The organism is Amycolatopsis sp. 505 (assembly GCF_031625235.1).
Taxonomy (GTDB): Bacteria; Actinomycetota; Actinomycetes; order Mycobacteriales; family Pseudonocardiaceae; genus Amycolatopsis.
In genome coordinates this window covers 55,764-113,434 of the sequence record NZ_JACKQP010000010.1, presented here as the reverse complement: position 1 = coordinate 113,434, position 57,671 = coordinate 55,764, and the positions used below count along the sequence as shown (strand labels likewise).

Annotated in this window: 55 protein-coding genes (2 of these 55 cut by a window edge); 32 read left to right on the top strand and 23 right to left on the bottom strand. The window is 71.1% G+C overall.

Annotated elements, in window-relative coordinates:
• The 3 genes from H5965_RS33925 to H5965_RS33915 form a co-directional block, all read right to left on the bottom strand.
• On the bottom strand, positions 1–591 hold the 5' portion of the coding sequence (locus H5965_RS33925) for an ATP-binding cassette domain-containing protein (RefSeq protein WP_004561026.1). 183 nt of this gene lie to the left of the window's left edge; the window shows 591 of its 774 coding nt (coding positions 1–591); it begins with the start codon at positions 589–591; its stop codon lies beyond the left edge, outside the window.
• Between the two features lie 90 nt (positions 592–681).
• Positions 682–1,821: a substrate-binding domain-containing protein gene (locus H5965_RS33920; protein WP_310974868.1), complete on the bottom strand. Its 1,140-nt coding sequence runs from the start codon at positions 1,819–1,821 to the stop codon at positions 682–684.
• 542 nt (positions 1,822–2,363) lie between these two features.
• Entirely contained in the window at positions 2,364–4,100 is a 1,737-nt protein-coding gene (locus H5965_RS33915) for a DEAD/DEAH box helicase (protein ID WP_310974867.1), read from the bottom strand.
• A 213-nt stretch (positions 4,101–4,313) separates the two neighbouring features.
• On the opposite strand from H5965_RS33915, the gene H5965_RS33910 reads away from it, so the two are divergent.
• Both H5965_RS33910 and H5965_RS33905 read left to right on the top strand, forming a co-directional pair.
• Positions 4,314–5,465, top strand: a complete 1,152-nt coding sequence (locus tag H5965_RS33910) for a YihY/virulence factor BrkB family protein (RefSeq protein WP_310974866.1) — start codon at positions 4,314–4,316, stop codon at positions 5,463–5,465.
• Positions 5,466–5,553: 88 nt separating this feature from the next.
• Positions 5,554–8,694, top strand: a complete 3,141-nt coding sequence (locus tag H5965_RS33905; protein ID WP_310974865.1) for an efflux RND transporter permease subunit — start codon at positions 5,554–5,556, stop codon at positions 8,692–8,694.
• Between the two features lie 158 nt (positions 8,695–8,852).
• Here H5965_RS33905 and H5965_RS33900 read toward each other — a convergent pair whose 3' ends face one another.
• Together H5965_RS33900 and H5965_RS33895 are read right to left on the bottom strand one after the other, a co-directional pair.
• Positions 8,853–9,689, bottom strand: a complete 837-nt coding sequence (locus tag H5965_RS33900; protein ID WP_310974864.1) for a hypothetical protein — start codon at positions 9,687–9,689, stop codon at positions 8,853–8,855.
• Positions 9,690–9,855: 166 nt separating this feature from the next.
• Entirely contained in the window at positions 9,856–10,098 is a 243-nt protein-coding gene (locus H5965_RS33895) for a DUF3039 domain-containing protein (RefSeq protein WP_176176076.1), read from the bottom strand.
• A gap of 58 nt (positions 10,099–10,156) precedes the next feature.
• On the opposite strand from H5965_RS33895, the gene H5965_RS33890 reads away from it, so the two are divergent.
• From H5965_RS33890 to H5965_RS33875, 4 genes are read left to right on the top strand one after another with little or no spacing between them, the layout of a single operon-like run.
• Entirely contained in the window at positions 10,157–10,942 is a 786-nt protein-coding gene (locus H5965_RS33890) for a sporulation protein (RefSeq protein WP_310974863.1), read from the top strand.
• A complete protein-coding gene (locus H5965_RS33885; protein ID WP_310974862.1) occupies positions 10,942–11,559 on the top strand; it encodes a hypothetical protein in 618 nt (205 codons plus the stop codon). The genes H5965_RS33890 and H5965_RS33885 overlap by 1 nt, the downstream gene beginning before the upstream one ends.
• A 9-nt stretch (positions 11,560–11,568) precedes the next feature.
• Entirely contained in the window at positions 11,569–12,474 is a 906-nt protein-coding gene (locus tag H5965_RS33880) for a pseudouridine-5'-phosphate glycosidase (protein ID WP_310974861.1), read from the top strand.
• Positions 12,471–13,343 carry a sugar kinase gene (locus H5965_RS33875; protein ID WP_310974860.1) on the top strand — a complete coding sequence of 291 codons (873 nt, stop codon included), beginning with the start codon at positions 12,471–12,473 and terminating at the stop codon, positions 13,341–13,343. Before H5965_RS33880 ends, H5965_RS33875 begins: the two co-directional genes overlap by 4 nt.
• A 64-nt stretch (positions 13,344–13,407) precedes the next feature.
• Here the strand turns inward: H5965_RS33875 and H5965_RS33870 are convergent, their stop codons facing one another.
• The 3 genes from H5965_RS33870 to H5965_RS33860 all read right to left on the bottom strand — a co-directional run bounded on the left by H5965_RS33870 (position 13,408) and on the right by H5965_RS33860 (position 16,419).
• Complete coding sequence (locus tag H5965_RS33870) at positions 13,408–14,622, bottom strand: hypothetical protein (RefSeq protein ID WP_310974859.1); 1,215 nt, start codon at positions 14,620–14,622, stop codon at positions 13,408–13,410.
• A 179-nt stretch (positions 14,623–14,801) separates the two neighbouring features.
• Positions 14,802–15,116, bottom strand: a complete 315-nt coding sequence (locus H5965_RS33865) for a DUF3099 domain-containing protein (protein WP_310974858.1) — start codon at positions 15,114–15,116, stop codon at positions 14,802–14,804.
• A 37-nt stretch (positions 15,117–15,153) separates the two neighbouring features.
• Entirely contained in the window at positions 15,154–16,419 is a 1,266-nt protein-coding gene (locus H5965_RS33860; RefSeq protein WP_310974857.1) for an amidohydrolase, read from the bottom strand.
• A 28-nt stretch (positions 16,420–16,447) separates the two neighbouring features.
• On the opposite strand from H5965_RS33860, the gene H5965_RS33855 reads away from it, so the two are divergent.
• The 4 genes from H5965_RS33855 (at position 16,448) to H5965_RS33840 (ending at position 22,024) form a co-directional block, all read left to right on the top strand.
• Positions 16,448–17,950, top strand: a complete 1,503-nt coding sequence (locus tag H5965_RS33855) for a methyltransferase (RefSeq protein WP_310974856.1) — start codon at positions 16,448–16,450, stop codon at positions 17,948–17,950.
• Entirely contained in the window at positions 17,947–18,372 is a 426-nt protein-coding gene (dtd, locus tag H5965_RS33850; RefSeq protein ID WP_310974855.1) for a D-aminoacyl-tRNA deacylase, read from the top strand. The genes H5965_RS33855 and dtd overlap by 4 nt, the downstream gene beginning before the upstream one ends.
• Positions 18,373–18,660: 288 nt before the next feature.
• A complete protein-coding gene (locus H5965_RS33845; protein WP_310974854.1) occupies positions 18,661–19,692 on the top strand; it encodes a sigma-70 family RNA polymerase sigma factor in 1,032 nt (343 codons plus the stop codon).
• A gap of 679 nt (positions 19,693–20,371) precedes the next feature.
• Entirely contained in the window at positions 20,372–22,024 is a 1,653-nt protein-coding gene (locus H5965_RS33840; protein ID WP_310974853.1) for a fumarate hydratase, read from the top strand.
• A 52-nt stretch (positions 22,025–22,076) separates the two neighbouring features.
• Here H5965_RS33840 and H5965_RS33835 read toward each other — a convergent pair whose 3' ends face one another.
• The 4 genes from H5965_RS33835 to H5965_RS33820 form a co-directional block, all read right to left on the bottom strand.
• Positions 22,077–22,763 (bottom strand): hypothetical protein, encoded by a 687-nt coding sequence (locus H5965_RS33835; protein WP_310974852.1) that lies wholly within the window; start codon positions 22,761–22,763, stop codon positions 22,077–22,079.
• Positions 22,764–22,967: 204 nt separating this feature from the next.
• Entirely contained in the window at positions 22,968–23,486 is a 519-nt protein-coding gene (locus H5965_RS33830; protein WP_396136971.1) for a hypothetical protein, read from the bottom strand.
• 99 nt (positions 23,487–23,585) lie between these two features.
• Complete coding sequence (locus H5965_RS33825) at positions 23,586–24,080, bottom strand: hypothetical protein (RefSeq protein ID WP_310974851.1); 495 nt, start codon at positions 24,078–24,080, stop codon at positions 23,586–23,588.
• Positions 24,081–24,132: 52 nt separating this feature from the next.
• Positions 24,133–24,915, bottom strand: coding sequence for a GntR family transcriptional regulator (locus tag H5965_RS33820; protein WP_310974850.1), 783 nt, complete (start codon positions 24,913–24,915; stop codon positions 24,133–24,135).
• 80 nt (positions 24,916–24,995) lie between these two features.
• Between H5965_RS33820 and H5965_RS33815 the strand changes: the two genes are divergently transcribed.
• Both H5965_RS33815 and H5965_RS33810 read left to right on the top strand, forming a co-directional pair.
• A complete protein-coding gene (locus tag H5965_RS33815) occupies positions 24,996–26,207 on the top strand; it encodes an amino acid permease (protein ID WP_310974849.1) in 1,212 nt (403 codons plus the stop codon).
• A gap of 125 nt (positions 26,208–26,332) precedes the next feature.
• On the top strand, positions 26,333–27,139 hold the full coding sequence (locus H5965_RS33810; RefSeq protein ID WP_310974848.1) for a serine protease: 807 nt from the start codon (positions 26,333–26,335) through the stop codon (positions 27,137–27,139).
• A 56-nt stretch (positions 27,140–27,195) separates the two neighbouring features.
• Here the strand turns inward: H5965_RS33810 and H5965_RS33805 are convergent, their stop codons facing one another.
• Both H5965_RS33805 and H5965_RS33800 read right to left on the bottom strand, forming a co-directional pair.
• A complete protein-coding gene (locus H5965_RS33805; RefSeq protein ID WP_310974847.1) occupies positions 27,196–28,296 on the bottom strand; it encodes a nitronate monooxygenase family protein in 1,101 nt (366 codons plus the stop codon).
• A 14-nt stretch (positions 28,297–28,310) separates the two neighbouring features.
• Positions 28,311–29,927, bottom strand: coding sequence for an acyl-CoA synthetase (locus H5965_RS33800; protein WP_310974846.1), 1,617 nt, complete (start codon positions 29,925–29,927; stop codon positions 28,311–28,313).
• A 62-nt stretch (positions 29,928–29,989) separates the two neighbouring features.
• Here H5965_RS33800 and H5965_RS33795 point away from each other — a divergent pair, with 62 nt between their 5' ends.
• The 5 genes from H5965_RS33795 (at position 29,990) to H5965_RS33775 (ending at position 34,710) form a co-directional block, all read left to right on the top strand.
• A complete protein-coding gene (locus H5965_RS33795; protein ID WP_310974845.1) occupies positions 29,990–30,778 on the top strand; it encodes a crotonase/enoyl-CoA hydratase family protein in 789 nt (262 codons plus the stop codon).
• Between the two features lie 80 nt (positions 30,779–30,858).
• Positions 30,859–31,437 (top strand): hypothetical protein, encoded by a 579-nt coding sequence (locus tag H5965_RS33790; RefSeq protein ID WP_310974844.1) that lies wholly within the window; start codon positions 30,859–30,861, stop codon positions 31,435–31,437.
• A gap of 114 nt (positions 31,438–31,551) precedes the next feature.
• Entirely contained in the window at positions 31,552–32,529 is a 978-nt protein-coding gene (locus tag H5965_RS33785) for an OB-fold domain-containing protein (protein ID WP_310974843.1), read from the top strand.
• Between the two features lie 7 nt (positions 32,530–32,536).
• A complete protein-coding gene (locus H5965_RS33780; RefSeq protein WP_310974842.1) occupies positions 32,537–33,550 on the top strand; it encodes a thiolase domain-containing protein in 1,014 nt (337 codons plus the stop codon).
• Positions 33,547–34,710, top strand: coding sequence for a thiolase domain-containing protein (locus H5965_RS33775; RefSeq protein ID WP_310974841.1), 1,164 nt, complete (start codon positions 33,547–33,549; stop codon positions 34,708–34,710). Before H5965_RS33780 ends, H5965_RS33775 begins: the two co-directional genes overlap by 4 nt.
• Here H5965_RS33775 and H5965_RS33770 read toward each other — a convergent pair whose 3' ends face one another.
• Positions 34,711–35,733: a YhjD/YihY/BrkB family envelope integrity protein gene (locus tag H5965_RS33770; protein WP_310974840.1), complete on the bottom strand. Its 1,023-nt coding sequence runs from the start codon at positions 35,731–35,733 to the stop codon at positions 34,711–34,713.
• Positions 35,734–35,782: 49 nt separating this feature from the next.
• A complete protein-coding gene (locus H5965_RS33765; protein WP_310974839.1) occupies positions 35,783–36,574 on the bottom strand; it encodes a transglutaminase family protein in 792 nt (263 codons plus the stop codon).
• Between the two features lie 35 nt (positions 36,575–36,609).
• Between H5965_RS33765 and H5965_RS33760 the strand changes: the two genes are divergently transcribed.
• A complete protein-coding gene (locus H5965_RS33760) occupies positions 36,610–37,191 on the top strand; it encodes a dienelactone hydrolase family protein (RefSeq protein ID WP_310974838.1) in 582 nt (193 codons plus the stop codon).
• Here H5965_RS33760 and H5965_RS33755 read toward each other — a convergent pair.
• A complete protein-coding gene (locus H5965_RS33755; RefSeq protein WP_310974837.1) occupies positions 37,163–38,389 on the bottom strand; it encodes a cytochrome P450 in 1,227 nt (408 codons plus the stop codon). The two genes, H5965_RS33760 and H5965_RS33755, sit on opposite strands and share 29 nt — an antisense overlap.
• A 231-nt stretch (positions 38,390–38,620) precedes the next feature.
• Between H5965_RS33755 and H5965_RS33750 the strand changes: the two genes are divergently transcribed.
• Positions 38,621–39,778 (top strand): steroid 3-ketoacyl-CoA thiolase, encoded by a 1,158-nt coding sequence (locus H5965_RS33750; RefSeq protein WP_310974836.1) that lies wholly within the window; start codon positions 38,621–38,623, stop codon positions 39,776–39,778.
• 51 nt (positions 39,779–39,829) lie between these two features.
• Positions 39,830–40,627, top strand: coding sequence for an alpha/beta hydrolase (locus tag H5965_RS33745; RefSeq protein WP_310974835.1), 798 nt, complete (start codon positions 39,830–39,832; stop codon positions 40,625–40,627).
• A gap of 77 nt (positions 40,628–40,704) precedes the next feature.
• Here the strand turns inward: H5965_RS33745 and H5965_RS33740 are convergent, their stop codons facing one another.
• Both H5965_RS33740 and H5965_RS33735 read right to left on the bottom strand, forming a co-directional pair.
• Entirely contained in the window at positions 40,705–41,907 is a 1,203-nt protein-coding gene (locus H5965_RS33740; protein WP_310974834.1) for an amidohydrolase family protein, read from the bottom strand.
• Positions 41,908–42,046: 139 nt separating this feature from the next.
• The gene (locus H5965_RS33735) at positions 42,047–43,240 is read right to left on the bottom strand and encodes a M20 family metallopeptidase (protein ID WP_310974833.1); all 1,194 of its coding nucleotides are present in this window, start codon (positions 43,238–43,240) and stop codon (positions 42,047–42,049) included.
• Positions 43,241–43,308: 68 nt separating this feature from the next.
• On the opposite strand from H5965_RS33735, the gene H5965_RS33730 reads away from it, so the two are divergent.
• A complete protein-coding gene (locus H5965_RS33730) occupies positions 43,309–44,367 on the top strand; it encodes an Lrp/AsnC family transcriptional regulator (RefSeq protein ID WP_310974832.1) in 1,059 nt (352 codons plus the stop codon).
• A gap of 948 nt (positions 44,368–45,315) precedes the next feature.
• Here H5965_RS33730 and H5965_RS33725 read toward each other — a convergent pair.
• The 4 genes from H5965_RS33725 to H5965_RS33710 form a co-directional block, all read right to left on the bottom strand.
• Positions 45,316–46,236, bottom strand: coding sequence for a hypothetical protein (locus tag H5965_RS33725; RefSeq protein ID WP_310974831.1), 921 nt, complete (start codon positions 46,234–46,236; stop codon positions 45,316–45,318).
• 31 nt (positions 46,237–46,267) lie between these two features.
• Positions 46,268–47,698, bottom strand: coding sequence for a DUF1996 domain-containing protein (locus H5965_RS33720; RefSeq protein WP_310974830.1), 1,431 nt, complete (start codon positions 47,696–47,698; stop codon positions 46,268–46,270).
• A 273-nt stretch (positions 47,699–47,971) separates the two neighbouring features.
• Complete coding sequence (locus tag H5965_RS33715) at positions 47,972–48,760, bottom strand: zf-HC2 domain-containing protein (RefSeq protein ID WP_310974829.1); 789 nt, start codon at positions 48,758–48,760, stop codon at positions 47,972–47,974.
• Positions 48,761–48,767: 7 nt separating this feature from the next.
• A complete protein-coding gene (locus H5965_RS33710) occupies positions 48,768–49,328 on the bottom strand; it encodes a sigma-70 family RNA polymerase sigma factor (RefSeq protein WP_086849750.1) in 561 nt (186 codons plus the stop codon).
• Between the two features lie 240 nt (positions 49,329–49,568).
• On the opposite strand from H5965_RS33710, the gene H5965_RS33705 reads away from it, so the two are divergent.
• The 11 genes from H5965_RS33705 to H5965_RS33655 all read left to right on the top strand — a co-directional run.
• Entirely contained in the window at positions 49,569–50,168 is a 600-nt protein-coding gene (locus H5965_RS33705) for a hypothetical protein (protein ID WP_310974828.1), read from the top strand.
• On the top strand, positions 50,152–50,946 hold the full coding sequence (locus tag H5965_RS33700) for a DUF4142 domain-containing protein (protein ID WP_310974827.1): 795 nt from the start codon (positions 50,152–50,154) through the stop codon (positions 50,944–50,946). The genes H5965_RS33705 and H5965_RS33700 overlap by 17 nt, the downstream gene beginning before the upstream one ends.
• Positions 50,939–51,556, top strand: coding sequence for a ferric reductase-like transmembrane domain-containing protein (locus H5965_RS33695; protein ID WP_310974826.1), 618 nt, complete (start codon positions 50,939–50,941; stop codon positions 51,554–51,556). The genes H5965_RS33700 and H5965_RS33695 overlap by 8 nt, the downstream gene beginning before the upstream one ends.
• A gap of 1 nt (position 51,557) precedes the next feature.
• Complete coding sequence (locus H5965_RS33690; RefSeq protein ID WP_310974825.1) at positions 51,558–51,788, top strand: ferredoxin; 231 nt, start codon at positions 51,558–51,560, stop codon at positions 51,786–51,788.
• Entirely contained in the window at positions 51,781–53,223 is a 1,443-nt protein-coding gene (locus H5965_RS33685) for an FAD/NAD(P)-binding oxidoreductase (RefSeq protein WP_310974824.1), read from the top strand. The genes H5965_RS33690 and H5965_RS33685 overlap by 8 nt, the downstream gene beginning before the upstream one ends.
• 650 nt (positions 53,224–53,873) lie before the next feature.
• The gene (locus H5965_RS33680) at positions 53,874–54,311 is read left to right on the top strand and encodes a helix-turn-helix transcriptional regulator (RefSeq protein WP_310974823.1); all 438 of its coding nucleotides are present in this window, start codon (positions 53,874–53,876) and stop codon (positions 54,309–54,311) included.
• Between the two features lie 10 nt (positions 54,312–54,321).
• Positions 54,322–54,732, top strand: coding sequence for a VOC family protein (locus H5965_RS33675; protein WP_310974822.1), 411 nt, complete (start codon positions 54,322–54,324; stop codon positions 54,730–54,732).
• Positions 54,729–55,964, top strand: a complete 1,236-nt coding sequence (locus H5965_RS33670; protein ID WP_310975216.1) for an MFS transporter — start codon at positions 54,729–54,731, stop codon at positions 55,962–55,964. The genes H5965_RS33675 and H5965_RS33670 overlap by 4 nt, the downstream gene beginning before the upstream one ends.
• Positions 55,949–56,206, top strand: coding sequence for an AraC family transcriptional regulator (locus H5965_RS33665; protein ID WP_310974821.1), 258 nt, complete (start codon positions 55,949–55,951; stop codon positions 56,204–56,206). Before H5965_RS33670 ends, H5965_RS33665 begins: the two co-directional genes overlap by 16 nt.
• Positions 56,207–56,211: 5 nt before the next feature.
• Positions 56,212–56,625, top strand: a complete 414-nt coding sequence (locus H5965_RS33660) for a VOC family protein (RefSeq protein ID WP_310974820.1) — start codon at positions 56,212–56,214, stop codon at positions 56,623–56,625.
• Positions 56,626–56,649: 24 nt separating this feature from the next.
• Positions 56,650–57,671, top strand: partial view of an excinuclease ABC subunit UvrA gene (locus tag H5965_RS33655; protein WP_310974819.1) — the 5' portion only. The gene runs 1,354 nt beyond the window's last position; only the first 1,022 of its 2,376 coding nucleotides appear in the window; it begins with the start codon at positions 56,650–56,652; the stop codon falls past the right edge of the window.

The following is a 57,671-nucleotide window of genomic DNA, read 5'->3' as shown; positions in this document are numbered from 1 at the left end:
CACGACCCCCAGGCCCTGCTCGGCCAGCCGGCGGACCAGGTCGAGCACCTGCCGGGTCTGCGCGACACCGAGGGCGGCGGTCGGCTCGTCGAGCACGACGACCTTGCTGTTCCACAGCACCGACTTCGCGATGGCGACGGTCTGCCGCTGGCCACCGGACAGCGAGGAGACCGGCGTGCGGACCGACTTCACGGTCCGGACCGACAGGGAGGCCAGCGTCTCGCGGGCGGCCTTCTCCATGCTGGCTTCGTCGAGCTTCCAGGAACTGCCGCGCTCGCGGCCGAGGAACATGTTCTGGACGATGTCGAGGTTGTCGGCGAGGGCGAGGTCCTGGTAGACGACCTCGATGCCGAGCTCGGCCGCGTCCTTCGGGCCGCGGATGTGGGCGTCCTGCCCGTTGAACCGCACGGCCCCCGAGTCGTACGGGTGGATGCCGGCGATGCACTTGACGAGGGTCGACTTGCCGGCACCGTTGTCGCCGACCAGTGCGGTCACTTCGCCTGCACGCACGTCGAAGTCCACGTCGTGGAGGACGTGGACCGGGCCGAAGCTCTTGTTCAGGCCCTTGATCTCGAGAATGGGCTCACTCATGGATGGGCTTTCTCCTGGGTGGGGACCGGGCCGGGACGCGCCGTCGGGGTGCGCGTCCCGGCCCGGCTGTTCATGGGGTACTGCGTGGGCTCAGGAGATGCCGAGCGAGGTGCACTTGGCGGCGAGGTCGCCACCGCAGATCTCGGTCGCCTTCACGTAGCCCTGGGTCACGACGGTCTTGACGTCCTTCGCCAGGATCGTCGTCGGGGTCAGCAGCACGGACTTGATGTCGCGGTTGTTCTTCGGGTCGTGCAGCTTGCCGGTCGCGATGGCGTCGGCCGCGGCCTTGTCGCCCTTGGCCAGCGCGGCGGCCAGCTTGGCGCTCGCCTCCGCCTCTTCCTTGATCGGCTTGAAGACGGTCATGTACTGCTCGCCGCGCATGACCGCCATGAGGCCGTCCGCGGTGGCGTCCTGGCCGGTGACCGGGATCTTGCCGTTGAGGCCGTTCTTCTTGAGGATGGTGATGACCGCGCCCGCAAGGCCGTCGTTCGCCGCGACGACGCCGTCGACCTTGCCGCCGTTGGCCTGGAAGATCTGCTCGAACGTCGTGCCGCCGAGCTGGTTGTCCCAGTCGTTGATCGGCTGCTTCTGGATCCGCTTGAGCTTGCCGGAGGAGAACAGCGGCTCGAGGACGGAGTCCTGGCCGTTGGTGAACAGCGTGGCGTTGTTGTCGGTCGGGGCGCCCTCGATCTGGACGACGCCGGCGCCCGGCTTGTCCTTCAGCGCGTCCGCCATGGCCTGGCCCTGGAGCTGGCCGACCTTCTCGTTGTCGAACGAGACGTAGTACTCGGCGCTGCCGCCGAGGCTCGGGCGGTCGTAGTTGATGACCGGGATGCCCGCGGTCTTCGCCTTGGCCTCGACCGCGGCACCGACGGCCGGGTCGGACGGAGCGATGATCAGGACCTTGACGCCGGAGCTGATGAAGCCGTCGGCCAGGGTGGAGAACTTCTGGGCGTCGCCCTGGGCGTTCTGGACGTCGGCCTCGAAGCCCTGCGCCGAGAGGGCGGCCTGCAGCATCGGCTTGTCGAAGGCTTCCCAGCGGGCCGAGCTGGCGGTCTCCGGCAGGATGACGCCGACCTTGCCGCTGGCACCGCCACCGGCGGCCGGGGCGGACGAGGAAGCGGAGTTGCTCCCCGTGCCCCCGCTGTTCGAACTGTTGGTACCGCAGGCGGTCAGCACCAGGCCGGCGCTCACCGTCGCGGCGAGGAGGGTAAGGGTTCTGCTGCGCATCCTCGTTCCTTCCGGATCCAAGCATTGGTGACGAGTGGCCGTCGGCGTGTGCTTCGGGCCAGCGAGGCGGCGATCCGGGGAGGCCCGGCGCACCGTCGCGCATATGTTGTGGGCGACAACATATGCCGCTGAGCGGCTGCGGGGAAGATAGCTGGATCGATTAAATGACACCAATTGGACACGGTTCGGCAACACGGGCTGAACCTCGCCCGGAAAGAGTAGATCCGCTGACGATGTGATCGCCAGCACTCACGGTTAGTTACATCGAGGTTTCATCGAGCCGTGACGTTGGGCCGGTCGTGTGCACCGAGCGCAACCCGTGGCGAATCCACGGGGTGGCGGCGGGATCGGTCGCCGACTTGCGAACTTCGGGCGAAGAGGTGCCCGAACGGCCATTCCGCGGGGAACGGACGGGCGGCCCCCTGGTGACAGCGTGATACGCAGCGTCACAAGCCCGGCGGTGCGGTGATTCCGCCCTCCCGGGGACGGACGGTGATCGCCGGAACTTCAGCCTCCCGGGCGACAGCGCGCCGCCCGAGGCCTCACCAGGACCGCAGCGTCACGATCCGTTCTTCGAGCTGCTCGACGGTCGCCATCGCGGTCACCGGGCCGCCGCACACGCGCCGCAGCTCGTTGTGGATCGCGCCGTGCGGCTTCTTCGTGCGGTGGTGGTACATGCCCACCAGCGCGTTCAGTTCCTTGCGCAACGCGCCGAGCCGCTCGCTGACCGACTGGGGCCGGGCCGCCGGCGGCGGGGCCTCCTCCTTGGCCGGCTTGCGGCGCTTCTCGTCCGCGATCTGCTCTTCCTGCCGCTTTCGCAGCAGCGCGCGGACCTGGTCCGGCTCCAGCAGGCCCGGCAGGCCCAGGTACTCCTGCTCCTCGTCCGAGCCCGAGAACACCGCCGTGCCGAACGAGTTGCCGTCGTAGATGACCTGGTCGAGCTCGGCCGAGGCGCCCAGCGACGTGAACGCTTTCTCCTCCTCGCCCGGCTCGTCCTCGGTGCGGTTGGCCTGGGCCAGGAGCTCGTCCTCCCAGCCCTCCTTCTCGCGGTGCGGCTTGCCGAGGACGTGGTCGCGCTGCGCCTCCAGCTCGCTGGCCAGCTCCAGCAGCACCGGCACCGACGGCAGGAACACGCTCGCCGTCTCGCCCTTCTTCCGCGCTCGCACGTACCGGCCGATCGCCTGGGCGAAGAACAGCGGCGTCGACGCGCTCGTCGCGTACACGCCCACCGCCAGCCGCGGGACGTCGACGCCTTCGGAAACCATCCGGACCGCCACGATCCAGCGCTCGTTCGTCTCGGAGAACTCCTTGATCCGGCCCGAGGCCTTCGGGTCGTCCGAGAGCACCAGCGTCGGCATCTCCCCCGAGATGCGCTCCAGGATCTTCGCGTACGCCCGCGCCGACTCCTGGTCCGTCGCGATGACCAGGCCGCCCGCGTCCGGCACGCTCTGGCGGACCTGCGACAGCCGTGTGTCGGCCGCCTGCAGCACCGCCGGGATCCACTCGCCCGCCGGGTCGAGCGCCGTGCGCCACGCCCGGGCGTTCTGTTCCGCCGTCAGCGGCTCGCCGAGCCGCGCGGTGAACTCCTCCCCCGCGCTGGTGCGCCAGGAGGCCTCACCCGAGTACGCCAGGAAGACGACCGGCCGGACCACGCCGTCGGCCAGCGCGTCCGCGTAGCCGTACGCGTGGTCGGCCTTGCTGCGCTGGAAGCCGCCGGCGTCCGGCTCGTAGGTGACGAACGGGATGGCCGAGTCGTCGGACCGGAAAGGCGTCCCGGTCAGCGACAGGCGCCGCACCGCCGGGGTGAAGGCCTCGCGGATCGCGTCACCCCAGCTCTTCGCGTCGCCGCCGTGGTGGATCTCGTCGAGGATGACCAGCGTCTTGCGGTTCTCCGTGCGCACCCGGTGCAGCGTCGGGTGCGCCGCGACCTGCGCGTACGTCAGCGCGACCCCGTTGTAGTCCGACGACGTGACGCCGGTGCCGTTGCGAAAGTTCGAGTCGATGGCGATGCCGGCGGCCGCGGCCGAAGCCGCCCACTGGTGCTTGAGGTGCTCGGTCGGCGTGACGATGGTGATCGCCTCGACCGTGCGGTCGCTCAGCAGTTCCGCGGCGATCCGCAGGCCGAACACCGTCTTGCCGGCGCCGGGCGTCGCCACCGCGAGGAAGTCCTTCGGCTTCCGCGTCAGGTACTTGGTGAGCGCCCGCCGCTGCCACGCCCGCAGCGGGCGCGCGGTCGAGTCCTTCTCCGCGGGAGGCGCCCCGAGCTGCGTCTCCGTCATGCCGGTCCTCCCCCTCGCTCATGCCGTTGACGTGCGAAAACCCTCACTGTGGTACCGACTGCTGTGTCGGAGACTTCGGTGAGGGCACTGGAGCGAGTCTACCGGCCGGGTCCGACAGTTCCGGGCACCGGCACGGGTGATGTCCCCCGACACGCCCGGCCGCAGGGGGTGTGACGAGCCAAATCAGCACGGATGGACCATGCTGGACACGTCATGGGTGAGGTGCAGCCGTCCGGAGCGACGAAGGTGGCCCGCAAGGGGCCGTGGCGCCTGCTCACGCGCACGTTCGCCAAGGCGTGGGAGGGCAACATCTTCTCCGAGGCCGCCGAGGCGGCCTTCTGGCAGACGCTGTCGCTGCCCCCGCTCCTGCTCGGCCTGCTGGGTTCGCTCGGGTTCGTCGGCGAGTGGTTCGGCGCCGGCGTCGTCACCGCCGTGCACGACCGCATCATCGGCTTCTGCCGGACGGTCTTCAGCACGAACGCCGTCCAGGACATCATCGAACCGACCGTGAACAGCATCCTCACCGTCGGCAAGGGCGAGATCGTCTCGGTCGGCTTCCTGATCTCGCTGTGGGCCGGTTCGTCGGCGATGTCGTCGTTCGTCGACGCGATCACCGTCGCGCACGACCAATACGGCGTCCGCAACGACGTCTGGCAGCGGATCTTCGCGCTCCTGCTGTACCTGTGCGGCCTGGTGATCCTGGTCGTCGGGCTGCCGCTGCTGGCAATCGGCCCCGACCTGCTGCCGGAGTTCTTCCCGCTGGCCTGGCGCCCGACCGTGACGTCGTGGGTGAGCGCGCTCTACTTCCCCACCCTCGGCGTGATGATCACCCTCGCGCTGACCACGCTGTACAAGCTCGCGCTGCCGCGGAAACTGCCGTGGCACCGCGGGCTGCCCGGCGCCGTGCTCGCCATGGTCGTGTTCCTGCTGTCCTCGGTCGGCCTGCGCGTCTACCTGAACTGGATCACCAAGACCGGCTACACCTACGGCGCGCTGGCCGCGCCGATCGCCTTCCTGCTGCTGATGTTCTTCATCGGGCTGGCCGTGGTCGGCGGCGCGTACTTCAACAGCGCGATCCAGGAACTGTGGCCGGCGAAGGCGACCCGGCGGCAGCGGCGGAAGTGGCGGCGGCTGGAGATGGAACGCGCCTCCGAGCGGCTGCGCTCGGAGGACGGCCGCAAGCTGTGGGACCGCACGACCACGCCGCTGAAGCGCCCGCACGCCGAAGACGTCACCACCAACGGCAGCGAGCCGGAGCCGTCCGAAGAGGACACCCCCTCACCCAGCGCACCCGAACCGGCACCCAGCGCTGCTCAGGGTCGCGGGTCCACCGAAGGGACGACCCGGAATCCACCCCCAGGCTGAGTCGCTCCTCAGGTCGGACATGGGACGCTGCCCCCGTCACTGACGCAGGCGTCGGTCGCCGCGTCATTCCCGAGGGGGTTTCCAAGTCATGTCCGTGCTGGCCAGGCTGAGCCTGCGCAACCGGAGCCTGATCGGCCTGCTCGCGCTGGTGGTCGTCGGCTTCGGCGCCTTCGCGCTGCCGCAGCTCAAGCAGCAGCTCTTCCCGTCCCTGCAGTTCCCGCAGGCGCAGATCGTCACCGCGTACCCGGGTGCGTCGCCGGACGCGGTCGACCGGCAGGTCTCCGAGCCCCTCGAAGGCGGGCTCCAGGGGCTGAAGGGCCTCGAGCAGATCACTTCGACGTCGTCGGACGGCGTCTCGCGGGTCGTCGCGCAGTTCGAGTTCGGCACCGACATCGACGCCGCCGTCTCGCAGATCCAGCAGGTGGTGAACCAGGTCCGGCCGCGGCTGCCGCAGAACAGCGAGCCCGCCGTGTCCGCGGGCAGCACCGACGACCTGCCGGTCGTGCTGGTCGCCGCGGGCACCACCGGGGACCCGCAGGCCCTCGCGCCCGCGCTGACCGACCAGGTCGCACCGGAGCTGCGGAAGATCGACGGCGTCCGCACGGTCACCGTCACCGGCGTGCAGCAGCCGCGCGTGACGATCACGCTCGACTACGCGAAGCTCGCGGCGGCCGGGGTCGACCCGGCGTCGATCGCGACCACGCTGCAGACGGCCGGGGCCGCGGTGCCGGCCGGAACGCTGACCGAGAACGGCAAGACGCTGTCGGTCCAGATCGGCGGCGGGCAGACCACTGTGGACACGATCCGCAACCTCTACCTCACGCCGAGCGCGGCCGCGGGAGCCGGCCGCACGCCGGCGCGCGGGCCGGTGAAGCTCGGTGACGTCGCCGACGTCCAGGCCGGGTTCGCGCCGCCGACGTCGATCACGCGCACCAACGGCAAGCCCAGCCTCGGCCTGTCGGTCACCATGGTGGAGAACGGGAACGCCGTCGCCATCTCCGACGCCGTCCGCGACAAGCTGCCGGACCTGGCGAAGAAGACCGGCGCCGAGATGAGCGTCGTGTTCGACCAGGGCACCCCGGTGAAGGACGCGATCAGCGGCCTGACCACCGAAGGCCTGCTGGGCCTGGCGTTCGCCGTCGTCGTCATCCTGCTGTTCCTGCTGTCGGTGCGCTCGACGCTGGTGACCGCGGTGTCGATCCCGCTGTCGGTGGTCGTCGCGCTGCTGGCGCTGTGGACCGGCGACCTGTCGCTCAACCTGCTCACCCTCGGCGCGCTGACCATCGCGATCGGCCGGGTGGTCGACGACTCGATCGTCGTGCTGGAGAACATCAAACGGCACCTGGCCTACGGCGAGGAGAAGGACCGCGCGGTGCTCGACGGCGTCCGCGAGGTGGCCGGCGCGGTGACGTCGTCCACGCTGACGACGGTCGCGGTGTTCCTGCCGATCGCGTTCGTCGGCGGGTTCGTCGGCGAGCTCTTCTCGCCCTTCGCGATCACCGTGACGGTGGCGCTGCTGGCGTCGCTGCTCGTCTCGCTGACCGTGGTTCCCGTGCTGGCGTACTGGTTCCTGAAGCGGCCCGCGGTCCCGGCGGACGCCCTCGAGGCCGAACGCGCTCGCGAAGCCGCCGTCGAGAAGGAACGCCGCAGCATCCTGCAGCGCGCGTACCTGCCGGTGATCCGGTTCGCGACCCGGCGGCGGCTGACCGTCGTGCTGCTGGCCCTGCTGATCTTCGCGGGCACGGTCGGGCTCGCGACGCGGCTGAACACGAACTTCCTCGACCAGTCCGGCGGCACCACGCTGAACATGACGCAGAAACTGCCCGCCGGCACCAGCGTCGAGGCGAAGGAGAAGGCGGCCACGGCCGTCGAGCAGGCCCTCGCGGCCGAGCCCGCGGTGCAGACCTACCAGGTCAGCATCGGTGGTGGCGGGGCGTTCGGCTTCGGCGGCGGGACCAACACGAGCATCTCGGTCACCGTGGCCAAGGACACCGACCTCGACGCGCTGTCGGACCGGCTGCGGTCGAAGCTGACGTCCCGGCCCGAGCTGGGCGAGATCAAGATCGGCGCGGACGCGTCCGGGTTCAACTCCGACCAGGTCTCGGTGACGGTGACCGCGCCGTCGGAGGCCGCGCTGAAGCCGGCGTCCGACCAGGTGGTGCAGGCGCTGCGCGGGGTGTCCGGGCTGAGCGAGGTGTCGAGCGACCTGAGCGTCGGCTCGCCGCGGGTGCAGGTCGAGGTGGACGACGCCGCGGCCGCCGCGCGCGGGCTGTCGGCGAGCAGCATCGGGCAGATCGCCAACCAGGCGATCGCCGGGCGCACGGTGACGCAGCTGCCGGTCGGCGGGCAGCGCACGGACATCGTCCTGCGCGCCGGCACGGCTCCGGTCACGGTCGACCAGGTCCGCGGCCTGCCTATCCCGGGCCCGGGCGGCGTCGTCCGGCTGGACGAGGTGGCTCGCGTGTCCACTGTGGACGGCCCGGCGTCGGTGCACCGCACCGGCGGCGACCTGAGCACCACGGTGACCGCGAAGAACACCGGGGACGACCTGACGAAGACGACGGCGGACATCAAGTCCAAGCTGGACGGTCTGACCTTCACCGGCGGGGCGGCGTACTCGCTCGGCGGCGTCAGCCAGGACCAGCAGGAGGCGTTCTCGAACCTGTTCCTGGCGCTGCTGGCGGCCATCGCGATCGTGTTCCTGATCATGGTGGCGACGTTCCGGAGCCTGATCCAGCCGCTGATCCTGCTCGTGTCGATCCCGTTCGCGGCGACCGGCGCGATCGGGCTGTTGCTGGCCACCGGCACCGCGCTCGGCCTGCCGGCCCTGATCGGGATGCTGATGCTGGTCGGCATCGTCGTCACCAACGCGATCGTGCTGATCGACCTGATCAACCAGTACCGGGCGGAGGGGATGAGCGTCGCGGACGCGGTCACCGAAGGCGGCCGGCGCCGGCTGCGCCCGATCCTGATGACCGCGGCGGCGACCATCTTCGCGCTGGTCCCGATGGCGCTGGGCATCACCGGCCAGGGCGGGTTCATCGGCCAGCCCCTGGCGATCGTGGTGATCGGCGGCCTGGTCAGCTCCACCCTTCTGACCCTGGTCCTGGTCCCGACCCTCTACACGATGGTCGAGACCCGCAAGGAACGCCGTCGCGCCCGCCGCGAAGCCCGCCGAACCCCGGCCCAGGCCCCGGACTCGGAGTCCCTCAACCCGGAACTCGCGTGATCAGAACGCCGACACGCGTGATTTGAGGGTCGACACGCGTGATTTGAAGGACGACACGCTGGGTCCCAGGCGGGCCCGGCGTGTCGTCGCTTCAATCACGTGTGTCGACTCCTCAATCACGCGAGTTGACTCCTCAATCACGCGTGTTGACTCTTCCGTTACTGGCGGAAGCGGTAGGTCTTGCTGTCCCAGAGGATGCAGATGCTGGGGGCCATGACCACTACGCGGAGCGTGTTGTCGCGCTCGTCGAAGTCGATGCCTTCGACCTCGAACGAGCCCGAGCAGCCGCTGCGGAGCGGGAGCTGGCCGAGCGAGGTGACGTGGGCGGTGACGTCCGAGCCGTTCGGGACCGAAGCCAGGTCGACCTGGAGGAGCGGCTTCGTGGTGCCGAAGAGGCTGCCGTCCGGGTCGTCGGACGCGCAGAGCAGGCGGGTCGCGGTCTGGAAGTCGCAGCCCTGGACGTCGCGGACCGCGTGGTCCAGGCGGATCGTGCCGGCCATCGGCAGGTTCTGCGCCGGGTTCGTGGCCACCACCCCCGGCATCGGGTGCACCAGGAGCCGGGTCATCGTGCCCCACTCCCCCGCCACCAGCCAGCGCGCGTCGGGTGACACCGCGGCGAAGGAGTTGTTGTTCGCCTCCCACGACTCGAGGCTGTGCTTGTAGTCGGCCCAGGAGCCGTCCGGGGCCTGGACGCGGAACAGCTTCGCGCCGCGGTCGTCACGCTGGTAGGGCTCGACGTACCAGCCCTGGGCCGAGCCCGGGTCGCCGACGTGGTTCCAGCCCTGGGCGTTCAGGTCGGCCGGGATGGTGCCGATCCCGGTGTAGCGGATCGTCGTCCCCGAGGGACGCACGATCGTCGCGAGGCCCTGGCTCTCGTCGAGGGCCCGGGCGTTGTCGGAGCCGACCTCCGTCCAGCCCGTGACGGCCTGGGCCAGCGCCGGCGAGACCACGGCGAGCAAGGCGGCGAGGGTGAGCACGATCCCGGTTCTGCGCATGTGCGACTCCGGTGGGTGAGGGGACCTGGCCCACCGGATTTACCAGGCCGCCCGCACCCGGCACACCCGCCGAATGAAGGTTTTTCACGTTTGTTCGACGATTTGTCTCATTCCGGACAGCAGAAGACCCCGGCGGGTGCACCCCGCCGGGGACCTCGCGCCGGGATCAGTTCCCCGGACGGAGACTGTCGTAGATCTCCTTGCAGGCCGGGCAGACCGGCGACCCGGGCTTCGGCGACTTCGTCACCGGGAAGACCTCGCCGCACAGCGCCACCACGTGAGTGCCCATGACCGCGCTCTCGGCGATCTTGTTCTTCTTCACGTAGTGGAACATCTTCGGCGAGTCGTCGTCGGTGGTGTCCGTGCCCTCGGGCGTGGTTTCCGGCTTCGTCAGCGTCTCGGTGCTCACCCGGCCATTGTGCCCGAGTCCCCGCGCGAAGGGTCTCCGGCCTGGCAGGATCCCCGGCATGTTCCAGAAGGTGCTCGCGACGTTCGGCTCGGGCGGGGCGAAGATCGACGCCCGCCTGCTCGACCGCACCGCCGCCCCCGGCCGCCCGCTCCACGGGGAAGTCCTGCTGCTCGGCGGCGAAGTCGACCAGGAGATCAAGGGGCTCGCGGTGACGCTGCTGGCCCGCGTCCAGACCCCCGGCGGCAAGACCGACGACCTCCCCTTCGGCACCCAGCAGCTGGTCGGCAGCGAGGTCATCCGGGCCGGCCAGCAGGTCCGCGTGCCGTTCGAGGTGCCACTGCCCTGGGAAACGCCGGTGACCAGCGTCTACGCCAAGCCGCTGACCGGCATGGCGGTCGGGGTCCGGGCCGAGCTCGACCTCGCCGCCGCGGTCAGCGACCCCTTCGACGCCGACGCCGTCGCCGTCGAGCCGCTCCCGGCGCAGAAGCGGATCCTCGACGCGCTGAGCCGGCTCGGCTTCACCTTCCGCGAAGCCGTCCTCGAGCCGGGCCGGGTCGACGGCGCCCGCCAGCAGCTGCCGTTCTTCCAGGAGATCCGCTTCACGCCCTCGCCGCGCTTCGCGACCATCTTCTCCCAGGTCGCGGTCACCTTCCTGACCTCGGCCGAGCGCACCGACGTCGTGCTCGAGGTCACCAAGCGGGTCCGGGTGAGCAAGACCGGCGGGTTCGGCGGCCGCGGCCAGGACTTCCTCGGGATGTTCACCATGAAGCCGGACGTCAACTGGGAGAAGCAGCTCGAGGACTGGCTCGACCTCCTCGCCCGGCCACGCGGGATCTTCGACTGATGCGCTGGTCCGAAGCGGTCGCCACGCTCGGCGGCACGTCCGACGCCTGGCCGCGGCTCGAAGCGCGCTACGCCGAGCCGCACCGCCGCTACCACACGCTCGCGCACGCGGCCGCCGTCGCGCGTGACTCCGCGTGCCTGGCCGAAGGCCTCGGCGACACCGAACGCGCCATCGTCGCCGTCGCGGCCTGGACGCACGACGTCGTGTACGACGCGAAGCCCGGCGAAGACGAACGCGCGAGCGCCGCCTGGGCGCGCGAAGCCCTGGCGGGAGTCGCCGAAGCGCACGTCGAGCGCGTCGAAGGCCTGATCCTCGCCACGATCGGGCACGACGCGCCGCCGGACGACCTCCTGGCCACCGCCCTCCTCGACGCCGACCTCGCCGTCCTCGGCGCGCCCGAAGAGCAGTACGCGGCGTACGCCCGCGGAGTGCGCGAGGAGTACGCGAAGTACCCCGACGACGTCTGGCGCGAAGGCCGCATCGCCGTCCTGGAGCGCCTGCTCGGGCGCGAGCTCTACCGCAGCGAAACCGCGCGGGCACGCTGGGCGAGCGCCGCCGCGAAGAACCTGACCGCCGAGCTGACCCACTGGCGCGGCGAGCGGACCGATCACCGATGATGGTCCCTCGTGACTACCGCACTCTCGCTGCACGAAGAGGTCGCCTCGGCGCTGCGTGACGGGCACCCCGTCGTCGCGCTGGAGAGCACCATCCTGTCCCACGGCCTCCCCGCCGGCCGCAACCTCGACGTCGCCCGCCGCCTCGAAGGCGTGGTCCGCGACGGCGGCGCCGTCCCGGCCACCATCGCGGTGCTCGACGGGCGGGTCGTCGTCGGCCTGTCCCCCGCCGAGCTCGAGCGCGTCTGCGCGCCGGACGCCGGCCTGGACAAGCTCTCGCTGCGCGACCTCGGCCCGGCTGTCGGCCTCGGCCGCTCGGGCGCGACGACCGTGGCGAGCACGTCGGCGCTGGCCGCCGCGGCCGGGATCGGGATGTTCGCCACCGGCGGGCTCGGCGGCGTGCACGTCGGTGCCGCGCAGTCGTGGGACGTCTCGGCGGACCTCGGCGTGCTGGCGAAGGTGCCGACCGTGGTCGTCTGCTCCGGCGTGAAGTCGGTGCTGGACATCCCGGCCACCCTGGAAGTGCTGGAGACGAACTCGGTGCCGGTGCTGGGCTACCGCACCGACGACTTCCCGGCGTTCTACCTGCGCTCGTCCGGGCACCAGGTCGGCTGGCGGGTCGACGACCCGAAGCAGGCCGCCGCCGTGATCGACGCGCACCGCGCGTACGCGAATTCCGGTGTGCTGCTGGCGAATCCGATCCCCGAAGCGTCCGAAATGGACAAGGAGCTGCACGACCGGCTGCTCGCCGAGGGCCTCGCGCTCGTCGAGGAGCAGGGCGTGCACGGCGCCGGCGTCACGCCGGTGCTGCTGGAGCACTTCCACACCGCGAGCGGCGGCGTGAGCATCGACGCGAACGAGGCGCTGGTGCTGAACAACGCCAAGCTGGCCACCGAAGTCGCGGTGGCGCTGGCATGAGCGGGATCGTAGTGGTCGGCGACGCGGCCCTGGACGTGATCGCCCGGCACGACAAGCCGTTGCCGCACGGGGGCGACGCGCGCGCGAAGATCCGGTTCACCGGCGGCGGCTCGGGCGCCAACACGGCGCTGTGGCTGCGGCACCTCGGCGCGGAGACGACGCTGCTCGCGCGGATCGGCGACGACCCGGGCGGCCGGCTCATCCGGGCCGAGCTGGAGGCGGCGGGCGTGCGGTGCGCGTTCTCCGTCGACCCCGAGGCGCCCACCTGCTGCGTCGTGGTCATGGTCGACGGGTCCGGGCAGCGGAGCATGCTGGCCGACCGCGGCGCGAACCAGCGCTTCGCGCCCGAAGACGTCACGCCCGAGGCCCTCGAAGGGGCGCGCCACCTGCACCTGTCCGGGTACGTGCTGCTCGACCCGCCGTCGCGCGCGGCCGGGCTCGCGGCGCTGGCGGCGGCGAAGGAGGCCGGGCTGACCACGTCGGTCGACCCCCAGGCCGCCGCGCACATCACCGACCCGGCCGCGTTCCTGGCCGACGTCCGCGGGGTCGACCTGCTGCTGCCGAACACCGAGGAGCTGGTCGCGCTGACCGGTTCGGCCGACCCGGTGTCGGCGAAGGAGCTGCTCGGCGCGGTCGGCGCGGTGGTGGTCACCGCCGGGCTCGACGGCGCCAGCTGGGTCGACGCCGAGGGCGTCACGAGCGTGCCGGCGGTCGAGGCGGAGTGCCTCGACTCGACCGGCGCGGGCGACGCCTTCGACGCGGGCGTGCTCACCGGCTGGCTGGCCGGGGAGTCCACTGTGGACGTCCTGCGGCACGGCACGCGGCTGGGCGCGCTGGCCGTCGGGAAGGTCGGCCCGCAGCCCGGGTAGGACCTGTCCGGCATCGCCGCGGTCCAGGCGATCACGGCGTGCCGGGGAGGGGCGGCGCCCGGTGTCAGGTGTCCGTCCCGCCGCCCTGCGCCCGGTTCCGCTTCCACTGCGACCACAGCACGTCGCCGAAGTTCTGCCACTTTTCGAATCGCTCGTCCGGGCTCGCCGCGGCCGAGGGGTCGAACGTGCCGATGCGGGCCGCCGGGCCGTCGGTCCGCGGCGGGACGGCGGCCTGGCGCTGGAGTTCGTCCCGGAACTCCACCCAGATCTCCTTGGCCGCCGCCTTCATGTCGTTCTCCACGCCGTCGAACGCCCGCCACACCTCGGCGAGGCAGTTCCCCGAGGAGAACGGCTGCACGAAGGCCATCTGCAGGTCGAGCCAGCCGACGTTGCCGCCGAACATGGTGTCCATGGCCCCGTTCAGGTTCCGGTTCAGCCACGAGCCGGACAGCCCGGCGGCCGGGACGGCGATCGCGCGCACGCTCGCCGCCCGGCCCGCCAGCGAGGGCTCGCTCGAGTAGAAGGCGGCCACCAGATCCCGGAGCTCGATCAGATCCGTGGCCCGCTGGGCCGCCGCGACCGCGATGAGCTTGTCCTTGACCAGCGCGGTCACGGTCCGCCGCACCTTCGACTCGGCGGCGGCGGTCCGGCTCATCAACAACCTGTCGATGGCGTCGGGGATTTCCGGCAGGACGGTTTTGTAGGCGTTCGTGTAGTAGACGAGTCCCTCGGCTGCTTTCAGGGCCCCGCTCCAGACTTCGCCCGGCACGCGGGGCTGGGCGGCGCGGAGGCGGTCGGCCACTTCGGCGCCGTAGGCCGCGCCGGCGCCGGCCTGGCTCCTCCCGCCACCGCAGGCCACGAACTTGAACGCGGTGTCCTTCTGCACCTGCCGCCGGTCGTCGGAGGCCTCGGAGACGAAGTCGGCCGGAGTGAGTCCGCCCAGCTTCGCCCGGTTGCCGTGGCCGTAGAAGACCGAGGCTTCGGTGGTGGGTGCCGGCGGGAAGACCCAGGAGCCGTCCCACTGGTGCTTCCCACCCGCCCCGGCGGCCCCCTTGGCGGTCAGCGACTCCTCGATCTCGTCGACCTCGGCGTCCCCCACCATGTTGTGCACGCCTTCGCCGAAGGGGTTGGGCATCCGCACCATCAGCCGCTGCACGGGCACCGCCGGCCCGGTCCGCCCGAGCATCGCCACCACGGCCTGGTTCCCGGCGAGCCGTTGCCAGCCCAGGAGCGGGTGGCCGGGCGCTTGACCAGGAGCACGGACGGGACGCTTGGCCACGCGTTCGGGCTGGGGTTCGGCGTGTTTTTCCACGGCGCACCGGCTTTCCGACCGGGAGGCGGACTTGCCGCCTGTGTACGACCGGACACTACCCGTGACGGCGGGCCTTCCGGCAGTTCCGCACGGGCACGGATCACTGCCCGTCAGGCCGCCCGTGCCGAACCCCCGGCGCGCCATCCCTAGCCGTCGATCACCCGGTGACTGGTGCTTTCGATCGCCTTCGCTTCGCGCTGGTAGGTGTTGACCTTCTCGGACTTGCGGGGCGGGCGGTCGTTGGCGATCAGGACCGCCACCCACGGCAGCGGCACCGAGATCGCCAGGAACCCCAGCGCGAGCCACCAGGTGTGGTAGGTCAGCCCGGCGAGGATCAGGCACGGGATCCGGCAGGCCATCATGATCACGTACTTGCGCTTGCGGGCGGCGAACTGCTCTTCGTACGACGGGGCCGCCCCGGTGATCAGCACCGGGTCCGAGTCCTTGGCGGGCGTGGTCACTGCACCACCTCCGCCTCCATCGTCCCACTTGTGCGGTTCATGCGACACCGGGGTGACGCATCTTGCTCAGGGCGGCGAGGACGAGGGTTTCGATGCCGGTGCGCAGGGTCGGGTGCAGCACCGGGGCGAACCGCGGCGAGTGGTTGGACGGGATGTCGCGCTCGAACCGGCCCTCGGTCATCGCCGTGATCACCGTCTGCGGGTCGAAGCCGCCGACCAGCCAGAACACCGACGGGACGCCGGCCGCCCGGCCGAACTCGCTGAAGTCCTCGCTGCCGGTGATCAGCGGCGCCGGCAGCACGACGTCGGCGCCGAAGTGGCCGCGGAAGACCTCGGTGAGGGCCTCGTTGGCGGCCTCGTCGTTCTCCGTGATCGGGTAGGCGCCTGACCGCTCGATCTCCGGTGGCTTCGGCGCGCCGGCCGTGGCGGCCTCGCCGTGCACGATCCGCTCGACCGCGGCCAGCACCCGCTCGCGCACGGCCTGGTCGAACGACCGGACGTTGACCTCCAGGACGGCGTCGTCGGCGATCACGTTGCTCGCGGTGCCCACGTGCAGCGAGCCGACGGTGACCACGGCCGAGTCGGTGGCGGCGATCTCGCGGGAGACGATCGTCTGCAGCTTGAGCACCACGGACGCGGCCAGCACGGCCGGGTCGACGGTGGTTTCCGGGCGCGAGCCGTGCCCGCCGCGGCCGTGCAGGGTGACGCGCAGCGTGTCGGTGGCGGCCATGATCACGCCGGGCCGGGTGAGCACCCAGCCGGCCGGGCCGGGCACCAGGTGCTGCCCGAACACGACGTCGGGCCGGCCGGCGATGTCGAAGAGGCCGTCGCGGACCATCGCCGACGCGCCGCCCGCGCCCTCCTCCCCCGGCTGGAACACCACCAGCAGCGTGCCGGACCAGGTGTCGCGGCCCTTCGCGAGCAGCGCGGCGGCGCCGGAGAGCCAGGTGGCGTGCATGTCGTGGCCGCAGGCGTGCATGACCGGGACGTCGGTGCCGTGTTCGTCGGTGGCGCGGGCGGTGCTGGCGTAGGACAGCCCGGTCTTCTCCTCGACCGGCAGCGCGTCGATGTCGGCACGCAGCTGCACCACCGGCCCCTCGCCGTTGCGCAGCACGCCCAGCACCCCGGTGCCGGCGATGCCGGTGTGCACCTCGTAGCCGTCGCGCTCCAGCCGCCGGGCCAGCTCGGCCGCCGTCCGGGTCTCGGCGAAGGACAGCTCCGGGTGCCGGTGGAAGTCGATGTACAGCGCTTCGAGCTCGGGCAGCGCCGCGTCGAGCGGGGCGAGGACGCGTTCAGGGGTCACGGGGGCCATCGTGGCAGCATTACCCACCGTGAGCACGCGAAGTGAGTTGCCCGACCTGTCCGACGACGTCTGCGCGCGGCTGCGCGAGGCCTTCCGGCGCACCTCCTACGACGCCGACGGCGTGGTCGACGCCCTCGGCGGGGCCGCGCACGCGGCGCTGGGCCGCGGCGAGCCGGTGCCCGCCGAGCGCGCGAGCCGGGACGCCGGTGACCTCGGGACCCTGATCCGGCTGTTCCTGCTGGGCGGCACCGAGCCGGAGACCGCGGTCAAGGCCGCCTTCGCGCCGCTTTCACCCGAAGACGCCGTCTCCGCCGGGGTGCTGGCGCCGGTCGCGGACGGCTACCGGGCCGCGCTGGACATCCGGCCGCACGGCGACGAAGAGGGTTCGTGGTGGGTCGTGTCGGACCTCGACGCCGACCTGCTGGGCCACACCGTGCCCGAGGACCACGTGCTCGGCGTCGGCCACGCGTCGCTGTCGCTGATCCGCGCGACGAGCCGCCGCCCGGTGGGCACCCTGCTCGACCTGGGCACCGGCAACGGCGTCCAGGCGCTGCACGCGACCCGGCACGCCGAGCGCGTCACCGCCACCGACGTCTCCGCGCGGGCCCTCGCCCTGGCCGCGGCGACCTTCCGGCTGAACGAGCTGGACGTCGAGCTCGTCCGCGGCGAGTGGTTCGCGCCGGTCGCGCGGCGGAAGTTCGACCAGGTCGTCTGCAATCCGCCGTTCGTGGTCGGCCCAGCGCGGGTGGACTACACCTACCGCGACTCCGGGCTGGCCGGCGACGACGCGAGCGCGCTGGTCGTGCGGCAGCTGCCCGGGTTCCTGAACGACGGCGGCACCGGCCACCTGCTGGCGTCCTGGTTGCACACCGGCAAGGAGGACTGGTCCGATCGGGTGAGCCGCTGGCTGCCCGCCGAGACCGACGCCTGGTTCGTGCAGCGCGACGTCGCCGATCCGGCGCTCTACGTGGGCACGTGGCTGCGGGACGCGGGTCTGGACCCGCGGTCGCCCGAGGGCCGGGCGAAGGCGGCGGCGTGGCTCGATTGGTTCGCCGCCAACGACGTCCGGGGCATCGGCTTCGGGTTCGTCACGCTGCGGCGGGCGTCGGGGCGGACACCGACCGTGGTCTGCGAAGACCTGCGGCAGGCCTACGACGACCCGCTGGGCCCGGAAGCGGCCGGGTGGCTGGACCGCGTGGAATGGCTGCGCGAGTCGGGTGATTCCTTACTGGATGTCCGGTTTGTGGTGCCGGACACGGTTTTGCTCGAAAGCGTCGAGGAACCCGGCGACGAGGGCTGGGCGACGACCGTCCGGCGGCTGCACCGCACCGACGGGCCGGGCTGGCAGCACGAGGTGGACGAACTCGCCACGCGGCTGCTGGCGGGCTGCCGCGGCGCGCTGCCGCTGGAGGACCTGATCGAGCTCCTCGCGGCCGCGCAAGGCCTGTCGTCGGAGGAACTCGCGGCCGCCGCGCTGCCCGTCGTCCGGGAGCTCGTCCGGCACGGGATGCTCGTCCCGGCGGGCCGGTGAGGGCGGTCGCGGCCCGCGTCACGCGGGCGGACGTGACGGTGGACGGCGAAGTCGTCGGCGCGATCGGCGAACCGGGTTTGCTTGTGCTGCTGGGAATTCACGTCGACGACGATCCGGCGAAGGCCGCCACGATGGCGCGCAAACTGCACGAACTGCGGCTGTTGCGCGACGAGGAATCATGCGCCACGGCGAATGCCCCGCTGCTCGTGGTGAGCCAGTTCACGCTCTACGGCGACACGAAGAAAGGGCGGCGGCCGTCGTGGACGCAGGCGGCCCGGCCGGAGGTCGCCGAGCCGTTGGTGGACGCCGTCGTGGCCGAGCTGCGCGGCCGCGGCGCCACCGTGGCGACCGGGCGGTTCGGGGCGATGATGGCGGTGTCGAGCGTGAACGACGGTCCGTTCACGGTTGTCGTAGAGGTCTAGACCACTGCGATCCGGTTCGGTTTCCGGCCGGATTCATATGGAATTCTCAGGTTTACCGGTCACGGAACGTTCTCAGCAAAAGCTCAGCCTTGATTGAGCAACCGGATCGCTCCGGCAGCCGTCTTCTTCTATGACGAGCCGGGAACGTTTTGGGAACCCGGAGCGTTGTGCCAGATGTCCAGCCAAGCCGGCCGGACCGGCGTACCGGGTTCCACAGGCCCCGGTCCGCGGGTACGCACCCGGTGGACGACCGCAGCAGCACGTTCAGCCCGTGACCGGGGAGGCAGAATGTCAGTCCAGACTCTCGAACGCGAGTCGCGCGGGATTCGCGAGCGCATCCCGGCTCAGACGACCGAGGAGCCGGCGATGAGCGTGGGGGCGCTCACCGACGCCGACCTCGACGCCCAGAGCCCCGCCGCCGACCTCGTCCGCGTCTACCTCAACGGCATCGGCAAGACGGCCCTGCTGTCCGCGGCCGACGAGGTCGAGCTGGCGAAGCGCATCGAAGCCGGCGTGTTCGCCCAGCACATGCTGGACACGGCCGAGGAACTCACGGCCAAGCGCCGCACCGAGCTGGCCGCGCTGGTCCGTGACGGCCACGTGGCCAAGAACCACCTGCTGGAGGCGAACCTCCGCCTGGTGGTCTCGCTCGCCAAGCGCTACACCGGCCGGGGGATGCCGCTGCTCGACCTGATCCAGGAGGGGAACCTGGGTCTCATCCGCGCGGTGGAGAAGTTCGACTACTCCAAGGGGTTCAAGTTCTCGACGTACGCCACCTGGTGGATCCGGCAGGCCATCACCCGGGGCATGGCCGACCAGGGCCGCACGATCCGCCTGCCGGTCCACCTGGTGGAACAGGTCAACAAGCTGGCCCGCATCAAGCGTGACCTGCACCAGCAGCTCGGCCGCGACGCCACGCACGAGGAGCTGTCGGCCGAGTCGGGCATCCCGGCGCACAAGATCTCGGACCTGCTCGACCACTCGCGTGACCCGGTAAGCCTGGACATGCCGGTCGGCACCGAGGAGGACGCCCCTCTGGGCGACTTCATCGAGGACTCCGAGGCGACGGACGCCGAGAGCGCCGTGATCTCGGGCCTGCTGCAGGACGACCTGCGCCGGGTCCTGGCCACGCTGGACGACCGCGAGCAGCACGTGATCCGCCTGCGCTACGGCCTCGACGACGGCCAGCCGCGCACGCTCGACCAGATCGGCAAGCACTTCGGGCTGTCCCGCGAACGCGTCCGCCAGATCGAGCGCGAGGTCATGTCGAAGCTCCGCCAGGGCGAGCGCGCGGACCGGCTCCGCGCTTACGCCAGCTGATCGTTCCCTCGAGGGGCGGGTGCCGTGGGCACCCGCCCCTCGTGCGTTTCCGCAACCCGCTGACCAGGCATTCGGCGCGAGTGGAGAATTTTCCACGAAAACCGGGTTTCACCCGTGATCGGCCGGGGTAGCAACCCTCCGCCAGCACCCGTTCGGCGGCGTTGACTTATGACCTGCGTCACGACAGCCTCGAAGTGCCGGCGCAGGCCTCGCAACCGGGTGTGCACGCACCCGGGAGCTTTCCCCGGGAGGTCGGGTCCGTCGGGGTGGACCCGGCCTCCCGACCACTTCCCCCAGACGGACGACACGCGCACCCAGGCGGACGACACGCGTACCTGGCGGGACGACACGCGTACCGGGCCGGACGACACGCGTACCCAGGCGGACGACACGCGCGCACCTGACGGGACGGGCACGCCAAGGCCCCCGCGGACACCACCCAGCCCTCCCCGCAACCCCGATCCGAAGCCAGAACACGGCCGGCGGTGCCGGGTCAAGGCATCTTTCCCGCCTTGACGCGGCGCCGCCGGCCGTAGTCACAATCGGGCGTCGGGGTGGTGGGCCTCTGAACCGACCAATGGACGCGTGGGGTGGCCCACAGTGACCGAGTGCACCTGTCCGGCACGAAAACCGCCTGCGTAGGGTGGACCGATCCCGGAGCTGGCAAAGGAGCCTGGCAGTGCCGTCCACCACGTTTCAGCACACCGAAGTCCTCCCGCTGGGCAAGGACACCACCACCGAATACCGGTTGGTCACCGACGAGGGCGTCGAGACCGTCGAAGCCGCCGGGCGCACCTTCCTGAAGATCGCCCCGGAAGCGCTCACCACGCTCGCGCGCACCGCCATCACCGACATCCAGCACCTGTTGCGCACGTCACACCTGCAGCAGCTGCGGGCCATCGTCGACGATCCCGAAGCGAGCGGCAACGACCGGTTCGTCGCCATGGACCTGCTGCGCAACGCCGCCATCTCGGCCGGTGGCGTCCTCCCGATGTGCCAGGACACCGGGACCGCCATCGTCATCGGCAAGCGCGGCGAAGGCGTCCTCACCGGCGGGGACGACGAGCGGGCCCTCTCGCAGGGCATCTTCGACGCCTACCAGCAGCTGAACCTGCGGTATTCGCAGATGGCCCCGGTCAACTTCTGGGACGAGCGCAACACCGGCACCAACCTGCCCGCGCAGATCGAGCTTTACCACAAGGACGGGGACCCGACCTACGAGTTCCTCTTCATGGCCAAGGGTGGCGGCAGCGCCAACAAGACGTTCCTCTACCAGGAAACCAAGGCCGTCCTGAACCCGAAGCGGCTCGCGCGCTTCCTCGACGAGAAGCTGCGCAGCCTCGGCACCGCGGCCTGCCCGCCCTACCACCTCGCCATCGTCGTCGGCGGGATGTCGGCCGAGTTCAACCTCAAGGTCGCGAAGCTCGCCTCCGCGCGCTACCTCGACAACCTGCCGCAGGAGGGCTCCGAACTCGGCCACGCCTTCCGCGACACCGGCCTCGAGCAGCAGGTCCTCGAAATGACCCGGCAGTTCGGCATCGGCGCGCAGTTCGGCGGGAAGTACTTCTGCCACGACGTCCGCGTCATCCGGCTGCCCCGGCACGGCGCGAGCTGCCCGGTCGGCATCGCCGTCTCCTGCTCCGCCGACCGGCAGGCCAAGGCCAAGATCACCGCCGACGGCGTGTTCATCGAGCAGCTCGAGCGCGACCCGGCGCAGTTCCTGCCCGACATCACCGAGGAAGACCTCTCCGACGACGTCGTGGCCGTCGACCTGAACCGGCCGATGGCCGAGATCCGGGCGCAGCTCTCGCAGCTGCCCGTCAAGACGCGGCTTTCGCTCACCGGACCGCTGGTCGTCGCGCGGGACATCGCGCACGCCAAGATCGCCGAGCGGCTCGACGCCGGCGAGGAGATGCCCGACTACCTGAAGAACCACCCGGTCTACTACGCAGGCCCGGCGAAGACGCCCGAGGGCTACGCGTCCGGCTCGTTCGGCCCGACCACGGCCGGGCGGATGGACTCCTACGTCGAGCAGTTCCAGGCCGCCGGCGGCTCGCTCGTCATGCTGGCCAAGGGCAACCGCTCCAAGCAGGTGACGAACGCCTGCCGGACGCACGGCGGGTTCTACCTCGGCTCCATCGGCGGCCCGGCCGCGCGGCTCGCTCAGGACTGCATCAAGAAGGTCGACGTCCTCGAGTACGCCGAGCTCGGCATGGAAGCCGTGTGGAAGATCGAGGTCGAGGACTTCCCCGCCTTCATCGTCATCGACGACAAGGGCAACGACTTCTTCGCCAGCACCGGCGATCCGGTGCTGCAGATCAGCTTCCGCTAGGACGCGGAAAAGGGGACACCGGCCCGCCGCCGGTGTCCCCTTTTCCGTGCGCTCAGCCGACGCGCTCGATCCGCGCGCGCCGGATGAGGAACTTCCCCGGTTCCCGGACCTGTTCGAAGGCCGCGTTGTTGAGCAGCGTGCAGCTGCCCGACACCGACGTCACCTCGACCGTCGTGGACTTCGAATTGTCCAAATTGGTCACCTTGAGCTTCGTCCCGGCCGGGAACTGGTTGCTCGACGCGGCCGGTGCGCCGCCCTCGCCCGAGAGCGTCACGGTCGAACCGGGGCACACGACCTGGCCGACCGCGCCGCCGTCGCCCGCGGCCGGTTGCGCCGGCTTCTGCTGCTGCCCGGGCGCCTGGGCCTTGCCCGGCGCGTTGCCGGAGTTGCCCGGCGCCGCCTGGCCGTTGCCCGCTCCGGCCTGACCGTTGTTCGCCGCCACGTTCGCCGTGCAGCCCGCAACTTGCCGCCGCTGCTGGATCAGGTCCACCACCGCCTGGCGGTTGGCGATCCGCGCGGCCGACTGCGCGTCCGGGTTCGCCTGCTGGCCCGCGATGAAGTTCAGGTTGTTCTGCAGGGCGGTGTCGAGTCCCCCGCAGTTCTCCTTGGGCGCTTCGGCCGCGTTGCCCGCGGGACTGCTCAGCGCGATGGCGGTCGCGGTGATACCGGAAACACCCAGCAACGCGGCCAATCCGATGGTCGCCTTCTTGCGGTGCCGGCCACTGCTCAACCGGGGCATGGGCCCCTCCTCTCTGATCGCCACCTCAAACCGGGACACGGCCCGGTCCCGGCGGCGGTTCAGCGGAAGGCCCGACAATTTTCGACAACTTCGACGGTGAGCGGACCACGCGCAGGTCGTGGTCCGGACCACCGGACGGCGATCGTCCACTGCGGACAGCACGCGGCCCCCGGAGACGTTCTCCGGGGGCCGGGGTGGGAGCCGTTACTTCGGCGGCGTGCTCTTCAGCACGACCTTGCGCTGGTCCAGCGGCGCGGCCAGGGTGACCGAGATGACCGGGTACCGGATGTCCATCGTGCACATCTGATTGGTCTGCGCCTTCGTCTCGCTCAGGGTGACGACGACGTGGTCGCCCGCCTGCTCGCCCGCCTCGCCGAGCGCGTGCCCGCAGCCGCCCTCCTGGGCGCGGATGTTGAGCACCGTGCCACCGTTGGCCGTCCACACCTCGCGCGGGAACCCGGCCGGCAGCGCGGTCGCGTCGATCTGGCCGGCCGGCACCTGGGTGCTGCCCTCGGGCACGGTCAGCCGGGGCTTGCCGGGCGGGTTGGGCTCGGGCGGGGCCGGCAGCACCGACTCACTCGGCGACGCGGACGGCGACGCCGTCGTCGTCGACACGCTGCCGGTGGGTGCCGCGGGCCGGCCGGCGGGGATGTTCTGGCCGGCGCAGGCCGTCACCATCAGCAGGAGCGCGCCTGTCCCGGCCACCTTCGCTGAGTACCTCATGCCCCCAAGACGGAACGGGGATGCCGCGGGGTTGCATCGGAAATGGTCTGGGAGGGCCTCCCGGGCATCCCGGGGCGACCCTCCCAGCGTTCGTGGTGGTCAGCCCTGGCGGAGGACGACCGTGCGCGTCCCCAGCGGCTCCGCGAGGGTGAGGGGGACCGTGATCTCCTTGATGTAGTCCGGGCACAGCTGTCCCTTGGGCGCCGACGTCACGGCGACCAGCACGACCACCTGCTGCGCCGTCTGCTCGCCGACGCGCGCCGAGATGCGGCGGCAGCCACCCTCCTCGGCCTGCAGGATCAGGGTCCGGCCGTCGAGGCTGCGGGTCAGGCTGCGCGGGTAGCCCTCGGGCAGCGAGCGGGCGTCGACCTGCGTCTCGGCGACGACGTCGTCACCCGGGGCGATGCCCTGCGTCGGCCGCCCGACCGTCTGGGACGGCGGCGGCCCGAGCGTGGGTGTCACGGTCCCGGGCACGCTCACCGACGTCGAGGGCGTCTCGGGCGCCGAGCCGGGGCCCGCCGGGGCGCCGGCGCCGGAATTCGCGGCACAGGCCGTCGCCGTGAGCAGCAGCAGGCCCGCACCCAGCAGTTTCACCGTGGTACGCATACCTGCCAGACGGAGCGGACCCCCGCGAGGTTGCATCGGCTCACCGATGAGCCGCCCGGCCCAGCCGGGTGGTGAAGCTCAGCCGGTCGCCGCGGTAGAGGGACCGGACCCGTTCGAACGGGACGCCGTCCGGGCCCCACGAGACGCGGTGGGTCAGCAGCATCGGCAGCGCCGGGTTCGTCCCGATCAGCAACGCCTCGCGCGGGGTGGCCAGCACCGTCTCGACCCGCTCCTCCGCGCCGTCGAACACGACGCCGAGCTTGCCGGTCAGGCACGCGTACAGCGACTGCTCCGGGTCGAACACGTCGAGCAGGTCCGGGAACCGCGCAGCCAGGAGATATGTCGACTCCAGCCCGACGCGCTCCTCGTCGGCCAGGAGGACGCGCTCGAGGTGGAACACTTCGGCGTCCGATGTCACCTGGAGGTCGGCGGCCAGGGCGCTGCCCGCGGGGCGCCGCTCCAGGGTGATCACCGTGCGGCCCGGCCGGATGCCCTGGCGCCGCAGCCCCTCCGTGTAGCTCACCAGGGCCAGCGGCTGGACGAGCTTCGGGCCGGCGATGTAGGTGCCGCTGCCCTGGCGGCGGCTGAGCCTGCCCTCGAGCACCAGCTCCGCGACCGCTTGCCGTACGGTCGCCCTCGACACTTCGAACCGTTCGCACAATTCCCGTTCCGTGGGCAGCACCGCACCTTCGCCGAGTTCCGCGATCACCGCCAGCAGTTCGACCTTGACCGCGTAGTACCGCGGGACACGGCCGTGTTCGGGAATCCCGTCGAGGACGGGACCGTCGGCGGACAGGCGGGAATGGCGCGAAGGGGCGGGCACGGAATCGACCCTATTCGGTTTCCGGTGCGCCGTGGTTCGCTGTGGCACGCAACACGGCCGACCGCTGGAGGATCACCCGGATGCCCCCGACTTCACTCGACCGGCGGCTCGGCCTGGCCGACGCCGTTTTCCTCGGCCTGGGCTCGATGATCGGGGCCGGTGTGTTCGCCGCGTTCGCCCCGGCGGCGCGCGCGGCCGGGGCCGGATTGCTCATCGCATTGGTCCTCGCGGCCGTCGTCGCTTACTGCAATGCGACGTCTTCGGCGCGATTGGCCGCGATTCACCCGGAATCCGGCGGCACCTACGTTTACGGCCGGGAAAGGCTCGGTGAATTCTGGGGTTACCTGGCCGGCTGGGGATTCGTCACCGGGAAGACGGCCAGCTGCGCCGCGATGACGCTGACCGTCGTCGCCTACACCGCGCCGGGGCTCGACCGGCCGTGGCGGAGCCTCCTGGCCGTCGCGGTGGTCGCCGCGCTCACCGCGGTCAACTACTTCGGCGTGCACCGGTCGGCGCTCGCCACCCGGGTGATCGTGTCGTGCACCCTGCTCGTGCTCACCGCCGCGGCCGTGGCGATGGCCGCCGGGCCGTCGAGCGGCGGCCCGCTCGTCGCCTGGCCGGGTGGCGGGGGCGTGCTCGAAGCGGCCGGGCTGCTTTTCTTCGCCTTCGCCGGGTACGCGCGGCTCGCCACGCTCGGCGAGGAGGTCCGCGACCCGGCCCGCACCATCCCCCGGGCCATCCCGCTCGCCCTCGGCATCACCCTCGTCGTCTACGCCGCACTGGCGGTGCTGCTGCTCGTCCGGCTCGGCCCGGCCGCGCTCGCCGCGAGCCCGGACCCGGTCGCGGCGGCCGTCCCGGGGTGGCTCGCCCCGGTCGTCCGGGCCGGCGCGGCCGTCGCGGCCCTCGGTTCGCTGCTCGCGCTCATCCTCGGCGTCTCGCGCACGACGCTGGCGATGAGCCGCGACGGCCACCTCCCCCGGTTCCTCGCCGCCGTCCACCCGCGCTACCGGGTGCCGCACCGCGCGGAGCTCGCCGTCGGGCTCGTCGTCGCCGTGCTCGCCGCGTCGATCGACCTGCGCGCCGCGATCGGCTTCTCGTCCTTCGCCGTGCTGACGTACTACGCGATCGCCAACGCGGCCGCGCTCACGCTGCCGGGGAAGGCGCGAGCCGTCCTCGGGCTGGCCGGGTGCGTGGTGCTCGCCTTCAGTCTCCCCCTGCCGTCGGTGCTCGCCGGGTGCGCCGCGTTGTTGCTGGGCAGTCTGGCCTACGGCGTTCGTCGGATCCGCCGGTGAGAAATCACCCAACCGCCCGAAAGATCCGAAGAAAGTCGGTTGTCCCGATCTGCGCGCACCTGGTGTAGTCGTGAGGCCGCTTTCGGCAACGGCTTCCACTGTGGACACTGGAAGGACTGATCCCCTTGGCCCCCAAGCGCTGGTTCACCCTGCTCAGAAACGCCACCACCGCCCTCGCCGCGGTCGCCGCCGCCGCGGCGTTCGCCACCCCGGCGATCGCCACCGCCGCCCAGCCGCCGTCCACGAACGTCGTCGGCGGAACGCGGGCCGCCCAGGGCGAATTCCCGTTCATGGTCCGCCTTTCCATGGGCTGCGGCGGAGCGCTCTACACCAAGCAGATCGTGCTGACCGCGGCGCACTGCGTCAGCCGGACCGGCGCCAACACCTCGATCACGGCGACCGTCGGAGTCGTGGACCTGCAGAGCTCCAGCGCGCAGAAGATCCGCTCGACCTACGTCTACCAGTCCCCCACCTACGGCACCTCGACCGGCGGTGACTGGGCGCTGATCAAGCTGGCCAGCCCGGTGAGCGGGCTGTCGACCATGCCGATCGCGACCACCAGCGCGTACAACACCGGCACGTTCACCGTGGCCGGCTGGGGCGCGGCCCGCGAAGGCGGCGCGCAGCAGCGGTACCTGCTCAAGGCGACCGTCCCGTTCGTCGACGACGCCACCTGCCGCGCCCAGGGCGGCAGCTACCCCGACCTCATCCCGAGCGCCGAGATCTGCGCGGGCAACCTCGCCTCCGGCGGCGTCGACACCTGCCAGGGCGACTCCGGCGGCCCGATGTTCCGCCGGGACAACAACAACGCCTGGATCCAGGTCGGCATCGTCTCCTGGGGTGACGGCTGCGCCCGGGCGCACGCCCCCGGCGTCTACACCGAGGTGAGCACGTTCGCGTCGAAGATCGCCGCGGCCGCCGCCACGCTGTAACCGCTTCCGCACGAAAGGAAGGGCCCCCGCCGCGGCGGGGGCCCTTCCTTCGTCGTTCAGCGCGTCTTGTCCAAGCGGGACAACGCTTCCTCGTAACCGTTCACCAGGTCCGCGACGACGTCGGCGACCGGCCGCACCCGGTCCATCCGGCCGACGATCTGCCCGACCGGCATGGACACCACGCTCGGGTCGTTCGCCGCGTGGATCCGGTTGTGGGCCGGGGAAACCAGCAGGTTCTGCAACGGCATCGGCAACGGCTCGGGCGCGTCCGGCGCGGCCCACGCCTCGGTCCAGCGGGTCTTGAGCAGCCGCGCCGGCTTGCCCGTGTAGATCCGCGTCCGCACGGTGTCCGACGACGTCGCCGCGACGAGCGCCTGCTGCATCGCCACCGACTCGGCCATCGTCTGCAGGTACTCCTCGGTGGCCAGCCACATCGAGCCCATCCAGACGCCGGAGGCGCCGAGCGCGAGCGCCGCGGCCATCTGGCGGCCGGAACCGATCCCGCCCGCGGCGAGCACCGGCACGTCGACCGCGTCGACGATCTCCGGCACCAGCACCATGGACGCGATTTCGCCGGTGTGCCCGCCGGCTTCGTAACCCTGCGCCACCACGAAGTCGACGCCGTTTTCGACGTGCCGCACCGCGTGCTCGGCCTTCCCGGCGAGCGCCGCGACCGGGACGCCCTTGTCGTGGCACTGGCCGATCACGTCCACCGGCGGCGAGCCGAGCGCGTTGGCGATCAGCTTGATCGGGTGGTTCAGCGCGACCTCGACGTGCGACCGGGCGACCGAGTGCAGCCAGCCGAGCACCCCGGCGCGCTCGTCGGTGTCGTCCGGCAGCGGCGGGACCGAGAGCTCCTCGAGGACGCGGTCGACGAACGCGCGGTGCCCGTCCGGGATGAGCTTCGCCAGATCGACCTGCGTGCCCTCGGCGGGCACCTTCGCCGGCATGACGATGTCGACGCCGTACGGTTTCCCGCCGGTGTTCTCGTCCATCCAGGTGAGCACCCGGTCGAGTTCGGCGGCGTCGTTGAACCGCACGCAGCCGAGCACGCCGAGCCCGCCGGCGCGGCTGAGCGCCGCGGCGACGTGCTCCGACGGGGTGAACCCGATGATCGGCAGGTCGATGCCGAGCCGGTCGCACAAGGGTGTCCGCACTTCTGGTGTCCTCCTCAGACGGGCTGGGCCGCGGCCGGTTCGTGCTCGGCGGCGTAGCGCTGGGCCCACGGGTAGTCCGGCTTGCCGCTGGGCGAGCGGCCGATCTCGTCGGCGAGCCACACCGTGCGCGGCACCTTGTAGCCGGCGATCTGCCCGCGCGCGTGCTCTTCGATCGCGGCGAGGTCGCCTTCGGCGCCGTCCCGGAGCTGGATGACGGCGGCGACGCGCTGGCCGAGCCGCTCGTCCGGGACCCCGATGACGAGCGCGTCGAAGACGTCCGGGTGGGACTTGAGCGCCCCTTCGACCTCTTCGGGGTAAACCTTCTCGCCGCCGGTGTTGACGCACTGGGAGCCGCGGCCGAGCAGCGTGACGGTGCCGTCCTCCTCGTAGCGGGCGTAGTCGCCCGGGACGACGTACCGGACGCCGCCGACCTCGACGAAGATCTTCTTGCTCTTCTCGGGGTCGCCGTAGTAGCCGAGCGGGACGTGCCCGCGGCGGCCGATCAGCCCGACCGCGCCGGGCTTCTTCTCGACGACGTTGCCGTCGTCGTCGAGCAGGATGGCGTCCTGGCCGAAGTTCACCCGCGGGCCGGCGCTGTGGTCGGAGCCCTTGGCCACCATGCCGATCCCGGTGAAGCCGCTTTCCGACGAGCCGATGGCGTCGGTGATCACGGCGTTCGGCACCAGTTCGACGAACTCCTGCTTCACCGACTGCGAGAACAGCGCGGCGTGGCTCGACACGGCGACGACCGAGGAAGCGTCGTAGTCGCCCTCGCGGAAGGCCTCGATGAGCGGGCGCGCCATCGCGTCGCCGACGATCGTGAGGACCTGGACCTTGTGCTCCTGCACGGCCTTCCAGATCTCGTGGGCGTCGAAGCGCGGGACGAAGACCACCGGGCTGCCGGTGAACAGCGCGCCGAACGCGGCCCACTGCGCGGCGCCGTGGATCAGTGGCGCGGCGGGCAGCCGGGTCAGGCTCCCGGCCTTGCCCTGCTCGGCGAGCGTCCACTCGTCGGGGATGTATTCGCCGGTGACGAAGTTGATCCCGCCGCCGAGCGCGCGCCAGACGTCCTCCTGCCGCCAGAGGACGCCCTTCGGGTAGCCCGTGGTCCCGCCGGTGTAGAGGATGTAGAGGTCGTCGCCGCTGCGCTCGCCGAAGTCGCGTTCGGGGCTCTGCGCGGCGAGGGCGGCCTCGTAGTCGACGCCGCCGTAGCTCTCGTAGTCGCCGCCGCTGCCGTCGTCGATCACGACAACGTGTTTCAGTTTCGGCGCCTCCGGCAGCACCGCGGCGACCTTGTCGGCGTAGCTGCGTTCGTGCACCAGGGCCACGATCTCGGCGTCGTTGAAGAGGTAGACGAGCTCGCCGTGCACGTAGCGGTAGTTGACGTTGACGGCGATCGCGCGCAGCTTGTACGCCGCGATCATCGCCTCCAAGGCCTCGATCGAGTTGCGGGAATAGACCCCGATGTGGGACCCGTGTCCCACGCCGTGCGCGGCGAGGTGGTGGGCGAGCCGGTTGGCTCGCGCCTCCAGTTCGGCGAAGGTGACTTGCCGGTCGCCGCACACGACCGCGACGCGCTCCGGCACGGCGTCGACGGCGTGCTCCAGAAGATCCGCGATGTTGAGTGCCACGCCCTCAAAGTAGAACATGTTATCGTTCCGGGCAATGGCACTGCTCCTTCAGGAGGTCTTCCGTGGGTGAACCGCACGCGCTGGTGTCGCAGGAGGGCCAGACCCTCGTCGTCACGATGAACCGGCCCGAAGCGCGCAACGCGATCACCGGCGAGATGATGGCGATCATGGTCGAGGCCTGGGACCGGGTCGATGCGGACGACTCGATCCGCAGCTGCATCCTCACCGGCGCGGGCGGCGCGTTCTGCGCGGGCGCGGACCTGAAGTCGATGTCCCGCAACTCGCCGTCGGAGTCGTTCGCTTCGGGCAAGTTCGACCCTTCGCGCATCCCCGGGCTCCTCAAGGGGCGACGGCTGACGAAACCCCTGATCGCGGCGGTCGAGGGGCCGGCGATCGCGGGCGGGACCGAGATCCTCCAGGGCACCGACATCCGGGTGGCGGGCGAGTCGGCGCGCTTCGGGGTGTCGGAGGCGCGCTGGGGACTGTTCCCGATGGGCGGGTCGGCGGTGCGGCTGCCGCGGCAGATCCCGTACACGGTGGCGGCGGACATCCTGCTGACCGGACGTCACCTGTCCGCTTCCGAGGCGCTGGCGATCGGCCTGATCGGTCACGTGGTCCCGGACGGCTCCGCGCTCACGAAGGCCCTGGAGCTGGCGGCACTGGTCAACGCCAACGGGCCGCTGGCCGTGCGGGCCATCCTCCGGACGATCCGCGACACCGAGGGACTGCACGAGGAAGAGGCCTTCAAGCTGGACTCGCAGTACGGGATCGAGGTCTTCGCCTCCGAGGACGCCAAGGAGGGGCCGCGAGCGTTCTCGGAGAAGCGGAAGCCGGACTTCACCGGTCGCTGATGCCGACCTCGCCACGTAACGAACCGGCCGCCGATCCCGAGTTCCCCACGAGGCGGTTGGCCGACCTGGCTGGAGGCAGAGTGGACTCGCTCGGCGAACAGAAATCCGAGAACCCGGCCGACATCTCGGCGATCATCAGGGAACCTCATTTCGCCGCGGAGGTGCTCCTGGCCGAGTACAAGACGCTGCGCGACGAGATCCTCAAGAAGATGGATCACCGAACATCGATGGTGGTGTGTTCCGTAACGGTCAGCTCGGCAGTTCTCGGGTTCGGAGTCGAACGAACAAGCGGCCCTCTTCTTCTGGTCTCACCACTTGTCTCGCTTCTTCTCGGCACCCTCATCGTCTTCCAGAACGCGCAGATCGGAGAGGCTTCCGAACACATCCGCAGGATGATCGAGGCGCCCCTCTCGTCGACGTTTGACGGATTCGAAGGGTGGCACCACACCAAACGGGATCCCAAGTACCGCCTGCGACAGCGCCTGCTCTCCTACCACCTGCCCCTGATCTTGATTGCGGTCGCGCCGGCCGTTGTGGCCGCGCCCCTCGCCCTAGCGAACCCGAAGCCGCTCGCCTTGACCACTCCGATCCTGATCGTCGACCTGTGTCTCCTGACGATCTACGCCGCCCAACTCGTCAAGCACAGAGACTTGGTCTGACTTCCGCAAGGTCGCCGCAAACTCGCCGTCGCCCATAGAACACGTTCCTTTCCACCAGGCCAGCCACGCGAGTGAATCTTGCCGACAGAACGAGAACGTGTTTCACTCAAGGACGTGACCGAGACACCGCTTGCGGCACCGCTGAACGTCGGCTTCGACTACACGCGCTCCACCGGGCCCGTGCTCGGCCGGTTCGTCACCGCGCTGCGTGACCGCCGCATCGAAGGCATCCGGGGCAGTGACGGGCGGGTGCACGTCCCGCCCCTCGAGTACGACCCCGTGACCGCCGAACAGCTCGGCGAGTTCGTCCCCGTCGGCGAAGAGGGCACCGTCGTCTCCTGGTCGTGGTGCCCCGAGCCGCTCGACGGGCAGCCGCTGAGCCGGCCGTTCGCCTGGGCGCTCGTCAAGCTCGACGGGGCCGACACCCCGATGCTGCACGCCGTCGACGCCGGCTCGCCCGACAAGATCCACAGTGGACAGCGGGTGCGCGTCCGGTGGGCCGAGGAGACCGTCGGGCACATCCGGGACATCGCCTACTTCCTGCCGGCCGACGCCGAGGACACCACGCCCACCGAGCCCGCTCCCCCGGTCGCCGAGCGCGAAGAAGGCGCGCCGATCAGCGTCGTCATCACGCCGGTGCACCTGAAGTACATGCACTCGGCCTCGCCCGAGGAGAGCACCTACCTGCGCGGGCTCGCCGAAGGGAAGATGATCGGCCAGCGCTGCCCCGCCTGCGGCAAGGTCTACATCCCGCCGCGCGGGGCCTGCCCGACCGACGGCGTGCCGACCACCGAAGAGGTCGAACTCCCCGACACCGGCATCGTCACCACGTTCTGCATCGTCAACGTCCCGTTCCTCGGCCAGCGGCTCAAGCCGCCGTACGTCGCCGCGTACATCCTGCTCGACGGGGCCGACATCGCCTTCCTGCACCTCGTGCTCGGCTGCGCCGCCGAAGACGTCCGCATGGGCATGCGCGTGCGCGCCGCCTGGAAGCCGCGCGACGAGTGGTGGACGTCGCTGGAGAACATCAGCCACTTCGAGCCGACCGGTGAGCCGGACGCGGCTTACGAAACCTTCGCCCACCACCTGTGAGGTCCTGATGCCAGACGTCGCGATCGCGGGCTTCGCGAAGGCCCCGAACGTCCGCGAAACGCCCGGTACCACCAACGGCGTGGAGATGCTCGTCCCGATCTTCGCCGAGGTCTTCGCGCAGACCGGTCTGTCCAAACAGGACATCGGGTTCTGGTGCTCCGGCTCCTCGGACTACCTGGCCGGCCGCGCGTTCTCGTTCATCGCCGCCGTCGACGCGATCGGCGCGTTCCCGCCGATCCACGAGTCGCACGTCGAAATGGACGCCGCCTGGGCGCTGTACGAGGCGTGGCTGAAGATCAAGATGGGCGAGGTCGAGACCGCGCTCGTCTACGGCTTCGGCAAGTCCAGCGCCGGGCAGTTGCGCCGGGTGCTCGCCCTGCAGCTCGACCCGTACGTCGTCACGCCGCTGTGGCCGGACTCGGTCTCGATCGCCGGGATCCAGGCGCGGCTGGGCCTGGAGGCCGGGCTCTGGTCCGAAAAGGACCTGGCCGAGGTCGCCGCGCGCGGGACCGGCAAGGACGTCGCGGAACTCCTGGATACGCCGTACTACGCCGATCCGTTGCGCAAGCATGACATCGCCCCGATCACCGACGGCGCCGCCGTGATCGTCCTGTCCACTGTGGAACGAGCGCGGGAGATCGTCGAACGCCCGGCCGTGATCACCGGCATCGAACACCGCGTCGACTCCCCCGTGCTCGGGGCCCGCGACCTGACGCGTTCGCCGTCCACCGAGGCGGCGGCCCGGGCGCTGGACCTCGACGGCGTCGACCTCGCCGAGCTGCACGCGCCCTTCACGCACCAGGAACTCATCCTGCGGACCGCGCTCGGGCTGGGCGACGGCGTGCAGCTCAACCCCTCCGGCGGGGCGCTGGCCGCGAACCCGATGTTCTCCGCCGGGCTCGCCCGGATCGGCGAAGCGGCGGTCCGGATCCACCGCGGCGAATCCCGCAAGGCCGTGGCGCACGCGACGAGCGGGCCGGCCCTGCAACAGAACCTGGTGACCGTGCTGGAGGCCCGATGACCAAGCAGCTCACCGCCGTGCTCGGCACCGGCCAGACGCACCACCGCGCCAAGCGGCAGGACGTCTCGATGCCGGGCCTGCTGCGCGAGGCGATCGACCGCGCGATGACCGACGCCCAGGTGGAGTGGGCCGACATCGACGCCGTCGTGCTCGGCAAGGCGCCGGACCTGTTCGAGGGCGTCATGATGCCCGAGCTGTTCCTCGCCGACTCGCTCGGCGCGACCGGGAAACCGCTGCTGCGCGTGCACACCGCCGGGTCCGTGGGCGGCTCGACCGCGCTGGTGGCGGCGTCGCTCATCCAGTCGGGCGTGCACCGGCGCGTGCTCACGGTGGCGTACGAGAAGCAGTCCGAGTCGAACGCGATGTGGGGCCTGTCGATCCTGCCGCCGTTCCAGATGCCGGTCGGCGCCGGCGCGGGCGGCTACTTCGCCCCGCACGTGCGGTCCTACATCCGCCGTTCGGGGGCACCCGAGCACGTCGGGGCGATCGTCGCGGCGAAGGACCGGCGCAACGGCGCCCTCAACCCGTACGCGCACCTGCGGCAGCCGGACATCACCGTCGAGTCGGTGCGGGCGTCGCAGATGCTGTGGGACCCGATCCGCTACGACGAGACGTGCCCGTCGTCCGACGGCGCGTGCGCGATGGTGCTCGGCGACGAGGCCGCCGGGGACGCCGTCGAGGGCGGCGCGGCCTGGGTGCACGCGACGGCGATGCGCACCGAGCCGACCACGTTCGCCGGCCGCGACCAGGTGAACCCGCGGGCCGGGCGCGAGGCCGCGGCCGCGCTCTGGGCCGAGGCGGGGATCACCGACCCGATGTCCGAAGTGGACGTCGCCGAGATCTACGTGCCGTTCTCGTGGTTCGAGCCGATGTGGCTGGAGAACCTGGGTTTCGCGCCCGAAGGCGAGGGCTGGAAGGTCACCGAGAAGGGCGAAACGGCGATCGGCGGCCGCCTGCCGTGCAACCCGTCGGGCGGCGTGCTGTCGTCCAACCCGATCGGCGCGTCCGGCATGCTGCGGTTCTCCGAAGCGGCGAAGCAGGTGATGGGCCGGGCCGGGGACTACCAGGTGGACGGCGCCCGCCGCGCGCTCGGCCACGCCTACGGCGGCGGGTCACAGTACTTCTCGATGTGGCTGGTGGGTTCGGAGAAGCCGAGCTGATCACCCCCGCGAGCGGCGGCGCAACCGCAGCGCGAGCAGCGTTCCGAGCACGCCCGTCACCACGCCGACCGTGGCGGGCACGGCCATCGGCGGGTCCACCACGACCACCGGCTTCAGCACCACCGGCGCCGGCGGCTGCACCGGTTTCGGGGGTGCGTCCGAGCCGGTCGCCGTCCACGCCGTCACGTACACGAGCAGGCGGGCCACGAGCGAGATGAAGAAGATGAGACCGATGATCGAGCCGAACGCGATGCCGGTCGGCGAGTCGCCGATGAGCCGGAGGTAGAACCCGCCGGCCAGCTTCAGCGCCTCGAAGCCGACGGCCAGCGCGACCGCACCCCGGACCGCACTGCGCACGCCGACCTTCTGCCGCGGCAGCCGGGTGAGCACCCAGAGGAAGACCAGCCAGTCGGCGGCCAGCGACAGCGGCACCGAGGACGCCGACACGAGCTGGTGGCCCCAGCTCGTGTCGTCGAGGCCGGCCAGCCGGAGCAGGTAGCTGCCGAGCGCGGTGCCGGAGATGGTGAGCGTGAACGACACCAGCAGCGCCGCGGTCAGGCCGAGCAGCGCGAGCAGGTCGACGAGGATCAGCCGCAGCAGCGACTGGTCCGACCGGTTCTGCCCCCACAGCGCCGTCAGCGAGTCCCGCAGCGCGTTCATCCAGTTCCAGCCGGAGTAGAGGCCGATGGCGAGACCGACCACGCCGACGCTGGTCCGCTGCTCGACGAAGCCGGTGAGCAGTTCGGTGGCCTTGTCGCCGAGCCCGCCGGGCAGCGTGGACACGATCGCGTGCACCAGCGTGTCGAGCAGGTGCGGCTGGGTGGCCAGCACGAACCCGGCGACCGACGAGGCGACCATCAGCAGCGGCACCAGCGACAGCAGGCTGAAGTAGGTGATCGAGGCGACGTAGTGGTAGCCGCCGGCGTCGATGTAGCGGTTGGTCGCGCGGGCGATGTGGTCCAGCCACCGGTACCGGGCGCGCGCCCGGGCCCAGGGGCTCGGCGCCTTCGGGGAACTCTTCACGAAGACTGTCTACCCAGCCGGGGCCGTCTTTGCGCAGGCAACACGCGGTTCAGCCCAGAACGACCAGCCCGGACCCGTCGTCGACCGGCAACGCGGCGTCGGTCGTGGCGAAGACGGTGCTGCCGAGGAAGTCGAGTTCGCCGCCGAGCGTGGCGAGGAAGGCGGTGTCGGCGGCGTCGCGGCCGGTGGAGATCCGCAGCATGGTCTGCCGCGGCGCCAGCCGGGTGGCGTCGAAGACGTACCAGTGCCCGTCGACGGCGGCTTCGAAGACGGCGTGGAAGTCCATCGGCGCGAGCCCGGGCGCGTAGACGCCGACGTACCGCGCGGGGATGTCGAGGAACCGGCACAGGGTGATGCAGACGTGCGCGAAGTCGCGGCAGACACCCTCGCCGGCCAGCAGGGTGTCGACGGCGTCGTCGGTGGGCCGGCCGGCACCGACCACATAGGACAGTCGTTCGTGGACGTGCCGGACGACGGCTTCGACTTGCCGGCGTGGGTTTTCGAGCTTGCCGAGTTCCGGCGGCACGAGCCCGGCGACGCGGTCGGACGGGCAGTACCGGCTCGGCCGGGTGAACACGGCGACGTCGGCGAGCGTGACGGGCTCGGGTTCGGGCTCGTTCAGCACGCGTTCGGCGTGGTAGGTGACGCGGTGCTCGCCGGCGGGCAGGTCGAAGACCTCGGCCCGGGTGCCGTGCTCGAACTCGACGGGCCGGCTCTCCCCGTGCCAGGACACGGTGAGCTCTTCGGTGTCGGCGTGCGCCGCGGAGACCGAGATCGCCGCGGGCCCGGGTTCGGTGACGCGGATGGCGAACTCGACGTCCACCGTCGCTCGCGGGGCCATCGTCCCATCATGGCATCCCCTGGCAGAATCGCCGGGTGAGCGACATCGTGGTGTTCCACTCAGTGCTCGGCCTGCGACCCGTCGAGCTGGGCTTCGCCGACCGGCTGCGGGCGGCGGGCCACCGGGTCACCACGCCCGACCTCTTCGCCGGGCGGACGGCCTCGACCCTCGAAGAGGGCTTCGCGGTGAAGGACGAGGTCGGCTGGGAGACGATCACCGGACGTGCCCGCGATGCCGTGCGGGAGCTGCCGCCGGAGACCGTGCTCGTGGGCGTGTCGATGGGGGCGGGCGTGGTCGAGACCGTGCTGCCGCACCGGCTCGGCACCACCGGCGTCCTGATGCTGCACGCCGTGGGGGCGGTGCCCGCCGGGATCCGGCCCGGCCTGCCGGTGCAGCTCCACGTCGCCGACCCCGACCCGATCGCCCCTCCGGCGCAGGTCGCGGCCTGGCGCGAAACGGCGGCCTCGGTGGGTGCCGATGCCCGGGTGTACACCTACCCGGGCATCGGTCACTTCTACACCGACGCCGGCGGTCCCGAGTACGACGCGGCCGCGGCGGAGCTCACCTGGGACCGCGTCGACGGGTTCCTCAGGCGTACTTCACCGGGTAGTGCTTGATGCCGTTGATCCAGCTCGACCGCAGCCGCACCGGGGGTGCCGCCTCGGCGATGTCCGGCATCACGTCGGCGATGGCGTTGAAGATCAGGTCGATCTCCAGCCGGGCCAGGTTCGCGCCGATGCAGTAGTGCGACCCCGTGCCGCCGAAACCGACGTGCGGGTTGTCCTCGCGGAGGACGTCGAACTTCTCCGGGTCGTCGAAGACCTCGTGGTCGAAGTTGGCCGAGCTGTAGAACATCCCGACCCGGTCGCCCTTGCGGATCCGCGCGCCGCCGAGCTCGGTGTCGCGGGTGGCGGTGCGCTGGAAGGCGACGATCGGGGTGGCCCAGCGGACGATCTCGTCGGGCGCGGTCTTCGGCCGCTGCTCCTTGAACAGCTCCCACTGGTCCCGGTGGTCCAGGAACGCCTTCATGCCGTGGGTGATGGCGTTGCGCGTCGTCTCGTTGCCGGCGACGGCGAGCAGGATGACGAAGAACCCGAACTCGTCGGAGCCGAGCGATTCACCGTCGACGTCGGCCTGGATGAGCTTGGTGGCGATGTCGTCCATCGGGCACTTGCGCCGCTCCTCGGCCATGTTCCAGGCGTACCCGACGAGCTGGGCGGACGCCTCCAGCGGCGCGACCTCGTACTCGGGGTCGTCGTAGGCGACCATCTGGTTCGACCAGTCGAAGATCTTGAGCCGGTCTTCCTGCGGGATGCCGATCAGCTCGGCGATCGCCTGCAGCGGCAGCTCGCACGCGACGTCGGTGACGAAGTCGCCCGACCCCTTCTTCCGCGCCTCGTGCACGATCCGCTCGGCGCGCTCGCGCAAGGTGTCCTCGAGCTTCGAGATGGACCGCGGGGTGAAGCCCTTCGACACGATCCGCCGCAGCTTCGTGTGCTGCGGGGCGTCCTGGTTGAGCAGCACCAGGCGGTTCGCCTCGAGGTTGTCCTCGGTCATGTTCTCGTCGAAGCGGATGATGGCGGTCTTCTCCCGCGACGAGTACAGCGTGCTGTCGCGCGAGACCTCCTTGACGTCCGCGTGGCGCGAGACGACCCAGTACCCGTCGTCGCGGTAGCCGGCGGTGTTGTGCTTCTGGGGGTTCCACCACACCGGGGCGGTGCGCCGGAGCTCGGCGAACTCGGCGACGGGGAGTCGCTCCGCCAAGAGATCCGGATCGGTGAAGTCGAACCCGGCGGGGATGAGCGGAGCGGCCACGTTGCCTCCCACGGTTCGGCTTGGAACACGTTCTAGGTTGGATTGAAGCATACGGCGTTAACCAACGGAAGACCGTGAGTGAAACCCGTTTACTCAACCGGGGATAGCAGGTGAGCGCGCGCTCACTCGGGCAAGATCAAGAACCGGCCACGCCTGCGCAGACTTGCACAAAACGATAACTTGTTCTAGTTTCTGCGTTAGTGAACAGTGTTTCCCGACGAAAGGGACGACATGGGCGTGCCGGTCATCGTCGAAGCCGTGCGGACCCCGATCGGCAAGCGGAACGGGCTGCTGGCGGGCCTGCACGCGGCCGAGCTGCTGGGTGCCGCGCAGCTCGCCCTGCTGGACCGCGCCGGGATCGACCCGGCGCTCGTCGAGCAGCTCATCGGCGGCTGCGTCACGCAGGCCGGTGAGCAGTCGAACAACGTCACGCGCACGGCGTGGCTGCACGCGGGCCTGCCCGAGACGGCGGGTGCGACGACGATCGATGCCCAGTGCGGCTCGGCGCAGCAAGCGACCCACCTCATCGCGGGCCTGATCGCGGCGGACGCCATCGACGCCGGTGTCGCGTGCGGAGTCGAGGCGATGAGCCGCGTGCCGCTGGGCACGAACCGCGCCGGTGCCTCACCACGGCCGTCGTCGTGGTCGATCGACCTGCCCAACCAGTACGGCGCGGCCGAGCGGATCGCGGTCCGCCGCGGGCTGACGCGCGAGGACGTCGACCGGTTCGGGGCGGCGTCCCAGCAGAAGGCGGCGGCCGCGTGGGCGGCGGGCCACTTCGACCGCGAGGTGGTGCCGGTGAAGGCCCCGGTCCTCTCGGCTGACGGCGCACCGACCGGCGAGACCCACCTCGTCACGCGCGATCAGGGCCTGCGGGAGACGACGGTCGAAGGCCTGGCCCGGCTCAAGCCGGTGGTCGAGGACGGCGTCCACACGGCGGGAACGTCCTCCCAGATCTCCGACGGCGCGGCGGCCCTGCTCCTGCTGGACGCGGACCGCGCGGCGGCGCTGGGCCTGCGTCCGCGGGCCCGGATCGTCGCGCAGGCGTTGGTCGGCGCCGAGCCGTACTACCACCTGGACGGCCCGATCCGCGCGACGGAACGCGTGCTCGCCCGGGCCGGGATGACGGTGGGTGACGTGGACCTGTTCGAGGTCAACGAGGCGTTCGCGTCGGTCGCGTTGTCGTGGCAGCAGGTGGTCTCCCCGGACCCGTCCCGCGTGAACGTCAACGGCGGCGCGATCGCCCTGGGCCACCCGGTGGGCAGCACGGGTGCCCGGCTGCTGACGACGGCGTTGCACGAGCTGGAGCGCCGGGACGCCTCGACGGCGCTGGTGACGATGTGCGCGGGCGGCGCACTGGCCACGGCGTCGATCATCGAACGGCTCTAGGCCCCCGACCACCACGCCGTCGGGTGAACGGCTTGTGCTTCACTTCGAGGCATGATCTCGGAAAGCCGTTGCCCGGTGGAGGACGGCGAGCTCCTCGTCCGCCGCGGCGGCGAGGGCCCGGCACTGCTGCTGATCGCGGGCGGCACCGGATCGGGCGACGCCTACCGCGCGCTGGCGAAGCAGCTGTACGCGGACTACACCGTGATCACCTACGACCGCCGAGGCCACTTCGGCAGCACGGACACGACCACGGGCCCGGTCCCGGTTTCCCTGCAGGCGGACGACGCTTTGGCGGTCCTGGACCACGCGGCCGACGGCCCGGCCCAGGTGTTCGGTTCGAGCGCCGGCGCCCTGATCGGCCTCGACCTGGTCGCCCGCCACCCGGACCGCGTGACAACGCTGGTCGCGCACGAACCCCCGGCGGTCCACCTGATGCCGGACGCCGGAGGCTGGCTCGAAGCGGCGGCCGAGCAGGTCCGCCTGGCCCGCGCGGGCGAACTGATGGCGGCGGTGACCCGGTTCGCGGACGCCATCGCGGGCGCGGCGCTGCCGAACCTGCCCAACCTCCGCCTGCCGCACGAAGCCGACTGGATCCGGTTGTTCGACCGCGAGCTGACGGAGTTCTTCGACTACCTGCCGGACCTGAGGGCCCTGCGGAAGGCGACCACGGAGATCTTCCCGGTGGCGGGAGAGGGCAGCCGGGGCCGGTACCATTACCAGCCGGCGAAGATCCTGGCTCTGGAGCTGGGGTTGCCGTTCGTCGAGACACCGGGCTCCCACCTGGCCCCGCAGCGAAACCCGGTGAAGTTCGCGGCGGCGTTGAAGGACCTGCTGAACGCGGAGGCCTGACGGGCGGCACGCGTGCCCGAATGGACGACACGCGTGCCTGGACGGACGACACGCGTGTTTGGAAGGACGACACGGCGTCAGACGACTCGGATGCCGTCCTTCCAGACCTCCCGGATGTTCGACGCCAGCGCCGGGAAGTCGTACGGGTTGCCCGCCACCACCACGACGTCCGCCCGCAGGCCCGGCTCCAGCCGGCCCAATTCCCCGTCCAGGCCCATCAGCCGCGCCGCCGAGGAGGTCGTTGCCTCCAGGACGTCCCCCGGCGTCATGCCGCACGCCGCCATCAGGGCCAGTTCCTCGAGGTTCGTCCCGTGCGGGCCCACTCCGCTGTCCGTTCCCATCGCGATCCGGACGCCCGCCGCATACGCGCGGCGGACCGAATCGCGGTGGGCCTCCACCACTTCGCGCGCCTTCGCCACCACCGCCGGCGGGAGGTCGACGCCCGCGTCGGCCGCGCGGACCACGTTGACCGGGGCGATCAGCGTCGGGACCAGCCAGGTTCCGTGCCCCAGCATCAGCTCGATCGCTTCGTCGTCCAGGTAGATGCCGTGCTCGATCGAGCGCGCGCCCGCGCGGACCGCGTTCTTGATGCCCGCCGCGCCCTGGGCGTGGGCCATCACCGGGCGGCCCTGCATCGCCGCCTCCGTCACCAGGACGTCCAGTTCCTCCGGGGTGAACTGGGCGTGCCGCGGGTCGTCGCGCGGGGACAGCACTCCGCCGGTCGTGCACACCTTGAGCACGTCGGCGCCCGCGCGCAGCAGCGTCCGGGCCACCCGGCGCATCTCGTCGGGCCCGTCGACCGTCGTGTCCGGACGGCCCGGGTGCGGGACCATCAGCGGGACGCACAACCCCGACGGGTGCCACGCGTCGCCGTGGCCGCCGGTCGGGCTGATCAGGCCGATGGAGATCTGCAGCCGCGGGCCCGGGATCAGGCCGTCGTCCACCGCCTGCTTGATGCCGAGGTCCGCGCCCGCCGCGTCGCGGACCGTCGTGATGCCCAGGCCCAGCGTCGCCCACAGGTTCCGCGCGGCTTCGTAGAACTGGTAGGAGAACGGCTTCTGCACCCGCGACAGCAGCCCGATGTCGGAGATCGTGACGTGCACGTGGCAGTCGAAGAGCCCGGGCAGCAGCACCGTGCCGGTGCAGTCGACACCCTCGTCGCCGTCGAGGTCGGTCCCGACGTCGACGATCCGGCCGTGCTCGACGACGACGTCGGCCGGGGCCGGGTCCGCGCCGGTGCCGTCGAAGACCGAGCCGCCGGTGAACACCGTGCGCGTCACGCCGCCTCCACGAGGGCAAGAGTACTCGCGACCACAACCGTGCCGTGGTCGATCCGGACCTGCGGGCGGCCGCCGCGGACGCGGTCGTTCGATCCACTGTGGACAACCCCGCGGGGCCGATGGTAGCTGCGCACCCGCGTCACCCCGCCATGAGCCCGAGGCGGCGGACGGCGAGTTCGGCCAGCAGCGCGGCGCCGTCGCCGAGCACCTGATCGTCGAACCGGGCGCGCGGCGAATGGTTGTCCGGGGCGGTCACGGGGTCCGTGGGGCAGGCGCCGAGGAAGAGGTACGCGCCCGGAACCCGTTCCAGGACACGGGAGAAGTCCTCCGAACCGGTGATCGGATCGGCCATCTCGGTGAAGCGCTCCTCGCCGAAGACGTCGCGGATCGTGTCGGCGACGAACGCGTAGGCGGCGGCGTCGTTGACCGTCGCGGGGTACTCCGGTTCGTAGGTGACGTCGACGTCGAGGCCGTGCGCCTGGGCGATGCCACGGCAGACCTGCACCGCGCGCTCCCCCACCTTCGCGGCGACCTCCGGGGAGAACGACCGGAGCGTCGCCTCGAACACGGCGTCGTCCGGGATGATGTTGCGCCGGGTGCCGGCGTGGAACGAGCCGACGGTGATGACGACCGGGTCGAAGACGTCGAAGGTGCGGGTGACCATCGTCTGCAGGGCGGTCACCATCTCGCAGGCGGCCGGGATCGGGTCGCGGGCGTCGTGCGGGGACGAGCCGTGGCCGCCGTCGCCCTTCACGCGGACCTCGAGCGCGCCCGACGCCGCCATCAGCGTCCCGGGGCGGGCGACGAAGTGGCCCTTGGCGTAGCTGGCGGCCGAGACGTGCAGGCCGTACGCGGCGTCGACGTGCTTGCCGGACGCCGTCAGGACGCCTTCGTCGATCATGTGGCCGGCGCCGTCCCAGCCCTCTTCGCCGGGCTGGAACATGAAGACGACGTCGCCGGGGAGGTCGTCCTTGCGGGCGGCGAGCAGGCGGGCCGCGCCGACCAGGCCGGCGGTGTGGAGGTCGTGGCCGCAGGCGTGCATGGCGCCGTCGAGGGTCGAGCTGAACTCCTCGCCGCTGGCTTCGGTGACCGGGAGCGCGTCCATGTCGCCGCGCAAGAGGACGGTGCCGCCCGGGTGGCCGCCGCGCAGGACCGCGGTGATCGACGACAGGTTCTTGCCGAGCGTGATTTCGAGCGGCAGCCCGTCGAGGGCGGCGAGGACCCGTTCCTGGGTGCGCGGGAGGTGGAGGCCGATCTCGGGGACGCGGTGCAGCTCGCGGCGCAGGACCTGCAGGTCGTCGAGCATGGCGGCGGCATCGGAGCGCAGGGTCATCCGCCGATCATGCGAGAGTCGAGCACAATGGCCGGGGAAAATGGCCGAAACCACCGTTCCGAGGGCTGATGAGCGAAGAATCCGCCATGCTGGCCGAGCAGGACCTCAAACTGGCCGACGCGCTCCAGGCGGCGCCGCGGGCGTCGTGGTCGACGCTCGGCGACGCGCTGGGGTTGGGCGCGGTGACCGTGGCCCGCCGCTGGGACGCGCTGGTGGAGCGCGGGGACGCCTGGCTCACCGCGTACGCCGGCGGGGAGCTGATTTCGCAGCTGGTGCTGGCTTTCGTGGCGATCGACTGCGAGCCCGGCGCGGCGCCGGCCGTCGCGGAAGCGCTGGCCTCGGACGTCCACGTGGCCACGGTGGAGCACGTGGCGGGGCCGTGCGACCTGCTCGTTCACGTGGTGACGCCGTCGTTGCGCGAGCTGGGGGCGCACGTGGCGACGTTGGCCGTCCCCGGCGTGACGCGGCTGAGGACGACGTTGTCCTCACGCATGTTCACCGAGGGCAGCCGCTGGCGCGTCCGGGCGATCTCCCCGGGTCAGCGGGAAGCGTTGTCGCCGAAGCCGGCCCGCCAGCGCGCCCCGCTGCGGTTCGACGCGGCGGACCGGGCGCTGATCTTGGCGCTGGGAGCGGACCCTCGAGCCTCGGCGGCGGCGCTGGCGGGCGTGCTGGGCGTCGGGGCGACGACGGTGCGCCGACGTCTGGACGGATTGCTCGGCCGCGGCGCGATCCGGGTGAGGTGCGAGATCGCGCGATCGGTGTCGCCGGCGCCGGTCACGGTGACGCTGTGGCTGACGGTGCCGCCGGACAAGCTGGAGACGACGGCCCGTTCGCTGGCGATGGTGCCGGAGGTCCGCATGTGCGCGGCCCTGACGGGGGCGGCGAACCTGATGCTGGTGCTGTGGCTGCCTTCGTCGCACGACGTCGTGGCGGTGGAGGCCCGGCTGGCGGCGAAGCTGCCGTGGCTGGAGATCACGGACCGGGCGGTGACGCTGCGGAGTGTCAAGCTGATGGGCCGCTTGCTCGACTCGGCGGGCCGGGGCGTGGGGCGGGTACCGCTGGATTTCTGGGCCGCGGTCCCCGTGCCGGAGCACGGGGACCGCAGCGTTCACCGGTCCGGGGGATGAGGGGGGGTGAGGTGGAGGGAAGCATCCCCCGGGGCCGGGGTTCTCGGGGCCGCCGTTCGCGGGCCGGGGTCGGGCCGGTTGGACTCCGCGGGCTGAGCCGGGCTGGATTGAGTTGGGCTCCCCGGGCCGGGCCGGGTCTGGCCGGGGTCGGGCCGGTTGGACTCCGCTGGCGGGGCTCGGCCGGATTGAGTTGGGCTCGCCGGGCCGGGTCTGGCCTGGCCGGGTTGAGTCGACTCCGCGAGCCGGGCCAAGGCTCCGCTAGTGAGGCTCGGCCGGATTGAGTTGGGCTCCCCAGGCCGGGCCAGCCTGGCCTGGGCCGGCTCGGTGACCGAGGGGCGGCCACCGGCCGGAGCTTCGGGGCGGGTACTGCGTGGTTCGGGACGGAGGCCGCGTGCTCGGCAACCGAAGTCGCGTGACTGGGGACGGATCTTGCGTGGCTGGAGGCGGATCTCGCGTGATCGGGAAGGCGTCGCGCGTGATTGGAGGGGTATCTCGCGTGATTGAGGAGGCATCACGCGTGGCTGGAGGGGGGATCTCGCGTGGTCGGGGCGGGAAGGGTTCCGGCGCGGTGGACGGGGGTGAGGTGGAGGGAAGCGTCCACCGGGCCGGAACTCGCGGGCGGGAGCGACTCCCGCCTTCTCCTCCTTCGCTGATCCGGCTGGCCGGATCGGTGGTGAGGTATCCCGGCCCGGCGGACATGGGGGGTGAGGTGGAGGGAAAGCGTCCACCGGACCGGGGCTCGGGGTGCGGGACGGGTCCCGCGGTTTCTCGGGGTGGAACAACCGGCCCGGTGGACTGGGGGGTGAGGTGGAGGGAAGTGTCCACCGGACCGGGGTTCGGGGTGCGGGACGGGGTCCCGCGATTTTCGGGGTGGTGCAACCGGCCCGGCGAACCGGGGGGGGTGAGGTGGAGGGAAAGCGTCCACCGGGCCGGGGATCGGGGAGCGGGTCAGTACCCGCTGGGTGATGTCGCGACCGCCTGCTGCACCGCCGGCCTGCGCGCCGGGTCGGCGCGGCAGCCGTTGGGCTCCAATGCGTACCACGTGCCGCCCGCGCCGTGGCCGGTTGCCGCTCCCGGCCCGTCGTCCGATGCGTGCGTGTACGCCGGCCAGCCTCCTACCGTCAGCTGCGTGGTGCCGTCCTCTCGGCGGATTCGGCCGACCAAACCGGAGTCGATACCGCCCGCGACCGTGATGGGGCCGTCCACCACGACCGGCGGCCACTTCGCGACGCAGGCCGCGTCGCAAGTGGACTTTCCGGAATCCTTGCCGTCCTTGGTGAACAGGTACAACGTCCGGCCGTCCGCGTCCGTGAGGACCCGGCCGAGGCCGTCGACCTCACCCGTCTCGAGGGTCGCCGGGTCGGCTTTGCGGCCCGCCGGGGTGATCGGGGCCCAGTCCGCGCTGACCCGACGGCCGAGCGCGATGCCCGGGCCGGTGTCCTTCGCGAACCGGTAGACCGGCCAGCCGTCGACCGTCACCTGCTTGCGGCCGTCCGGCCGGGTGACCTGGCCGACCAGCTCGGCGTCGATCCCGGCGGCCACCGCCGGCGTGTCGGAGATCAGCGGCGGCCACGTCGTCGCGCACGGACCGGCGCACGTCGCCCGGGGCGGGCCGGCCGAGTCCTTCGCGTACCGGTAGAGCGTGTGCCCTTCGGCATCGGCCAGTACCGTACCCAACCCGTCCACAGTGGACGAAATCAGCTGGGCCGCGGCGCCGGCCGGGACCGTGCTCGCCGGCTGCTGCTGCGCCCCGAGCACCACCGGCTGGACGGCTCCGGACGTGGCGTACGGGTTGGTCCCGCAGGCCGCGACCAGCGCGAGTCCGGCGACGGCGATCGGTGCGGCAACAGCCGGGCGAGCACGGTTCATCGGAAGTTCTCCTTCCCTCTCCAGAAGGGTGTTATTCGGCGCAGACCTTGCCGGAGTTGATGCAGTTGACCAGGCGGCCCATGATCTGCTTGCTCATCACGTTCGCGAAGTCGTCGTGGTCGGAGCGCGGGTTGTGCTCTTCCTGCGCGAAAGCGTCCACTTTGTACTGCTTGTTCTGCTGGACGTCCTGCGGCACGTCGTACACCAGGGTCACCTGCAGCTGGGGCACGTTCTTGAAGCCCTGCGGGCACTTGCCCTGCTGGTCGGCGAACACGATGTGGCTGCGGTGGTCCGCGCTGTCGGTGTTCTTGCCGTCCCAGCAGTTCGGGAAGGCGTGGATCCGCTCGACCTTGCTGCCCTGCGGGCAGATCGGGTACTTGTCGGTCAGCCGGTCCTCGAACCCGGTGCAGGTCCAGCTGGGCCGCGCGTTCTTCGGGCCGTTGGTGCTCTGCTTGGCGTCACCGTAGAGGATCTTCAGGCCGAGCGGCATCGCGACGACGTTCTGCGCGCCCCCGCCGATGAACTTCAACGTCGCGGACTCCGGCTCGATGATCTCGCCGTCGTTGTCGCCGACCTCTTCGTTCGCGCCCTGCGGACCGCCGAGCTCCTCCTGCTGCCCCTGGTCCTTGTTCTGGTCCTGCTGGTTCTGGTTCTGCTGCTGGTTCTTGTTCTGCTGGTTCTGCTGGTTCTTGTTCTGCTGCTGGCCGTTCCGGTCCTGCTGGTCGTTGTTCTGGTCCTGCTGCTGGTCGTCCTGCTGCTGGTTGTTCTGCTGCCGACGCTGCTGCCGGTCCTGCTGCTGCTGACCGTCGTTCTGGTCACCCTGCTGCTGGGCGCTCAGCCCGGTCCGGCCGCCGCCCTGACCGCGGCGCTCGCGCTGGTTCTGGTCCTGCGCGTCCTTGGCGTCCTGCCCGCTCTTGTCCTGCTGGACGTCGCCCGTCTTGCCCTGCTGCTGTTGCTTGGCCTTCTCGTTCTTGCCCTTGTTGGTCGCTTCGTCTTCGCGGTCGACGCGGATGACCGGCCAGAAGTACGCCGACTGGTCACCGTTCTTGCAGGTGGTGTCGCCGGCGAGCAGGCTCTTGAGGCTCGAATCGGCGTCCGTCGTCACGTTGCCGACGTAGTCGTGCAGGTGCTGGGCGCCGTTCTTGATCCCGGGCTGCGCGATGAAGTTGTCCGGGTTGTGGTGCGACCCGTCCGCGTTCGTTCCACAGTCGACGGTGAAGGAACCCTTGGCACCCTTCTGCTTCAAGGCCGCGTTCACGTTGCTGCCGGCGGGAACCTTGGTGATGTCGATGAAGAACGACGGGTCCGCCGGGTCCGCGCTGGCTTCGCCCGTGCGGCCCGTGCTGACCGCGACGGCGAGTGCGCCGACGGCGATCGCCAAGCCGATCGCACCCATCGCGATCTTGGTTCGGCGGGCAACGCGGTGCTTGCCCGTCACGGGGGACCGAGAATTCCGGGCCATAGACTAGTTCACCTCGTTCGTTTTTCCGGGCGCGCGCCGGTGAGCGCGGCAGCCCGGGCAAGAACTACCGTTGATTGAGCTCGAGATCGCACGGAACCCGGGTGGGGATGCTTGCGGTTCCGGCTGTCGGGATGCATCGGGGGATGCATTGGGGGATACGGACCTGAGCGGCACGAGGTTCAAAAGCGACCGGTCCGTTATCTGTTCGTTATCTACGAGAACGCAACCGGGCAGCATTTACCCAGGTCATGGGGTTTCACCGAAAGAAAGAATTCAGCGCTGGACGACGACGAGGACGGTGCCGTCTTCGCCGCGCACCTCGAACCGGCTGATCTGGTCCATCGCCAGGGAGACCGAACCCTGCAACCGCAGCGGTTCGGGCGAGCCGGGGATGCCGAACCCCTTGGGCGGCACCGACCAGCTGGAGACGACGCGCTCGGTCCCGGTGGCCGGGACGGCGACCAGCTGGCACTTCACCGGCCCGACGATGCCGCGCAGCTCGAGCTCGACGCGGCTGCCCCACTCGACCGGTGAAACGGTGACGAGAGCACTGACGGCGGACCCGCCGCTGCCGCGGCCGTAGGTCTGGCCGCCGCCGGGCTGCCCCTCGGCGCCCCCGGGCGGGGCGGTGGACGTCGCCGGGACGCTCGTCGCCGGCGGGGGCTGCTTGTTGCTCGGAGCGGCGAGGGAAGCGGGCGGCACGGCGTCGGCCGGCCGGACCGCGAGGGTCACCAGCGGGCCGGCGATCACGGCCGCCGCGGCGGCGGCGCCGGCGAGGATGCCGATCCGGCGACGGCGGCGGCGCTTGACGGCGGCCTCTTCCATGAGGCCACGCAGCACCCGGGGGCCCGGCGACAGGGTGCGCGGGCTCGGCGCGGGCATCGGGGGCTCGGGCCAGCTGCGCTTCACCAGGTCGAGGACGTCCGGCAGCTGGTAGAGCTCGATCAGGTCGAGCTGGCAGTGCGGGCAGTTCATCAGGTGGGCTTCGAACTGGGTGTTCTCGGCCTCGCTGAGGACGCCGAGCACGTAGGCGGCGACGTCGGTGTGCGGTGATCCGGCCACGCTCAGTTCACCCCCGCTCGCGCAAGGCCCGGCGCAGCGCGCGGACGGCGTGGTGGATGCGGGACTTCACGGTGCCCGGGGGCACGCCGAGGGTGGCCGCGACCTCGTTCACGGTCCGATCGCGCAGGTAGGTCTGCTGGATGGCCTCCCGCTGCTCGGGCGAAAGACCCTGCAGCGCCTCGTAGACGATCATCGCGGCGAGCGTCCGGTCCGATTCGTCGGACACCGCGATCGCGTCGGATTCGATCTCCTCGAGCTCCTGGGGCCGGACACTGCGGCTGCGCCAGCCGTCGATGACGATCCGCCGGGCCACCGTGAACAACCAGGCACGCAGCATCTCGGGCTGGCGGTCGAGCTTGTCGGCGTTCCGCCACGCCTTGATCAGGGTCTCCTGCACGACGTCCTCGGCCCACTGCCGGTCGTGGCCGGTCAGCCGCAGTGCGAACGCCATGAGGGACCCGCCGAACTCCTGGTAGAGCGCCTTCGCCAGATCATCGGAACCGTCGCCGGACTCGACGACGGCCTCCTGATCTCCGATGGATCTGAGCGCTCGGGTGTGCCGTCCCACGCGGGACATCCTGGTGGGCCGGACGGCCTACGTCCAGTACTTCCTGCCCGCGAACCAGGGGCAAAACTTTTTTGAACCGTTTCCGGACCGTGTCCGTATCCCCTACCGAAGACCCCGACCAGGCGTTGTCCCCCGCAACGCTCCGCATCCACTCCGGACCGAATGTCCACTGTGGATCTTTCGCGCCCTTTTCCGTTGCACTACCGGCAACAGCGCGTAGTCATGCCCCACGGAGGAGCAGTGATCCGCATTCCCCGCCCGGTGGTCCCCGCCGCCGTGTGCCTCACCGCACTCGCCTTGCTCACTGCCTGTACCGCCGGCGCGGCCACCACCTCGGGTGGCGGTTACGCAGCCGGCGGCGCCGCCGGGATGCAGATGCCCGGCATGCAGCAGGGGCAGGTCGTCCTGCCGATGCCGCAGGGCATCACCGCCGACCCGAACAACCCCGCGAAGAGCCAGCTCAGGGCGGCGAAGACGTTCGACCTGGGGCTCCTGCTCGTCGACGGGACCGGGTACACCATCTACCGGTACGACCGGGACACCCCCAACCCCTCGCGGTCGAACTGCACCGACGCGTGCGCGGCCAAGTGGATCCCGGTCAAGCCCGGCAACCTGGCGCCGATCGACGTCGACCAGTCGCTGATCGGGCAGATCACCCGCGACGACGGCAGCACCCAGCAGACCCTCGCCGGCTGGCCGCTGTACCACTTCACCGGCGACCAGGAGCCGGCCGACACCTCCGGCCAGGGCGCCGACCAGGCGTGGTACCCGATCGCGCCGGACGGCAAGAAGATCACCCTCACCCAGGACGAGTGGAGGCAAAATGCGTTCGGCGTCTGAGCTCGCCGGGTTCGGCTGCGAACCCTCGTCGGTCCTCGAGCGCTCCCGGCCGCTGGTCCGGATCCTCTTCGTCGTGGCCCTGGTGCTGGCGCTGCTGGCCCCGGGCTCGACCTCCCTCGCCCAGACCACCGCGATCTCCGACACCGACGCGGTACTGCTGACCAAGGTCCGCCAGGCCGGTCTGTGGGAGATGCCGTCGGGCATGATGGCGATGGAGAAGGGCGGCCCGATCGTCCAGAAGGTCGGCTTCGCGATCATGATGGACCACGGCCGCCTCGACGTGGCGACCCGCGCCCTCTCGCAGAAGCTGAACTCGCCGGTCCCCGACCAGCCCTCGGACGAACAGCGCGGCTGGCTCGCCGAAGAGATGGCCGCCTCCCCCGGCCCGGAGTTCGACCGCGTCTTCGCCAACCGGCTGCGCGCGGCGCACGGCGCGGTGTTCAACGTCCTGGCGCAGCTGCGGGCCGGTACCCGCAACGACGACGTGCGGGCCTTCGCGACCGTCGGCAACCAGGCCGTGATGCGGCACATGACGATGCTCGAAAGCACCGGGATGGTCGACTACACCGCGCTGCCCGCCCCGTCGGTCTCCACCACGGCGGCGCCCACCGGGATCCAGCTCGGCCTCGACCCCTCCCAGATCGCCGTGGTGGGAGCCCTGTTCCTGCTGCTCGGCGGTGGCCTGTTCTACGTGCTGCGGCAGGTCAAGAGCAACCGTGGCCGCGGCCGGGCGTCGTCCCGGCCCGCCACCGCGAGAACCGGGGGTAGCCATGGTTGAGACCTGGCACGACGCGACGATCTTCCTCACCCAGCAGTTCCAGCCGAAGACCGACCCGGCCGCCCGCGGCCTGGCCGCTTTCGCCGCCCGGACGTCCTACGGGGCGGCGATGCTGACGCTGACCTGGGGCGTGCTCACCGCGACGGGCTGGATCCGCTCGGTCACCGGCCGGAAGGGCCTGCGCAGCACGCACATGGTGCTGGCCACCGCGACGATCATCTTCGGCCTCGTCCACGCACTGGGCTTCACCTACCTGACGGTCCAGCCGTACAGCTTCGGCTACATGTTCATCCCGTTCGGCTCCGGCCAGGAAGCGCGCCACATCGCGGGCATCGTCGGCTTCGAGGTCATGTTCGCCATCTTCCTGACGGCGGGCCTGCAGCGCTTCACGTCCTACCGGCGCTGGCTGTGGCTGCACCGCTGCGCCTACCCGGCGGTCGGCCTCATCGCGATCCACTCCTGGTTCGGCGCCATCGCCAACGGCCACCTCTCGGTGACCTGGCTGGGCGGCATCACGCTGCTCGTGCCGGCCGTGACGGTGTCGATGCTGCGGTTCATGCCGGCCCGGACGCTCGAGCGGATCGGCCTCGTGGAAGAGCAGGTGGCCTGACATGCCCTTCCGTCTGCCCGGGAACGGGCCCCGGATCAGCGTCGACAACGACCGGTGCGAGCTCTACGGCATCTGCGCCATGGAGGCGCCGGACGTGTTCGACCTCGGCCAGGACGGCCGCCTGCGCTTCCACACGCGGCTGCTGGACGAAACCACCATGGAACAGGCGAAGATGGCCGCCCGCTGCTGCCCGATGCAGGCGGTCGTGATGAGAGGGGACCTCGATGGCTGACGGCGACCGGATCGTCATCGTCGGTGCGGGCGTCGCCGGGCTGCGTGCCGCGGAACGCCTGCGGGAACAGAAGTTCGACGGCGAGATCGTCCTGATCGGCGACGAGGCCCGGCGGCCCTACCACCGCCCGATGGTGTCCAAGGCGCTGGTGATGGGGACCGAACGGCCCAGCGACGTGGGCCTTTCGCACTACCTGCCGGACCTCGACGTCCACTGGCGCCTCGGCGCGCGGGTCACGCACCTGGACACCACCGAGCGGGTCGTGCACCTGCCCGGCGGCGAATCCCTCTGGTACGACGGCCTGATCGCCGCGACCGGCGTCTACCCGCGGCACCTGCCCGGCGCGCCGCGGCACGACCCGCGGGTGCGGATCCTGCGCACGGTCGAGGATTCGATGGCGGTGCGGCGCTGCCTCAACGCCAGCAAGAAGCCGGCCGTCGTGATCGGCGCCGGCCTGATCGGCAACGAGTTCGCCGCGAGCATGCGGCACATCGGCCGGGACGTCACCCTGATCGGGCACGCGAAGGCGCCGCTGCACCGCTTCGGCGACCGCGTCTCCAGCGGCATCGTCGAGGCGCACCACGAGCACCGCGCGAACCTGGCGATGCGCAGCGAAGTCCGGCACTGGATCAGCACGAAGGACACCGTCGGGCTGCACCTGACGAACAACCAGCTACTGGTCGCCAGCGTCGTCGTGCTCGCCATCGGCAGCGTCCCGTCGGTGGACTGGATGCGCGGCTCGGGCCTGGACATCAGCGACGGCGTCCTCTGCGACTCGAAGCTGTTCGCCGAGGGCGCGTCCGACGTCGTCATCGCCGGGGACATCGCGCGCTGGCCGAACCTGCGCTTCGACGAGACCCCGCGGCGGGTCGAGCACTGGATCAACGCCGTCGAGTCGGCCCGGCACGCGGCGGACAACCTGCTGATGGGGCACTCCAGCGCCATCCCGTTCACCCCGCTCCCCCGCGCCTGGTCGACGCTGTACGACACGCGGCTGCAGATGTGCGGGATGCCGTCGCTGGCCGAGGACACGGTGTCGCTGGCCGACGGCATCACCGGCTTCGTTCGCGACGGGCAGCTCGTCGGCATCTCCTGCTGGGACAAGCCGCGGGCGATGCTGGACTGGATGGCCGAGCTCAACCGCCGGCTGCCCGCGCCCGACTATGTGCCCGAGCCGGAGCCCGCGCCCGCTGCTCCGGTGGCGGAGGTCCCGACGGTCGAGCCGGCGCTCGCCGCGCTGGCGGCCGACGTGCCTCCGGAGTTCGACAGCGGCTTCGACCACCAGGCCTTCGAGCGCGAGTTCGAGAGCGAGTTCGCCAACGACATCCCGACGACGGCGTTCCCCGCGCAGGCCCTGCCGGCCCCGCCGACCACGGCGTTCGCCGCCCAGCCCGGCGCCGCGTTGCCGACCATGGCCATCCCGATGGGGAGGTAGAGAAGCCGGGGCGGGGCTGCGCGCGGCGGCCACCGTCCCTTGCCGGCCACCACACTCCCTCCGCGGCTGGGTGGTGTGGTGGCCGGCCCCGAACGTCCCCCTGCCCGCCTCGCGTTGGTGAAGGACACGAGCGCCCGGCGGGCCAGGAGAGGGCCATCCCGAGGGAACCCGACGCCCCCGGGGTGGCCTTCTTCCGGCACACCGGGCGGGGGCCCGGGGTCGAGCGCCGCGGCGGGTCACTCCGCCGGGGCGCACGGGCCGTGACGATCGGTCCGGCGGACGGGTATGCCGCCGGAAGGAACGCCACGGTCGTGCAGCACCGGTGCACGGCCGTCCCGGGGGCACGGGAACCCCCGGGACGGCTCCACCGTGTCGACCCCCCAATCACGCGTGTCGACCCTTCAATCACGCGTGTCGACTCTTCAATCACGCGAGATGCCGTCCCCGAATCACGCGGGATGTCGTGCGCGAACGGACGACACGCGTACCTGGACGGACGACACGCGTACCTGGACGGACGACACGCGTACCTGGACGGACGACACGCGTACCTGGAGGGACGACACGCGTGTCTGGAGGGTCGACACGCGTGATTGGGGGGTCGACACGAAAGCCTCGGCCCGCCTCGGCCGTTGTGGCAGGATCCAAGGGTGACCAGCTCCTCGGCCCAGTACCTGCGGGACCTCGCGCTCCTGCGGCGCGTCCGGGACCGGATCGACCGGGAGTACGCGCAGCCGCTCGACGTCGAGGCGCTGGCGCGGGGGGTGAACATGTCGGCCGGGCACCTCAGCCGGCAGTTCCGGCGCGCCTACGGTGAGTCACCGTATTCGTACCTCATGACGCGCCGCATCGAACGGGCGATGGCCCTGCTGCGGAAGGGCGAGCTGAGCGTCACGGAGGTGTGCTTCACCGTCGGCTTCTCGTCGCTCGGGACCTTCAGCACCCGGTTCGCCGAGCTGGTCGGGATGCCTCCGAGCGTCTACCGCGAGGAGCAGGCCGAGGCCACCGTCGGGATGCCGCCGTGCGTCGCCAAACAGGTCACCAGACCGATCAGGAATCGAGAAGCGCGGCCGTCGGCGGCCACCTAGGGTGACGACCATGGACGTCACCATTCACTCGAGCTTCCTCCCGCACACCGACCCGGAAGCCTCGCTCGCCTTCTACCGCGACCTCCTCGGCTTCGAGGTCCGCCAGAACGTCAAGTACGGCGACATGCAGTGGATCACCGTCGGCCCGCCGAACCAGCCCGACACCGCGATCGTCCTGACGCCGGTGGCCGCGACGCCCGGCCTGACCGACGACGAGCGCCGCATGATCAACGAGATGATGGCCAAGGGCACCTACGCCGGCGCCAACCTCGCCACCAAGGACCTCGACGCGCTGTTCGCCAAGCTCGAGGCCGGCGGCGCGGAGGTCGTCCAGGAGCCGGTCGACCAGCCCTACGGCATCCGCGACTGCTCGTTCCGCGACCCGGCCGGCAACCTCCTGCGCATCCAGGAACTGCGCTGACCACGACGGCGCTCGGCTACCGCGAGGTACTGCGCGACCGGCGGATCGCCGGGCTCCTGCTGGGCGACCTGCTCGCCAACATCGGCACCGGCATGCTCCTGGTGGCCATGCCCGTGCAGACGCTCTCCCTGCACGGCGACGTCCCGAAAGCGATCGCCATCGGCGTCGTGGAGGCCGCGCCGTTCGTCCTGTCCACCGTGCTGGCCCTGGCCATCGGGCTCGGCCGGGTCCGTCTCCGCCCGCGCACGCTGCTCGTCGCCGACTGCGTGCTGCGGTCGGCCACCTTCGCCGTCCTCGGCGTCCTGGCCGTCTCCGGCCGGCTCACCCTGCCGGTGCTGGCCGCCGGCCTGCTCTTCGGCGCCACCTTCCGGCTGGCCGGGTCGAGCAGCCGCCGCCTGCTGGCGACGTCGGCCGCGGGCGAGGCCGGCCGGTTCTCGGTCAACGGCCTGCTCGGCCTGAACACGACGTTCGCGCTCTACATCGCCGGGCCGGTGCTCGGCGGGGTCCTCGTGGCCACCGCCGGTGCGGGATACGCGCTCTTCGTCGACGCCGCCGGAGCGCTGATCCTGCTGGCCTGCGTCCCCCGCGAGGCCGGCGACCGGGACGCGCTGCGCGACGAGGGCACCCACGAGTCGGGCTGGCGGATCCTGCGCCGCCGTCCGGTCGCCGCGCGGCTGCTGGTGGTCGAGTTCTTCTTCAACTTCCTGTACATGCCGGTCGAAGTGGCGCTCCCGCTGTACGTGAGCGGGACGCTGCACGCCGGCGCGTCCGGCCTGGGGGTGCTGTGGGGTGCGCTCGGGGTCGGCGCGTTCGCCGGCGCCGCGCTCGTCAGCCGGCTGCGGAACCTGCCGCAGCGGCCGCTGCTCGTCGCGATCATCGGGCTGTGGGCGCTGTGCCCGATCGCGCTCGCCGTCACCGGCGACCTCACCGTGGCCCTGCTCGTCTTCGCCCTCGGCGGCCTGGTGTACGCGCCGTTCACGCCGGTCGCGTACAGCTTCCTGCAGTCCGGGCTCGCCCCCGGGGAACAACAGCAGGTCGTCACGCTCTGGACGACCGGCGCCACGGTGGCCGCCCCGCTCGGGCTCGCCCTGGGCGGGCCCCTGATCGAACTGACCGGCAGCACGGGCGGGCTCGTGCTCTCCGGCGTGCTGACCCTCCTGCTGCTCCCGATCGCGGCCCGGGCGGTACTCGGGCGCGTCCACGAAGGGAACCCGACATGTGCCTCGGCCTGAAAGCCGCCGCCGAGAACCACCTGCGTGAGCTGACGCTGTTGCGCCGCGTCCGCGACCGCATCGACACCGGATTCGCGCGTCCGCTGGACCTCGAAGCACTCGCGCGCACCGTGGGCCTGCCCGTCGCGTTGTTCGTCCGCCGTTTCCAGGACGCCTACGGCCTTTCCCCGCACGATTACCGGCGGGCCGCCGAAGCGATCAGGAATCGAGAAGCCCGGGCAGCACGCCCGAAAGTAGCGTGATCCCCATGAACCTCACCATTCACCAGACCTTCCTCCCCCACCACGACCACGAAGCTTCGCTGGCCTTTTACCGCGACACCCTCGGTTTCGAAGTGCGCAACGACGTCGGCTACGGCGGCCAGCACTGGCTCACGATCGGCCTGCCCGGCCAGCCCGACACCTCGCTCGTGCTGCAGCCGACGGGCGCCGCCTACGCGGACCTGACCGAAGAAGAACGCCGGACCATCACGGACCTGATGGCCAAGGGCAGTTTCGCCGCGGTCAACCTGGCCACCGACGACCTGGACGGCACCTTCGAGCGGGTGCAGGCCGGTGACGCCGAGGTCGTCCAGGAACCGACCGACCAGCCCTGGGGCATCCGGGACTGCTCCTTCCGCGACCCCGCCGGAAACCTCGTCCGCATCCAACAAGCACGCTGACCGAACGAACGCTGGAGAGCCCCGATGAGCACGAGGAAGAACGCACCGCACGTGGCCGACAGCCACGACCTGATCCGCGTCCACGGCGCGCGCGTGAACAACCTCAAGGACGTCAGCGTCGAGCTGCCCAAGCGGCGGCTGACGGTGTTCACCGGGGTCTCCGGCTCCGGCAAGAGCTCCCTGGTGTTCAGCACGATCGCCGCCGAGTCGCAGCGGCTGATCAACGAGACCTACAGCACCTTCGTGCAGGGGTTCATGCCGACGCTGGCCAGACCCGACGTCGACGTGCTCGACGGGATCACCACCGCGATCATCGTCGACCAGGAGCGGATGGGCGCCAACCCGCACTCCACCGTCGGCACCGCCACCGACGCGAACGCGATGCTGCGCATCCTGTTCAGCCGGCTCGGGACGCCGCACATCGGGTCACCGCAGGCGTTTTCGTTCAACGTCGCCTCGATCAGCGGCGCCGGCGCGGTCACCATCGAAAAGGGCGGCCGGCAGATCAAGGAGCGGCGCAGCTTCAGCATCACCGGCGGCATGTGCCCGCGCTGCGAGGGCCGCGGCAAGGTCAACGACATCGACCTCACCGCCCTGTTCGACGAAAACAAGTCGCTCAACGAGGGCGCGATCACCATCCCGGGCTACAGCATGGAGGGCTGGTACGGCCGCATCTTCCGCGGCTCCGGCTTCTTCGACCCGGACAAGCCGATCAAGAAGTACACCAAGAAGCAGTTCGACGACCTGGTGTACAAGGAACCGACGAAGATCAAGGTCGAGGGCATCAACCTGACCTACTCGGGGCTGGTGCCGGCGATCCAGAAGTCCTTCCTGTCCAAGGACGTCGACGCGATGCAGCCGCACATCCGCGCGTTCGTCGAGCGAGCCGTGACGTTCCAGACCTGCCCGGACTGCGACGGCACCCGGCTTTCGGCGGAGGCGCGCTCCTCGAAGATCGACGGGCTCAGCATCGCCGACGTGTGCGCGATGCAGATCAGCGATCTCGCCGCGTGGGTCGGGAAGCTGTCCGAGCCGTCGGTGGCGCC

Bases quoted from the DNA above. Each gene is read 5' to 3' on its own strand.
- H5965_RS33700 (WP_310974827.1), top strand. From the start codon at position 50,152: ATGCGTTCGGCGTCTGAGCTCGCCGGGTTCGGCTGCGAACCCTCGTCG.
- H5965_RS33815 (WP_310974849.1), top strand. From the start codon at position 24,996: ATGCCCCCGACTTCACTCGACCGGCGGCTCGGCCTGGCCGACGCCGTT.
- H5965_RS33885 (WP_310974862.1), top strand. From the start codon at position 10,942: ATGCGCTGGTCCGAAGCGGTCGCCACGCTCGGCGGCACGTCCGACGCC.
- H5965_RS33735 (WP_310974833.1), bottom strand. From the start codon at position 43,240: ATGACCCTGCGCTCCGATGCCGCCGCCATGCTCGACGACCTGCAGGTC.
- H5965_RS33920 (WP_310974868.1), bottom strand. From the start codon at position 1,821: ATGCGCAGCAGAACCCTTACCCTCCTCGCCGCGACGGTGAGCGCCGGC.
- H5965_RS33890 (WP_310974863.1), top strand. From the start codon at position 10,157: ATGTTCCAGAAGGTGCTCGCGACGTTCGGCTCGGGCGGGGCGAAGATC.
- H5965_RS33730 (WP_310974832.1), top strand. From the start codon at position 43,309: ATGAGCGAAGAATCCGCCATGCTGGCCGAGCAGGACCTCAAACTGGCC.
- H5965_RS33875 (WP_310974860.1), top strand. From the start codon at position 12,471: ATGAGCGGGATCGTAGTGGTCGGCGACGCGGCCCTGGACGTGATCGCC.
- H5965_RS33685 (WP_310974824.1), top strand. From the start codon at position 51,781: ATGGCTGACGGCGACCGGATCGTCATCGTCGGTGCGGGCGTCGCCGGG.
- H5965_RS33660 (WP_310974820.1), top strand. From the start codon at position 56,212: ATGAACCTCACCATTCACCAGACCTTCCTCCCCCACCACGACCACGAA.
- H5965_RS33675 (WP_310974822.1), top strand. From the start codon at position 54,322: ATGGACGTCACCATTCACTCGAGCTTCCTCCCGCACACCGACCCGGAA.
- H5965_RS33765 (WP_310974839.1), bottom strand. From the start codon at position 36,574: ATGGCCCCGCGAGCGACGGTGGACGTCGAGTTCGCCATCCGCGTCACC.
- H5965_RS33905 (WP_310974865.1), top strand. From the start codon at position 5,554: ATGTCCGTGCTGGCCAGGCTGAGCCTGCGCAACCGGAGCCTGATCGGC.
- H5965_RS33910 (WP_310974866.1), top strand. From the start codon at position 4,314: ATGGGTGAGGTGCAGCCGTCCGGAGCGACGAAGGTGGCCCGCAAGGGG.
- H5965_RS33665 (WP_310974821.1), top strand. From the start codon at position 55,949: ATGTGCCTCGGCCTGAAAGCCGCCGCCGAGAACCACCTGCGTGAGCTG.
- H5965_RS33745 (WP_310974835.1), top strand. From the start codon at position 39,830: ATGATCTCGGAAAGCCGTTGCCCGGTGGAGGACGGCGAGCTCCTCGTC.
- H5965_RS33845 (WP_310974854.1), top strand. From the start codon at position 18,661: ATGTCAGTCCAGACTCTCGAACGCGAGTCGCGCGGGATTCGCGAGCGC.
- H5965_RS33915 (WP_310974867.1), bottom strand. From the start codon at position 4,100: ATGACGGAGACGCAGCTCGGGGCGCCTCCCGCGGAGAAGGACTCGACC.
- H5965_RS33690 (WP_310974825.1), top strand. From the start codon at position 51,558: ATGCCCTTCCGTCTGCCCGGGAACGGGCCCCGGATCAGCGTCGACAAC.
- H5965_RS33725 (WP_310974831.1), bottom strand. From the start codon at position 46,236: ATGAACCGTGCTCGCCCGGCTGTTGCCGCACCGATCGCCGTCGCCGGA.
- H5965_RS33750 (WP_310974836.1), top strand. From the start codon at position 38,621: ATGGGCGTGCCGGTCATCGTCGAAGCCGTGCGGACCCCGATCGGCAAG.
- H5965_RS33775 (WP_310974841.1), top strand. From the start codon at position 33,547: ATGACCAAGCAGCTCACCGCCGTGCTCGGCACCGGCCAGACGCACCAC.
- H5965_RS33720 (WP_310974830.1), bottom strand. From the start codon at position 47,698: ATGGCCCGGAATTCTCGGTCCCCCGTGACGGGCAAGCACCGCGTTGCC.
- H5965_RS33900 (WP_310974864.1), bottom strand. From the start codon at position 9,689: ATGCGCAGAACCGGGATCGTGCTCACCCTCGCCGCCTTGCTCGCCGTG.
- H5965_RS33695 (WP_310974826.1), top strand. From the start codon at position 50,939: ATGGTTGAGACCTGGCACGACGCGACGATCTTCCTCACCCAGCAGTTC.
- H5965_RS33830 (WP_396136971.1), bottom strand. From the start codon at position 23,486: ATGAGGTACTCAGCGAAGGTGGCCGGGACAGGCGCGCTCCTGCTGATG.
- H5965_RS33780 (WP_310974842.1), top strand. From the start codon at position 32,537: ATGCCAGACGTCGCGATCGCGGGCTTCGCGAAGGCCCCGAACGTCCGC.
- H5965_RS33835 (WP_310974852.1), bottom strand. From the start codon at position 22,763: ATGCCCCGGTTGAGCAGTGGCCGGCACCGCAAGAAGGCGACCATCGGA.